Origin of the sequence: Shewanella canadensis (assembly GCF_003966225.1) — a bacterium.
GTDB classification, from domain to species: domain Bacteria; phylum Pseudomonadota; class Gammaproteobacteria; order Enterobacterales; family Shewanellaceae; genus Shewanella; species Shewanella canadensis.
Map to the genome: position 1 here is coordinate 346,029 of NZ_RXNU01000003.1, position 57,671 is coordinate 403,699.

General features: G+C 46.3%; 55 protein-coding genes (1 of these 55 only partly in view). 24 read left to right on the plus strand and 31 right to left on the minus strand.

All coding sequences use genetic code 11. The features are described 5' to 3' along the window. Window positions 1–372 precede the first annotated feature (372 nt). The 4 genes from pheS (at window position 373) to lpxM (ending at window position 5,224) form a co-directional block, all read left to right on the plus strand. Entirely contained in the window at window positions 373–1,356 is a 984-nt protein-coding gene (gene pheS, locus EKG38_RS07665) for a phenylalanine--tRNA ligase subunit alpha (RefSeq protein ID WP_012142937.1), read from the plus strand. A 15-nt stretch (window positions 1,357–1,371) separates the two neighbouring features. Continuing rightward, window positions 1,372–3,759 (plus strand): phenylalanine--tRNA ligase subunit beta, encoded by a 2,388-nt coding sequence (pheT, locus tag EKG38_RS07670; RefSeq protein WP_126519686.1) that lies wholly within the window; start codon window positions 1,372–1,374, stop codon window positions 3,757–3,759. A 5-nt stretch (window positions 3,760–3,764) separates the two neighbouring features. Continuing rightward, on the plus strand, window positions 3,765–4,061 hold the full coding sequence (gene ihfA / locus EKG38_RS07675; protein WP_012142935.1) for an integration host factor subunit alpha: 297 nt from the start codon (window positions 3,765–3,767) through the stop codon (window positions 4,059–4,061). A gap of 227 nt (window positions 4,062–4,288) precedes the next feature. Beyond that, a complete protein-coding gene (gene lpxM, locus EKG38_RS07680; protein ID WP_126519841.1) occupies window positions 4,289–5,224 on the plus strand; it encodes a lauroyl-Kdo(2)-lipid IV(A) myristoyltransferase in 936 nt (311 codons plus the stop codon). Between the two features lie 141 nt (window positions 5,225–5,365). On the opposite strand, the gene EKG38_RS07685 is transcribed toward lpxM, so the two are convergent. Both EKG38_RS07685 and EKG38_RS07690 read right to left on the minus strand, forming a co-directional pair. Beyond that, window positions 5,366–5,737 carry a hypothetical protein gene (locus EKG38_RS07685; RefSeq protein WP_126519687.1) on the minus strand — a complete coding sequence of 124 codons (372 nt, stop codon included), beginning with the start codon at window positions 5,735–5,737 and terminating at the stop codon, window positions 5,366–5,368. 10 nt (window positions 5,738–5,747) lie between these two features. Then, window positions 5,748–6,071: a monooxygenase gene (locus EKG38_RS07690; protein WP_126519688.1), complete on the minus strand. Its 324-nt coding sequence runs from the start codon at window positions 6,069–6,071 to the stop codon at window positions 5,748–5,750. Window positions 6,072–6,228: 157 nt separating this feature from the next. On the opposite strand from EKG38_RS07690, the gene EKG38_RS07695 reads away from it, so the two are divergent. Further along, a complete protein-coding gene (locus EKG38_RS07695) occupies window positions 6,229–7,173 on the plus strand; it encodes a LysR family transcriptional regulator (RefSeq protein ID WP_126519689.1) in 945 nt (314 codons plus the stop codon). 61 nt (window positions 7,174–7,234) lie between these two features. Here EKG38_RS07695 and EKG38_RS07700 read toward each other — a convergent pair whose 3' ends face one another. From EKG38_RS07700 to EKG38_RS07725, 5 genes are all read right to left on the minus strand, one after another. Continuing rightward, window positions 7,235–7,927, minus strand: coding sequence for a response regulator (locus EKG38_RS07700; protein ID WP_126519690.1), 693 nt, complete (start codon window positions 7,925–7,927; stop codon window positions 7,235–7,237). 83 nt (window positions 7,928–8,010) lie between these two features. Next, entirely contained in the window at window positions 8,011–9,417 is a 1,407-nt protein-coding gene (locus EKG38_RS07705; protein ID WP_126519691.1) for an ATP-binding protein, read from the minus strand. Window positions 9,418–9,829: 412 nt separating this feature from the next. Beyond that, a complete protein-coding gene (locus EKG38_RS07715; RefSeq protein WP_126519692.1) occupies window positions 9,830–12,880 on the minus strand; it encodes an Lcl domain-containing protein in 3,051 nt (1,016 codons plus the stop codon). Window positions 12,881–13,125: 245 nt separating this feature from the next. Then, a complete protein-coding gene (locus EKG38_RS07720; RefSeq protein ID WP_126519693.1) occupies window positions 13,126–13,644 on the minus strand; it encodes a GrpB family protein in 519 nt (172 codons plus the stop codon). A 104-nt stretch (window positions 13,645–13,748) separates the two neighbouring features. Then, on the minus strand, window positions 13,749–14,639 hold the full coding sequence (locus EKG38_RS07725; protein WP_126519694.1) for a LysR family transcriptional regulator: 891 nt from the start codon (window positions 14,637–14,639) through the stop codon (window positions 13,749–13,751). Window positions 14,640–14,791: 152 nt separating this feature from the next. On the opposite strand from EKG38_RS07725, the gene EKG38_RS07730 reads away from it, so the two are divergent. Both EKG38_RS07730 and EKG38_RS07735 read left to right on the plus strand, forming a co-directional pair. Next, the gene (locus EKG38_RS07730) at window positions 14,792–15,316 is read left to right on the plus strand and encodes an NAD(P)H-dependent oxidoreductase (protein ID WP_126519695.1); all 525 of its coding nucleotides are present in this window, start codon (window positions 14,792–14,794) and stop codon (window positions 15,314–15,316) included. 282 nt (window positions 15,317–15,598) lie between these two features. Beyond that, entirely contained in the window at window positions 15,599–16,336 is a 738-nt protein-coding gene (locus EKG38_RS07735) for an SDR family NAD(P)-dependent oxidoreductase (protein WP_126519696.1), read from the plus strand. A gap of 234 nt (window positions 16,337–16,570) precedes the next feature. On the opposite strand, the gene EKG38_RS07740 is transcribed toward EKG38_RS07735, so the two are convergent. The 6 genes from EKG38_RS07740 to EKG38_RS07765 form a co-directional block, all read right to left on the minus strand. Next, window positions 16,571–16,873, minus strand: a complete 303-nt coding sequence (locus EKG38_RS07740) for a helix-hairpin-helix domain-containing protein (RefSeq protein ID WP_126519697.1) — start codon at window positions 16,871–16,873, stop codon at window positions 16,571–16,573. Between the two features lie 219 nt (window positions 16,874–17,092). Further along, window positions 17,093–17,563: a hypothetical protein gene (locus EKG38_RS07745; protein WP_185826810.1), complete on the minus strand. Its 471-nt coding sequence runs from the start codon at window positions 17,561–17,563 to the stop codon at window positions 17,093–17,095. Window positions 17,564–18,026: 463 nt separating this feature from the next. Then, entirely contained in the window at window positions 18,027–18,542 is a 516-nt protein-coding gene (locus tag EKG38_RS07750) for a gamma-glutamylcyclotransferase family protein (RefSeq protein WP_126519699.1), read from the minus strand. A 52-nt stretch (window positions 18,543–18,594) separates the two neighbouring features. Continuing rightward, window positions 18,595–20,016 carry a hypothetical protein gene (locus tag EKG38_RS07755; RefSeq protein WP_126519700.1) on the minus strand — a complete coding sequence of 474 codons (1,422 nt, stop codon included), beginning with the start codon at window positions 20,014–20,016 and terminating at the stop codon, window positions 18,595–18,597. Between the two features lie 293 nt (window positions 20,017–20,309). Beyond that, the gene (locus tag EKG38_RS07760) at window positions 20,310–20,657 is read right to left on the minus strand and encodes a DOPA 4,5-dioxygenase family protein (protein ID WP_126519701.1); all 348 of its coding nucleotides are present in this window, start codon (window positions 20,655–20,657) and stop codon (window positions 20,310–20,312) included. A gap of 21 nt (window positions 20,658–20,678) precedes the next feature. Continuing rightward, window positions 20,679–21,665 carry a helix-turn-helix transcriptional regulator gene (locus EKG38_RS07765; RefSeq protein WP_246033113.1) on the minus strand — a complete coding sequence of 329 codons (987 nt, stop codon included), beginning with the start codon at window positions 21,663–21,665 and terminating at the stop codon, window positions 20,679–20,681. 154 nt (window positions 21,666–21,819) lie between these two features. Here EKG38_RS07765 and EKG38_RS07770 point away from each other — a divergent pair, with 154 nt between their 5' ends. From EKG38_RS07770 to EKG38_RS07780, 3 genes are all read left to right on the plus strand, one after another. Next, window positions 21,820–22,719, plus strand: a complete 900-nt coding sequence (locus EKG38_RS07770; RefSeq protein WP_126519702.1) for an acetoacetate decarboxylase family protein — start codon at window positions 21,820–21,822, stop codon at window positions 22,717–22,719. Window positions 22,720–22,721: 2 nt separating this feature from the next. Continuing rightward, window positions 22,722–23,768, plus strand: a complete 1,047-nt coding sequence (locus tag EKG38_RS07775; RefSeq protein ID WP_126519703.1) for a ketopantoate reductase family protein — start codon at window positions 22,722–22,724, stop codon at window positions 23,766–23,768. A gap of 244 nt (window positions 23,769–24,012) precedes the next feature. Then, the gene (locus tag EKG38_RS07780; RefSeq protein ID WP_126519704.1) at window positions 24,013–24,261 is read left to right on the plus strand and encodes a type 2 periplasmic-binding domain-containing protein; all 249 of its coding nucleotides are present in this window, start codon (window positions 24,013–24,015) and stop codon (window positions 24,259–24,261) included. 97 nt (window positions 24,262–24,358) lie between these two features. Here the strand turns inward: EKG38_RS07780 and EKG38_RS07785 are convergent, their stop codons facing one another. From EKG38_RS07785 to EKG38_RS07820, 8 genes are all read right to left on the minus strand, one after another. After that, window positions 24,359–25,414, minus strand: coding sequence for an alcohol dehydrogenase family protein (locus tag EKG38_RS07785; protein ID WP_221767751.1), 1,056 nt, complete (start codon window positions 25,412–25,414; stop codon window positions 24,359–24,361). After that, on the minus strand, window positions 25,414–25,932 hold the full coding sequence (locus EKG38_RS07790; protein ID WP_126519706.1) for a TetR/AcrR family transcriptional regulator: 519 nt from the start codon (window positions 25,930–25,932) through the stop codon (window positions 25,414–25,416). The genes EKG38_RS07785 and EKG38_RS07790 overlap by 1 nt, the downstream gene beginning before the upstream one ends. Window positions 25,933–26,211: 279 nt before the next feature. Next, window positions 26,212–26,946 carry a transglutaminase-like domain-containing protein gene (locus EKG38_RS07795; protein ID WP_126519707.1) on the minus strand — a complete coding sequence of 245 codons (735 nt, stop codon included), beginning with the start codon at window positions 26,944–26,946 and terminating at the stop codon, window positions 26,212–26,214. A gap of 69 nt (window positions 26,947–27,015) precedes the next feature. Beyond that, window positions 27,016–27,771: a helix-turn-helix transcriptional regulator gene (locus EKG38_RS07800; RefSeq protein ID WP_126519843.1), complete on the minus strand. Its 756-nt coding sequence runs from the start codon at window positions 27,769–27,771 to the stop codon at window positions 27,016–27,018. Window positions 27,772–27,986: 215 nt separating this feature from the next. Then, a complete protein-coding gene (locus tag EKG38_RS07805) occupies window positions 27,987–28,403 on the minus strand; it encodes a DUF2784 domain-containing protein (protein WP_126519708.1) in 417 nt (138 codons plus the stop codon). 105 nt (window positions 28,404–28,508) lie between these two features. After that, window positions 28,509–28,958, minus strand: a complete 450-nt coding sequence (locus tag EKG38_RS07810; protein WP_126519709.1) for a host attachment protein — start codon at window positions 28,956–28,958, stop codon at window positions 28,509–28,511. A gap of 228 nt (window positions 28,959–29,186) precedes the next feature. Then, a complete protein-coding gene (locus EKG38_RS07815; protein WP_126519710.1) occupies window positions 29,187–29,504 on the minus strand; it encodes an HPF/RaiA family ribosome-associated protein in 318 nt (105 codons plus the stop codon). 766 nt (window positions 29,505–30,270) lie between these two features. Further along, complete coding sequence (locus tag EKG38_RS07820) at window positions 30,271–31,245, minus strand: substrate-binding domain-containing protein (RefSeq protein ID WP_126519711.1); 975 nt, start codon at window positions 31,243–31,245, stop codon at window positions 30,271–30,273. A 622-nt stretch (window positions 31,246–31,867) separates the two neighbouring features. Here EKG38_RS07820 and EKG38_RS07825 point away from each other — a divergent pair. From EKG38_RS07825 to EKG38_RS07845, 5 genes are all read left to right on the plus strand, one after another. Then, window positions 31,868–32,755 (plus strand): cytochrome b/b6 domain-containing protein, encoded by an 888-nt coding sequence (locus EKG38_RS07825; protein WP_126519712.1) that lies wholly within the window; start codon window positions 31,868–31,870, stop codon window positions 32,753–32,755. Beyond that, complete coding sequence (locus tag EKG38_RS07830) at window positions 32,752–33,438, plus strand: 4Fe-4S dicluster domain-containing protein (protein ID WP_126519713.1); 687 nt, start codon at window positions 32,752–32,754, stop codon at window positions 33,436–33,438. The genes EKG38_RS07825 and EKG38_RS07830 overlap by 4 nt, the downstream gene beginning before the upstream one ends. Window positions 33,439–33,446: 8 nt before the next feature. Then, window positions 33,447–35,591, plus strand: coding sequence for an aldehyde ferredoxin oxidoreductase N-terminal domain-containing protein (locus EKG38_RS07835; protein WP_126519714.1), 2,145 nt, complete (start codon window positions 33,447–33,449; stop codon window positions 35,589–35,591). Between the two features lie 2 nt (window positions 35,592–35,593). Then, window positions 35,594–35,947 carry a hypothetical protein gene (locus EKG38_RS07840; protein ID WP_126519715.1) on the plus strand — a complete coding sequence of 118 codons (354 nt, stop codon included), beginning with the start codon at window positions 35,594–35,596 and terminating at the stop codon, window positions 35,945–35,947. A 306-nt stretch (window positions 35,948–36,253) separates the two neighbouring features. Continuing rightward, window positions 36,254–37,093, plus strand: coding sequence for a hypothetical protein (locus EKG38_RS07845; RefSeq protein WP_246033114.1), 840 nt, complete (start codon window positions 36,254–36,256; stop codon window positions 37,091–37,093). A gap of 324 nt (window positions 37,094–37,417) precedes the next feature. Here the strand turns inward: EKG38_RS07845 and EKG38_RS07850 are convergent, their stop codons facing one another. Continuing rightward, the gene (locus EKG38_RS07850) at window positions 37,418–38,311 is read right to left on the minus strand and encodes a LysR family transcriptional regulator (protein WP_126519716.1); all 894 of its coding nucleotides are present in this window, start codon (window positions 38,309–38,311) and stop codon (window positions 37,418–37,420) included. A gap of 159 nt (window positions 38,312–38,470) precedes the next feature. Here EKG38_RS07850 and EKG38_RS07855 point away from each other — a divergent pair, with 159 nt between their 5' ends. From EKG38_RS07855 to EKG38_RS07890, 8 genes are all read left to right on the plus strand, one after another. After that, window positions 38,471–38,914 (plus strand): DoxX family protein, encoded by a 444-nt coding sequence (locus EKG38_RS07855; RefSeq protein ID WP_126519717.1) that lies wholly within the window; start codon window positions 38,471–38,473, stop codon window positions 38,912–38,914. 88 nt (window positions 38,915–39,002) lie between these two features. After that, window positions 39,003–39,746: a pirin family protein gene (locus EKG38_RS07860; RefSeq protein ID WP_126519718.1), complete on the plus strand. Its 744-nt coding sequence runs from the start codon at window positions 39,003–39,005 to the stop codon at window positions 39,744–39,746. Window positions 39,747–40,179: 433 nt separating this feature from the next. Then, window positions 40,180–41,679: a SulP family inorganic anion transporter gene (locus EKG38_RS07865; protein ID WP_126519719.1), complete on the plus strand. Its 1,500-nt coding sequence runs from the start codon at window positions 40,180–40,182 to the stop codon at window positions 41,677–41,679. 13 nt (window positions 41,680–41,692) lie between these two features. Continuing rightward, window positions 41,693–42,538 carry a universal stress protein gene (locus EKG38_RS07870; RefSeq protein ID WP_126519720.1) on the plus strand — a complete coding sequence of 282 codons (846 nt, stop codon included), beginning with the start codon at window positions 41,693–41,695 and terminating at the stop codon, window positions 42,536–42,538. 428 nt (window positions 42,539–42,966) lie between these two features. Continuing rightward, on the plus strand, window positions 42,967–44,139 hold the full coding sequence (locus EKG38_RS07875; RefSeq protein ID WP_126519721.1) for a MerR family transcriptional regulator: 1,173 nt from the start codon (window positions 42,967–42,969) through the stop codon (window positions 44,137–44,139). Between the two features lie 3 nt (window positions 44,140–44,142). Next, a complete protein-coding gene (locus EKG38_RS07880; protein ID WP_126519722.1) occupies window positions 44,143–44,652 on the plus strand; it encodes a GNAT family N-acetyltransferase in 510 nt (169 codons plus the stop codon). Window positions 44,653–44,668: 16 nt separating this feature from the next. Beyond that, window positions 44,669–45,541 (plus strand): alpha/beta fold hydrolase, encoded by an 873-nt coding sequence (locus EKG38_RS07885; protein ID WP_126519723.1) that lies wholly within the window; start codon window positions 44,669–44,671, stop codon window positions 45,539–45,541. 731 nt (window positions 45,542–46,272) lie between these two features. After that, a complete protein-coding gene (locus tag EKG38_RS07890) occupies window positions 46,273–47,481 on the plus strand; it encodes a porin (protein ID WP_126519724.1) in 1,209 nt (402 codons plus the stop codon). Between the two features lie 488 nt (window positions 47,482–47,969). On the opposite strand, the gene EKG38_RS07895 is transcribed toward EKG38_RS07890, so the two are convergent. Further along, window positions 47,970–49,076, minus strand: a complete 1,107-nt coding sequence (locus tag EKG38_RS07895; RefSeq protein ID WP_126519725.1) for a phosphoribosylaminoimidazolesuccinocarboxamide synthase — start codon at window positions 49,074–49,076, stop codon at window positions 47,970–47,972. Between the two features lie 387 nt (window positions 49,077–49,463). Here EKG38_RS07895 and EKG38_RS07900 point away from each other — a divergent pair, with 387 nt between their 5' ends. Next, on the plus strand, window positions 49,464–50,210 hold the full coding sequence (locus tag EKG38_RS07900; RefSeq protein ID WP_246033115.1) for a substrate-binding periplasmic protein: 747 nt from the start codon (window positions 49,464–49,466) through the stop codon (window positions 50,208–50,210). A gap of 40 nt (window positions 50,211–50,250) precedes the next feature. Here the strand turns inward: EKG38_RS07900 and EKG38_RS07905 are convergent, their stop codons facing one another. The 8 genes from EKG38_RS07905 to hisD all read right to left on the minus strand — a co-directional run. After that, complete coding sequence (locus EKG38_RS07905; protein WP_126519726.1) at window positions 50,251–51,063, minus strand: substrate-binding periplasmic protein; 813 nt, start codon at window positions 51,061–51,063, stop codon at window positions 50,251–50,253. A 233-nt stretch (window positions 51,064–51,296) separates the two neighbouring features. Beyond that, window positions 51,297–51,926 carry a bifunctional phosphoribosyl-AMP cyclohydrolase/phosphoribosyl-ATP diphosphatase HisIE gene (gene hisIE / locus EKG38_RS07910; protein WP_126519727.1) on the minus strand — a complete coding sequence of 210 codons (630 nt, stop codon included), beginning with the start codon at window positions 51,924–51,926 and terminating at the stop codon, window positions 51,297–51,299. A 65-nt stretch (window positions 51,927–51,991) separates the two neighbouring features. Then, window positions 51,992–52,765, minus strand: coding sequence for an imidazole glycerol phosphate synthase subunit HisF (gene hisF, locus EKG38_RS07915; RefSeq protein ID WP_126519728.1), 774 nt, complete (start codon window positions 52,763–52,765; stop codon window positions 51,992–51,994). Window positions 52,766–52,835: 70 nt separating this feature from the next. After that, window positions 52,836–53,576: a 1-(5-phosphoribosyl)-5-[(5-phosphoribosylamino)methylideneamino]imidazole-4-carboxamide isomerase gene (gene hisA / locus EKG38_RS07920; RefSeq protein WP_126519729.1), complete on the minus strand. Its 741-nt coding sequence runs from the start codon at window positions 53,574–53,576 to the stop codon at window positions 52,836–52,838. Then, window positions 53,573–54,229, minus strand: a complete 657-nt coding sequence (hisH, locus tag EKG38_RS07925) for an imidazole glycerol phosphate synthase subunit HisH (protein WP_126519730.1) — start codon at window positions 54,227–54,229, stop codon at window positions 53,573–53,575. Before hisH ends, hisA begins: the two co-directional genes overlap by 4 nt. Then, window positions 54,226–55,293 (minus strand): bifunctional histidinol-phosphatase/imidazoleglycerol-phosphate dehydratase HisB, encoded by a 1,068-nt coding sequence (gene hisB, locus EKG38_RS07930; protein WP_126519731.1) that lies wholly within the window; start codon window positions 55,291–55,293, stop codon window positions 54,226–54,228. Before hisB ends, hisH begins: the two co-directional genes overlap by 4 nt. A 67-nt stretch (window positions 55,294–55,360) precedes the next feature. Next, window positions 55,361–56,443 carry a histidinol-phosphate transaminase gene (gene hisC, locus EKG38_RS07935; RefSeq protein WP_126519732.1) on the minus strand — a complete coding sequence of 361 codons (1,083 nt, stop codon included), beginning with the start codon at window positions 56,441–56,443 and terminating at the stop codon, window positions 55,361–55,363. A 1-nt stretch (window position 56,444) separates the two neighbouring features. Next, on the minus strand, window positions 56,445–57,671 hold the 3' portion of the coding sequence (gene hisD / locus EKG38_RS07940; RefSeq protein WP_126519733.1) for a histidinol dehydrogenase. The gene runs 93 nt beyond the window's last position; only the last 1,227 of its 1,320 coding nucleotides appear in the window; the start codon falls outside the window, past its right edge — the gene reads right to left on this strand; the stop codon is at window positions 56,445–56,447.

The following is a 57,671-nucleotide window of genomic DNA, read 5'->3' on the forward strand; positions in this document are numbered from 1 at the left end:
TTATTTATCGATGGCGCAACCATGGATAGCATTTAGGCATAATAATGGTAAGTTTTGCTTAGAATTTGCGCATTGACTCTTGTTTTTATGTTTAATTATAAGATACAGAGTAGATGTTACCTTGCTCCATTGCCGATCGCGAGTAAAACCGCAACATTCCAGTAATTAATTGGCAACAGCTTATCGTTCTGAAAATGGCATCTAAAAGGTAAACATCTCACTAAAATAGGGGTTTAACAGATAAAACAGTTAATTTGCGCTGGTCAAAAGGGCGGATGTCACGTAAAATTCGTGTCTTTTTCTATTTTCATAAAGAAAAATAGCTAGAACTACAAAGTCACGGCCAATGGGTCGCACGCACTGGAAGAGAAGATGTCACAGTTAACAGAGATCGTAGAACAGGCCTTAGCTGCCATTGAAGGGACCGAAGATTTAAAAGCCCTTGATGAGCTTCGTGTCGATTACCTTGGAAAGAAAGGTAAAATTACCGACATGATGAAGATGATGGGGAAGCTAAGTCCGGCCGAAAAACCGGCATTTGGCCAAGCTGTTAATCAGGCGAAACAAGCAGTACAAAAACAGCTGTCTGAACGAATAGACAATCTGAAGGCAAAAGAGCTTGAAGCACAGCTTGTAGCAGAAAGCATCGATGTCTCACTGCCGGGTCGTCGCATCGACAACGGTGGTCTGCATCCTGTGACTCGCACTATCGAAAGAATAGAAACTTTCTTTGGTGAGCTTGGCTTTAGTGTCAAGGAAGGTCCGGAAATCGAAGATGACTTCCACAATTTCGATGCCTTGAATATTTCTGAGCACCACCCAGCTCGTGCCGATCATGATACGTTCTACTTTAATCCAAAGGTGATGTTGCGTACTCAAACTTCCGGTGTACAGATCCGTACCATGGAAAATGAGAAGCCACCTCTGCGCATTATCTCTCCAGGTCGCGTATACCGTAACGATTACGATCAGACTCACACGCCGATGTTCCATCAGGTTGAGGGTTTGTTAGTTGCTGAGAACGTCAACTTTGCCGAGCTTAAAGGCATACTGCATGACTTCTTACGTAACTTCTTTGAAGAAGACTTAGAAGTCCGTTTCCGTCCTTCATACTTCCCGTTTACAGAGCCTTCGGCTGAAGTCGATGTTATGGGTAAAAACGGTAAATGGCTTGAAGTGCTTGGCTGCGGTATGGTGCATCCAAATGTACTGCGCAGTGTTGGCATCGATCCTGAAAAATACTCTGGTTTTGCTTTTGGTATGGGTGTTGAGCGTCTGTCGATGTTGCGTTACGGCGTTAACGATCTACGTTCTTTCTTTGAAAACGACCTACGTTTCCTCAAGCAATTTAAATAACGGAGCTGTATTAGCATGAAATTTAGTGAATCTTGGCTTCGTGAGTGGGTAAACCCAAGCATTAGTCGTGAAGAGTTATCCCATCAAATCACCATGGCTGGTTTGGAAGTGGATGGTATTGAAGATGTTGCCGGTGAGTTCAGCGGTGTTATCGTGGGTGAAGTTGTCGAATGTGGCCAACATCCGGACGCCGATAAGCTACGAGTAACAAAGATCAATGTCGGTGAAGATGAGTTGATCGACATCGTTTGTGGCGCACCTAACTGTCGCCTGGGCATTAAAGTTGCCGTGGCTATGGTCGGTGCAGTACTACCCGGTGATTTTAAGATTAAGAAAGCCAAATTACGCGGTGAGCCGTCGTTTGGTATGCTTTGCTCATATGGTGAGCTAGGCATAGACGTTGAAAGCGATGGTATTCTCGAGCTACCAGTCGATGCGCCAATTGGTGCAGACCTTCGTGACTACTTGAGTCTCAATGACGCCATTATCGATGTTGACTTAACCGCTAACCGTGCAGACTGTCTGGGTATGGCAGGTCTGGCCCGTGAAGTGGGTGTATTAAACCGTCAGTCTGTGACTGAGCCAACTTGGGAAGCGGTTAGTCCAACGATTGATGACGCTATCAAGATCGATCTTCAGGCGCCAGCATTTTGTGGACGTTATTTAGGTCGTGTGGTTAAAAACGTCAACGTGAAAGCCGAATCGCCACTTTGGATGCAAGAGAAGTTGCGTCGCAGTGGTATCCGCTCGATCGATCCTATTGTCGATATTACTAATTACGTGTTGATTGAATTCGGTCAGCCTATGCACGCGTTCGATCTTGCTCAACTGGCAGGTGACATACAAGTACGCATGGGAAGCGGTGATGAGAAGCTCACACTGCTTGATGGTAAAGAGATCACTGTTCCTGCAGATACTCTAGTCATTAGTGACCAAAAGCAGCCTCTGGCGCTTGCTGGTGTCTTTGGTGGCGAATACTCAGGCGTGAACAGCGATACTAAGGATATCATGCTCGAGTGTGCTTTCTTCGCACCTTTAGCTATTTTAGGTAAGGCTCGTCGTCTTGGTCTGCATACCGATTCTTCACATCGCTTCGAACGAGGCGTCGATCCTGAGCTGCAGCATAAGGTTATGGACCGAGCGACACGTTTGGTACTCGATATCTGTGGTGGCGAGGCGGGCCCTGTTGTCGAAGCTAAATCAGATGAGCATCTGCCTAAGCCTGTTGAGATCGTATTGCGTCGTAGCAAGCTTGACCGCATCTTAGGTCACCATATCGCTGATGCTGAAGTGACAGAGATCCTTGAACGTCTGGGCTTTGCTGTAACAGTGAATGGCGATACCTGGGAAGTGACAACGGCAACGTATCGTTTCGATATGGCTATCGAAGAAGATTTGATTGAAGAAGTTGCCCGTATCTACGGTTACAACAATATCCCTAACACCGCCCCTGTAGCATCGTTAAGCATGCCTGATCATAAAGAATCAGATATCAGCTTAAAGCGCGTTCGCAGCATGCTTGTTGCTCGTGGCTTCCAGGAAGCGGTGACCTATAGTTTCGTCGATCCTAAGTTGCAAAACTTAGTTCATCCGGGTGAAGAGGCGATGATATTGCCGAACCCTATCTCTGTTGAGATGTCAGCGATGAGACTGTCGATGTTTACCGGTCTTTTAGGCGTTGTGGGTTATAACCAGAGCCGTCAACAAAACCGTGTTCGTCTTTTCGAGACCGGCTTACGCTTTGTTCCTGATACTACTGCAGAATCAAATGTACGTCAGCAAGCGATGTTGGGCGCGGTTATCTCTGGTAACCAAAATGATGAACATTGGTCGATGGAGTCTAAAACGGTCGATTTCTTCGATCTTAAGGGCGACCTTGAAGCCATCATCGGCTTGACAGTTTCCGATGTTGAATTTACTTTTAGAAGTGCAACACATCCGGCTCTTCATCCGGGGCAATGTGCTGAAATATTAAGGAATGATCGAGTCATTGGTATCATTGGTGCGGTACATCCAAGCTTAGAAAAGCCTTTTGGACTCAATGGTAAAACAATTGTTTTTGAGCTCGAATTGGACGCTTTATTACATGCCGGCTTACCGCTAGCCCAGACTGTATCTAAGTTTCCTGCTAACCGACGTGACATAGCCATCGTAGTTGATGACAGTGTTTCTGCCGGAGATGTTGTAAAAATGATAAGAAAAGTTGGCCAAAATCAGTTGGTTGGCTTAAACTTATTCGATGTATACCAAGGTAAAGGTGTTGAGCCGGGCAAAAAGAGCCTAGCAATAGCACTTACATTACAAGACAACACTCGTACACTTGAAGAAAAAGAGATAGCTGAGATGGTAGATTCAGTGGTTTCCGCTCTCAAGTCCGAGTTCAACGCACTGTTGAGGGATTAAAGAATATGGCACTTACCAAAGCCGAAATGGCAGAGCATCTTTTTGAAACGCTTGGAATTAACAAGCGCGTAGCTAAGGAGATGGTAGAGACGTTTTTCGAAGAAATTCGTCAAGCGCTCGAAAGTGGTGAGCAGGTCAAGTTATCTGGCTTTGGCAACTTTGACCTTAGAGATAAGAATCAAAGACCGGGAAGGAACCCGAAAACAGGCGAAGATATCCCTATCTCAGCTCGCCGAGTCGTAACTTTCCGACCTGGACAAAAGCTTAAGAGCCGAGTCGAAGAGGCAAACGCGAAAAAATAATCGCGTTAAATAGTTACAGTTAAGGCCACTCAAGTAGTGGCTTTTTCTGTATATTTTTCTAGTGAAATTTATATCAATCTTATTCGCTTTCCTATTTACAGGTGAGAATTAAATAATCTTTCGAACAAATACAGCTATTTGGATCAAAGGGTTAATTGTCCGCTGTAGAAGTGTCTAGCATTGAAAATGCCATTACTCAGCTGTTGGTATTAATTGAGGTCATTTTTTTGTCAAGAAAGCCTAAGTATTTTGATCGTAGGTTCAAAGCTGAACTACTTCATCCCAAATATTGGTCAACCTGGTTTGGGATCCTGATATTAGTTATTTTTGGTTTGATGCCGGCCTGGCTTCGCGACCCTTTAGCACGTTTACTCGCTAAACTGGTGATGACGATTGCAAAGAAACCCATATCGATTGCTCGAATCAATGTCACAGCCTGCTTCCCTGAAAAAACATCTGCTGAGATAGAAGCATTACTCAAAGATAATATTGAAAACTTTGTCATGATCCTGCTGGCTCAATCTGAGCTGCTGGTACGCTCTAACGCTAACCTGCGTCGCAGGGTCAAGTTGGTGGGGTTTGAGCATGTTGAGAGTGCACTCGCGGTCGGTCAACCGGTGATCTTTATCATGCCTCATGTATGGGGCATCGAATATGCGGGCCTTAGGCTCAACCTCGACCTGCCTATGGTGAGTATGGCCAAGGCGCATCGTAATGGCCTGTTTGACTGGTTTAACAACCGTATGCGTAGCAGCCTTGGCGGCAACATCTATATGCGCGAGGCGGGGATCCGGGCACTCTTGTCTGAGCTTAAAAACAATAACAGCTTCTTCTATCTTCCCGATGAAGACTTAGGGCCGGATAAAAGCGTCTTTGCCCCTTTCTTGGGCACGGTTAAGGCGACACTGCCCGTCGTCGGACGTTTGGCTCAGGCCGGTAATGCTCAGGTGATGCCGGTAAAAATCGGCTATAACCAGCAGACTCGTCAATATGAGTTAACGGTTATGCCAGCTATCGAGCCCGAAGAGATGAAGGGAAAAGAGAACGAAGCGATTGCCTTGAACAAGGCCGTGGAGCAGGTGATCTTAGCCTATCCTGAGCAGTATATGTGGTTCCTTAAGGTATTGAAGACACGGCCCGAGGGTGAAGCGCCGCTGTATTGATTCAATAGCCGGTGCAGTCGATGCGGTGGCTGCTTTCATTGTATTAGTGAAAGCGAAAAGGTGAGATTTAAGCCATGGCTTAAACTCACCTTTTTTGTTGGTCTTTCACGGTAGTCATTCAGCCTGTTATACCAACCGGTATTATTGTTTTTTCATCTGCATAAAGCTCAGTACCGATAATAGGGTAAAGAATGCCGGGTCGCTCCAGCCAAAACCAACGAAGATGCCAGTCACTCCTGCATACAGAGTAATAATCACCCCTAAGCCATTCGAGATAGTCAGGGCCAGAAACAGATTTTTAGCCAGCTTACCGGCCTCAATCTCACGCAATAACAGGCTTATCGCGGCAATGCCTCCTAGAAATATTGACGTGTGCTGAGAGAGGAAATAGGCATATTGATCGTTAATCTCCACCCCATACATGGGCCACATCAACGTCGGCATAAAAAATAGTGCCAAGGCGAACACCGTATACACACTGCCGTGGGCAGTTAGAAATGTCTTGTTGTTCATCGTGCTCTCCTTACTTCTGCGCCTTCTTCTGCGCTAGTGGCGCGTGGTTAACCTTAGATAGCGTCTGGTTCACATCGAAAATCAGCCCTCTGACACCTGATATCCCCATCTTATTTAAACGAGCCGTATGCATCTCCAGATAGGCCTGTGCACTCGCTTCATCTTCAAACAGATACACCCCACCGCCGAGCTGCTTAGCTTCATTTTCGGTCCATATCTTCCAAATCATTCCCGGCTCATGGTTAATTGACTCGGCTAAGCCCTTAAGCATAGTCGCCATCTCCTCTCCAAAAGGGCCATTAAAACCAAAATCGACCTGTAGTAACTTTTGCATCTCTCTTCTCCAATATAAATTCAGCAAGATTGCTTAACGTGAGAGCGGGTATTCAGAAATATTGTTCTGCATCTCTCTGGCATAGGTGTAATAATACCTACAGAAATTGAACATAAAAGTTCATAAAACTGCGGTTATATGTGGAGAAATTCGACCGATGAGATTGAAAACTACACTGGATCAGTGGCTAACCCTGTATGAAATTGACCGAGCTGGCAGTATTCAGGCGGCTGCGACAGCACTGAGCAAGAGCCACACCACGCTCATCTATGCGGTTAAAAAGCTCGAAGGGCAGTTAGGCGTCTCGTTGGTGCAGGTTAAGGGCCGAAGGGCTGTGCTAACCGATGATGGCAAAGCGCTGCTTCGCCGGGCAGACTCCATGTTAGAGCAGGCGAGGGAGCTCGAAGAGATAAGCACTCAACTCGCCAGAGGGATCGAGTCGGAGATAACCATCGCCATCGATCACCTCTGCGATCGCAGCTGGTTATATCAACCTATGGCGGATTTCCTGGCACAAAACAGCAGTACCTCCATTCAAGTGGTCGAGACCTCACTGTCTAAAACAACGCAGATGGTGACCGATGAGCTGGCCGATATCTCTATCGTCACTCTGCCTGTTACTAACTACCCTTGTGAGGCCTTCGGTATCGTGACCATGCTCCCCGTGGTGGCCAAAAGCCATCCTCTGGCAGCAAAGCAGCCACTCTGTTCGGCGGACTTCACTACCACAAGTCAAATCGTTGTAAGAGACTTAGGCGGCACTCTTAAGCAAGTTGTAAAGCAAGCGGAAAAACAGGGTGTACAACAAGAGGCAAAACAAGATGTGGGTTGGCTTAAGTCCCGTCAGCGTATCACGGTGGATAATTTTGACCACGCCTGGCAAGCTGTAGAGCAGGGCGCCGGTTTCTGTCGCCTGCCTGAGCACCTCTTAAACAGCCGTAGCCACAGTAAAGGTATGGACAATATCGTTATTCTAAAAGTAGAGAACGCCGAACGCTATCAGGTGCCTATGCACTTAACCCTACCGAAAGGCGCCAAAACCGGCCCCGCCGCAACATCTCTTTATCGGTTATTGATGGAGAGTAAAAAGCTTAGGGAATAAGGCTGCAAGGTGAAAGCTAATCGAATCAGCCTCTTAGTTAGGCACTTAATTAGAGAAGCGCTTACTCATATTTATAGCCTGCGCCATATACAGAGTGAATGGCGCTCTCCTCTATACCTATTGAGGCAAGTTTCTTACGTACCTTCTTAATATGGCTGTCTATGGTTCTGTCACTGACGAAGTGGCGGTCATCGTAGATGATATCCATCAACTGATCCCTTGAAAATATTCGACCGGGCTGCTTAAACATGGCGCTGAACAGGTTAAACTCGACCTTGGTCAGTTCACACTGCATACCGGATTTAAACACTTTAAAGCCCTGTTCATCGAGTCGAATACCATCAATTTGAATATCGTTAGTGTTAGCAGATGCCTGATTGACCACTCTGCGTATCACGGCTTTGACCCGGGCGACCACTTCCCGTGGGCTAAAGGGCTTACAGATGTAGTCATCTGCCCCAAGCTCCAGGCCGAGCAAGCGGTCAATCTCCTCTACGCGGGCCGTGATCATTATGATGGGGATGTTTGAATGTCGGCGGATCTGTTTACACACCTCCAAACCATCGAGCCCGGGAAGCATAAGATCCAATAAGATCAGATCGCAGGGGTGACTGGCCAGCCACCCCTGTACCTCATCGCCGCGATGGAGTTGATGGGGCTCGAAGGATGAGTCACAAAGGTAGTCGGCCAACAGCTGAGCTATTTTCAGCTCATCCTCAACAATCAAAATTTGTTTCGCTGCTTCTCTGTTCATCCTGGTGCCTGTTGTCAGTTATTGCGATTAGTTACTAGAATTAGTTATTAGAGTCAGTTATTAGAGTGAGTACTTATACTCAGTTATTTGAGCGGAAGCGTGATATCGAACCTCACGCCACCTAAGCTTGAAGGCCTGGCGGTAATGGTACCGTTGTGCGCCTCGACGATGTTCTTAGCTATGGATAAGCCTATCCCCGAACCGCCCGAATTTCGATTTCGTGATGATTCGGTGCGATAGAGGCGATCAAACAGTTTAGTCAGCTGCTCCTGTGTCACTCCCGGTGGCGTATCGCTCCAGCTGATGATAACGTTCGGCCCCTGGATTTTTACTGCTACCTTGACCATGCCATTGGGATCGCTATAGGCCAGGCTATTATTTAGCAGATTGAGGAACAATTGATTCAGGCGGTGCTCATCGCCCTTAAGCAATACTTCATCTTGTTCATAGCTCTGTTCAATGTTAAACCCGGCGCCCTCTATGCTCTCTTTTTTACTCTCGATAACCTGGTCTAAAATTTCAATGAGATCGACATTTTCGAAGCGATAACTCAGCGCGCCAATGTCTGACATAGACAATTCATGCAGGTCATTGATCAGAAATGCTAACCGCTTAACCTCTTGGTAGAGGGAGTTGACCGACTCGGCCGAGTAGTCGCGGATCCCATCCTGAAGCGCTTCTAACTCCCCCTGCAAGATGGCGACGGGGGTTCTGAGCTCGTGGGAGATATCGGCTATCCACTGCTGACGGGCTTTCAAGTTACGATCCAACGATGTTGCCAGATGATTAAAGTCCCGGCCCAGCTCGCCAATCTCATCATCGCTCGACACGGCTATGCGGGTGGTAAACTCGCCCTTACTGATCTTATGGGTGGCATTGCTGAGTTTAATAATAGGTTTGACGAAAAATCGGCTCTGGATCAGGGCGATAAGCGCCGAAATTATTATGACGAAGATAACAATCCAGATTAAATTGGTCGTTAACTTATCGACAAACAATTGGTCGAGCTGCGAGGTGATATGGGTCGTTCTATGGTAGCCCAGGTATCCTACGGTATGATCATCCAGAGTAATGGCTATCCAGTTGATGGTATCAAGCTTATCTTTGCGGCCCAGCAGCAGTTGCTGATCCCTGTCGGCGATAAAAACTATTGGTGGTCTGGGCCGGGGCGGCCGCTCACCATTTGAGAGTTGCGGCCGAAATGGTGCCCGGTCAGGGTTGCTGTTTCTCGGCACATAATAGGTTTCGATAAGCGTTCGCCAGCTAGAGCGGCCTCGTTCCCGTAGCCAATGCCAATCCTGTTGCTTCTGGTACTCTCTGGCCACGGCGTCGACCATGGGAGCTAACTCTTTCTCCCGGTTTGCATCCAGATATTCACGAAAACTGCTGCCAAAAGAGAGGCTGCTGAGGATATAAATACCAAGCACAATAAAGATATTAGCCGTGATGATGGCTAAAAATAACTTGTGCTTAATCTTAAATTTCATCATATGACCATGCTTATGCCGGGTTTGTCCTGAATGACTTGTTTGTAATAAACCTGTTTCTTGCAATCAAAGTCGCTTTCAACAAAAGTACCTTGTTTTAAGGGCTTATACCAATCAGTATAAGAAAGTGATCTACTCAGAGTATTTTTGGCAAACTAATTCAAGGCGAATGGATGAGGGAATGGTGCTCCCTTCTGAAGTCATTCAACGTAGAAGTAGGCAGCCAAAAACACTCCTGAAAGGCGAGGTTTAGCGCATCTGATGCTGTGTTAACGAGCTTAAACGTAGAATAACTATGTTCTTCACTCGTTGCCTTGCCTCAGAAGCGCTAAATTTTCGCTGAGCGATCACATCTTTATACCGATTGGTATTAAACCAATCGGCATAAGCCATCTACTTCGATTCATGAGCAAGGCTAATTCAGCACTGCCAATCCGGGATAGTCACTCATATAGCGCGTCGCCTTAAATATCTCTGATCCATAGTGGTATTCCCACACGACTTCATGACTGGCGTTATATTCAAACAGGCGTCCCTCGGTGCCTTCACAAACCAAAGTATTGCCGTTCTCAAGTCGTTGGGCGCCCGAGATATGGTCGGCATAAAATTCTCCTGAAACGCCTTCGCTGTAGCTATTGACCAGCTCTCCGGGCGTGCAGTCCTCGCCATTAAAACAAAACTCGTCTACAGAGGAGTAATTGCCCTCGGGCCTGTTGGCACCATTGTTAAAGACCAAAATATTGCCTTCTCCCGGCGTACCAGAGTCAATGAATTGGGCGTCATGCTGCACAAATAGGGTTTGTTCGCCGTCACCGCCATGGGCCGGGGGATTGCCGACCCGGCTCACTATGCCTTGGCTGGCATCGCTATGGTCGATGACCCAGTATTCGCTGAAGTTGCGCACGCTTATCAATATTTGGTCTGCAGCGCTGTTGTAGTCGACCGAGTTCACATGGGTCCAGTCGGCGGAGCCTGAGCCGTTAAAGAAGTTCAGATCAACTTTATCGGTATGCTCGCCGATATCTGAAACATAAGTTTGGGTAATACTGCTATCTACATCTTGTACGACATGGTCCCAGGAACTCCAGCGCCAGACAATTTCACCGTCGGTGCAGCTGCTCTGTTCACCGGCCCGACATACTTCATAGACGGCGTCGGCCCACAGGGTATCGCCCGATACACTGGTTCTGCCCAATGCCAGCGCCTCTTCCGCGGTTTTAGCCTCCCAGACAATGGCCAGAATATTGCCATTGGGCAGAACCTCAACATCGTGATGGCTTAGATAGCTGTCGGTGGCCAGACTGGTGCTCCAGACAACATCGCTGTTCCAGTTCAGGATCTCTATGACCCCGGCGCTGCCACCAGTTTGCCCCGAGAACGTGGTGGGTTTATTGGTTATCGCGCCCGGTCGTAACAGCTCGCCACCGTCCATCAAATAGACCGACAGGCCAGGGCGGTAGTTGCTCTGCCAGCTATGCAAGGTATTCTTTTGCTGGTCTATCAGGTAGGTCTCGGTCGATTGCATCGGTGAAAACAGGGTGTAGCTCTCACTGTCGACCGCCGTATCGCTCGGCTCACTATCGCGTACACATCTGACCTTGTTGTTATCGCGCAAGATATCGCCCTGAGGCCCGTGGTAATAGAAGGTGCCGTTGACGCCGGTGCTCGATCCCGCGCCCGGGGTGGAGGAGACCGCAGTCTTATTGTTACTGCGCTGTGCCCCAGCGCCGTGTACATCCATTATTGTGCCATTCATATAGCCCAAGGCGCGGCCAAATGATACATAGGTGGCACTGCTGCCATTATCGTTATAGGTGGTATGGGTACTCGATGCCCAATAATAGCCCCAGTCATCTTCACCGGCTTCATTGTTAAATGAGCTGGCGTTAAACATCGGATCGATGGCCGCCTGGTTATGAGTATCCGGTGAGCGGCTGTAATCTACGATGCTCTGTAGCTCCTTGGCGTTGGGCAGTCTCCAGTCGCTGTGCGAGGCGGTGGTCGCGGCTTCACATTGCGCTATCGCATCATCCCAATTCACTGAGTCGCTATCATCTTGTTGCCACATCAAACCGGTGGCATCGTCACTAACTGTCTGATCGCCATTATCACTGAAATCATTGATGCCATAATCTGTGTTGCCGCTGACACAGCGCACATAGAAGGGCAGTCTTTCGCTGGGATATCCCTTGATGCGACCATCGACGAAGTTAACCCCAAAGGTGGTGGCATCGGCGTTCATGGTGGTGCTGACATATTGAGTGCTGGAGGCAAACTGGCCGTCGATGATCCGCTCGCCGCTGTCTACATCACCGAAAGCCCAATCGAAAACTTCATCGAGGAAAGCGGTTAACGCTGAGGTATCCGTGCCCTGGTATCCGCTTGGGTCTTTGCCGCTGAATTGGATCAAGGAGTATGACTCTTTGATGCTGGGCAGACGCCAGTCATCGCGTCCACCATAGGTTAAATTTTCGCAGTAGCTAACGGTGTCGCTCTGATAAAGCTTGTCATCACTGGTCAGCGAGCCGTCACCATTGATATCGCTGCTCTGTTGCCAGATAAGGCCGGTAATATTATCGGTAACGATTAGCCCGTCATCGCTGAGGGTATAATCGGGCTGGTTACCGCTATAGTCGGCGTCATAGCCGTTGCCTATACAGCTGGTGGCGTCACCGGATGTTGACTCGTAGCACTGGTTTTGATTGGTATCGACGATGGCATAGCTTCGGCTGAAAGGTGTCGTGCCGCTGCTGGTGCTGTTTATTGTCACCGAATCGACTGTACTGTCCAGATTGCCGTCACTGACAATCAGAGATATGAGGTAATCGCCGTCCATATCGGCTGTAAACTCAGGGCTCATCGTGCCAGCATTGTTCAGGCTGGCACTGCTGCCGGATGGCGCACTATCTAATGTCCAACGGTAGGTTAGGGGATCACCATCGGCATCTGAGCTGGCGCTGCCATCGAGCGTAACACTATCTCCTGTTGTGACACCTCTATCGATTCCGGCATTGGCAACGGGCGTATGGTTAGTGTCTGTCGCTTCGGCGGTAATGGTGATGGTATCGACACTACTGTCTGTACCATCAGATACGGTTAAAGCAACCACATAGCTGCCATCGGTGTCGGCGCTAAAGCTTGGAGTTGCGCTGCTGGCACCCGAGAGCGAGGCAGCGCTGCTATCGGGCAGAGAGGTAAATTGCCACTGGTAGCTTAAGGCATCACCATCGGCATCCGAGCTGCCACTGGCATCCAGGCTGATAACTGCAGCCGACATAACTGTTTGGTCGACCCCCGCATTGGCCACAGGCGCGTTATTACTTGTGGGGGGAACTATGGGGGCATCAGCCCCATTAGCCTCGCTGGAGTCGCCACCACAGCCGCTCAAAGCGACAGCTAACAGCGACGCAATGCAAACAGAAGTCATACTCTCAGCTGCAGTTGAGTGTTGTCTGGTGAATATCATTTGGTGCTCCTTATCTACTTCACCAACGAGTCTCGAGCTATTTGCTATCGCTCTTTGGTTTTTAAGTGTAAAGGTCAATGGCTGCTTTGCAGTGATAACCCTGGATTAGGAACACCATAACGACACAATGTGCAGGAAATGAGGAAGGGGGCGAGACAAGAGAGTTATAAGTGGTAAGTAGTAAGGTTGATATGACCCCTGCAAAGTGGACACATCAGAGTGGGCTGCTCTGATATAAAATCTTGCTAGTTGCCAAACCACTGGAGAGCTAGTATTTCATGCTTTTGAATAAAATCATTTTTCAGCACCATATAAACATTAATATTATTACCGCTTTTGGAAACAGCCTGTTTTTTAATAGCAGCATATTCTGTAGCAATTGTAGGGTGTGCAATTAGGTACTCTTTAAATGCTCTATGTCGATGTAGGTGCAGGTCATTCGTTTGAAATGTATGAACATGATGAGTACGTTGGTTGCCACCTTTGTGAAAGTACCGTCTGCCAGAAATACCATTTTCACCTTTAATGTTATAACCAAGTGCTTTTAAGTTTTCATTTGCAGTATCTAATTCCTTAAGCTTGGTAACCTCAATTAAAATATCAATAACAGGCTTAGCTGCTAATCCAATGACAGATGTACTGCCAATATGCTCGATCTTAACAGCATTGATACCAATCGCCTTGGTGAGCAAGGCTCTTTCAGTTTCAAACGTTTTCTTCCAGTTTGGATCATAGTCAACAACTTCAAGAACTCTATTGCTCAAGTTAATCTCCTTTGGCAACAAACACCGCTTTGCCTGTCCATTGCCCAGCCTTGATATGAGTGCCGTTTTCACTCACATATTGATTCTTACCGGCTTTAGTATCATCACCGCTCATTTTTCAAATGTTCGATGAACAATCGAAGTGGCATCATGGCTCGATATTCCCTTGGGAAATAGATATTCATGCTTGGCAAAGGGGCCTGATGCTCTGTCAGGACCTCTACTAACCTTCCATCTGCCAAGGCATCGGTACAGTAATCACGAAAGGTAAAGGTCAGCCCAAGCCCCTGAAGTGCCAGATCGATCGTGGCAGGTGATGAATTGGCAATCAGGTTGCCGCGAACTTCGACCGGATAGACGCTATCTGGTCCGGTGAAGATCCAAGGCGCTAATTGTCCTGAACTTGGAAACCGATAGCGAAGGCAGTTGTGCTTCAACAGATCCTTTGGGTCGCATGGAACACCATGTGTCTCAAGGTATTCAGGGCTTGCCACTACAGCTGTTTTCAGTGGACCGCTCAGGTTGATCGCAACCATGTCCTGTGCAATCAAGCCACCAAGGCGGAACCCAGCGTGTAATCCCTCATCCAGAATATCCGACATAGCATCGGTCATAGACAATTCAACCTCGATCTCTGGGTAATTTTTCTGAAACGTAGCAAGTTTGTTTCGAACCAACAGAAAGTAAGCAAACTCGGGTATTGCGAGCTTCAGGGAACCACGCTCATCGTGCCCTGCGGTTTGCGCACTGTACAAACCTTCGCCTAGCTGCTCGAAGGCCGGTCCGGTACTGCGGGCCAGTGCCCGTCCAGCTTCGGTTAGGCTGATCGAACGGGTTGTTCGGATAAACAGCGCGGTGCCGAGCTGCTCTTCCAGTTTTTTTAATTGATGGCTTACGGTTGAAGGTTTAACCCCGAGCTCTCGGGCCGCACCGCGCAGGCTCTTTTGGCACGCAATGGCGTTGAATACTTCAAGGGTGGAAAGGGGTAGTCGCATTGGTAGATTTCATTCACTAGAGAGGTTGATAATCGGTATATTGTTTACTTTAGTGAACCTAATTAAAGTAAGCAACAAGTAAACGACATATTTTAATCATCGTGGCGAACAACATCACCGCCACGAGGAAACACAACAGTGAGGCCTGCTTTATGGATATCCTTGTGCTAACCGCTCATCCAGATCTTTCTACCTCCACCGCCAATCGAAAGTGGTTTGAAGCCCTGTCAGATTTTGATGGGATCATCACCCGCGACCTGACGGCCGTAGGGGGGCCGGAAATGAGCTTTAATCCATCTGTTGAGCAGGCGCTTCTTGAGCAGGCAGATCGCGTGGTGTTGCAGTTCCCGTTCTACTGGTACTCTTCACCGCCGGTCCTCAAGGCTTGGATCGACCAGGTGCTACTCTTTGGTTTTGCCTATGGCCCCGATGGCAACAATCTGCGGGGAAAGGAGTTGGTGCTTGCAATCTCTACCGGAGGTCCGGCCGAAAGCTTTCAGCCTGGCGCATTTAACAGCTTTACCATGCCTGAACTTCTGACGCCCTTTCAGCAGACCGCATTGATGATCGGTATGAGCTATCTGCCGCCATTTGTACTTCATAGCGCGATGAGCAGAGACCAAACCAGACTCGATGCCAGTGTTCTCGCATTGATTTCCCATGTGACCAGTCCATGACTTAACTACAACGCCAAACAGCCAAACTCTGAATCACGGCAGTGATAAACGTCACAATCACTACAGGAAATCAAGTGAAGCCAATCATTCCACTTACGAGTGAAGGTTAAATAGAAATTCAAGATCTTATGGGGGTTTCACCCCCGCAAGTTGGCGTCTGAAAGTCCACAAGTTCGATTTGCGTTGGTGACGTCAACAGTACAAATGTGTGTTAGTCAGGGCACTAGCAAGCGCCTGCCTGGCAATTAAATCACCCGGTTACATAACTATCAGGAAAACCAAATGGAAAATTTTGACAACAAAGTGGTACTAATCACAGGTGGCGGAACAGGAATTGGGAAAGCCACGGCATCGGCCTTTATCGCCAAAGGGGCAACGGTGGTTATCACTGGTCGAAGACAGTCCGTTCTTGAGGAAACAAGCCAGGAATTGGGGCCGCAGGCCTACCCCATAGTCGGAGATGTCAGCAAGAAAGGGGACCCCGCTCGAATTGTTGAGCAAATCATCAGCAAATTCGGACGACTGGATGTTCTGGTGAATAACGCCGGAACCGGGAAGATGGGCCCGCTATCTGAAACGAGTGATGAAGATATTGAGAGCATTTACCGAACCAACGTGTTTGCGCCTCTGGCCCTTGTCCGCGAGGCAACAGTCCATCTTGCCAATAGTAAGGGGGTGGTGGTCAATATTTCATCCGTTGCGGCACAAGGCATGATGCCAGCCGTCGCGGCCTACGCGTCATCCAAGGCGGCCGTGGAGCATGCGACCAGACTACTCGCTGCTGAACTCGGCCCAATGGGGATAAGGGTCAATGCAGTCGCACCGGGTCTTACAAACACAGATATAGCAGCCGATGTTAAATCAAATGAAGAGATGCTGGGAATGATAATTGCTCAAACTCCGATGGGTCGCCTTGGCGAACCCAAAGACATTGCAAACGCGGTTCTATTAATGTCCGGCAGCGGTGCCGGGTGGATCACCGGGCAATCTGTGCAAGCCGGAGGCGGATTTTTGCTATAGAGCGTACTGAGATGAATCTTACTCTCAAATGATCCCGGTATTCATTTAGTTGAAAGCCCATAGTTGAAAACCCAAATTTAGGGTTTTCAACGGCCCCGGCTTTGAGCACTATTCAGGGTTCTACCTGATATGCTTCATTAGTATGAACACCTACTCAAATGGTGAGTAATAGTTGGCTAAAATAAGTGACGAAGTTGAAAAAACCAACTGTTATTTGTCCTTTTTAGTGACTTATTAGGCGATATCCTGCTTCGAAGCTTGCACTATCTTACGCTCCGCCGTGTACTCCCACCAAACCTTTGGTTCATCACCATTGATAAAGCATGTAACTGAAATAAACACATCAATGACACACGGATCATGTCTGCTACCTGTTAAAATGCAGAGCCTCTCGTACATTTCATACGGGTCCTGCCCCATGAGATCATTGGGTTTCTCTATACCAAGTAACTCAAGGTCAGCGGCGCCGGCCCTACCTATATTTGGAAGATCTGTAAGCTTCCTAATATTTTCACGGACAACTTTACTCGGATTCATGATTCGCCTAACGCCGCAAACAACAGCGCTTAGGTTTGGCGATGTTTTTGCTGGCTTTTGATTTTAGCAAAAACAATGACGAGCCGTTATGCGTCTGCTAACTTTGCTTTGTTATGTGCGTGCTACTTGGCCGTAGCATTTAGCGGCATGGCTTGGTTATGCTTTTATTTTGTCTATTTCCAATCCATGCAAGCACAAGGAAAAGTTGTAGGTTTACACCTACTCTATGATAAGATCCTTAATTATTTGTACTTCTGCACAAGTTCCATCATCCTTCCATTTTGCACACTCCCAAAAATGGTCATTCCAAATGACTTTCTCAGGATTCCACTTTCGGTTTTTATTAAAAACACACGTACAAGGTTCATCATCCGTATCTTCACCTATCTTGCTTTCATTAACTCTGGCTGATAGTGGCTGAGCAGGATTCTTTGTTTTTGTGAGTTGTTGTTTTAGTGTATCAAGCTCCTGCTTCAGAGAGCCTATATTTTTTTCTTGATGCCTAAAGTTCAAGATAGCCTTTTCTATTGACTCTTTACTGTCGTGCAGATCAAGTAGCTCCGCATTTAGCTCAACTTCTTTGGCCTTAATTTTTGCTTCCAGTTCAGGCATGCTAGTATCCGATGCCGATAATATAGGGGAAGCAAAAGCCAAAAACACTATGATGATCATTCTAAGTCCAAAAAACATAATTTTCTCTCAGTAAAAAGTCGATAGAACGTCTGTTCAACACGTTTATTATGTAGACCATACCTGAATTTGACGCCTTAAAACGAGAAACACTCGGCAAACTGAGAACGCCGAGTGTAATAAATGCCATATCAACGCTTAGAGCTATAACGATGATTGTTCATGAGCCGTAGGTCTCGTGAAACTGCTTATTCTCACTTTTAATTCTTTAATGTCGGAGAGAGGAGGTTATCGCTACTTTGAACAGCGAGTTTACTTGCCATATCATTGGCATGCCCTTGGGGCTTATTAGATGCTCCCTGCGGGTGAGGGAAGCATCGTCTTCTTACAAATGAACAGGCTGTTTCTTGTACTATGGCTTGTCACTGTTGCTTGATGCTATTACTTGATAGTTACCGCCTATGTTATTGACGCTTTAGCGTTTAGCTATATGAATTTACTCCTGAAACAAAGCTAAAAAAGGTTACGATCCCAGTTGAAGACTCTGTAAATGGTAGATTGCGCGTTGCTCTGAATCTCGATTTTTATCCGGGTCTTCTATGCACTCTATAGACTCAATCACTGCAAGATATTGAGTCGGTACGTTTGTCTCTTTCGCACCAATAACAACATGATTCAGATACCAGGAAAAAGGCTGTAATGATGAGTCTGTTTTAGTTGCACAGTATGTAAATACTTCAAAGATATCGCCAGCGTCATTTTGTACGTTGACGGTTTTTTCACCGTAGCCATAGCCTAAGCCTTCAGCTCTATCTAACGCTTCTTTTTCATCTTCATTGATTTCAAAAATAGCTCCTATGACCACATCGTCAATATTATTCGTGCGAAAAGCGTCGCACTTTCCAGAGCCATCTTTACCAATTTTATGAAAACGTAACTCATGCGCTTTAAGAACAAAAACACCAACCTTTTCAACACTTGGCACACGTTGTCGTAATCTCAAAAGTGACATATTTGAGCTATATGCAAAATACTTCACGGTACCTCCAAAGCCGGGCACCAGGTCAGACAGTCTGTCAGCGGGAAATCAGCTACACAATACGATCGCCGATAGGACTATTTGGGTCATCCTGTGACTTTTTAATTGATACCCCGTTTACACTGTCTACACCTTCGTTATCGAAGTGGCTTGTGATCATGAGTATTCCCAGTTCACCGGCGCGGGGACGGAAGATGATGCCGTTATTCCAGACCGAGGTAATAATGCCGTTGGACTCCATTATGGGAAAGTGCAGTTTTGGATTGAGTGTCCGGCGACCTTCTCTGTCTTTCCCTTCACTCTCTCCACTGTCTTCTCGATCTTCAGCTTTACCTTGCAAGACGAGCTCACGGTAAAAGGTAGCCCAGTTGGTGATGAGCGCGCTCTTGTTGTGCAGTAGGGTCAAGAACTCCGGGATCTCGGTGGCAGGCGTTCCCGCCCGATGGGCGCGGAAGGTGCCGTCAACATTGCGGATGGATTGGCGGATGAGGGCCGGGTTTTCTATATCGCCTCTGAAATAGGGGACGTTGGCTTCGTAATTACCTGCGTGTTGCTCGTTCAGCCCCTGAATGGATGGCTGTCGGCTGCGGAAATTGGCCAACATGATGTTCAAGTCTGCTCGCATCTCGCGAAAGAACCATGAGCTGATAATATCGTTACTCGAGATAAAGGGGGCTACATGTTCCTGCTTTGCTTTGGCTTTTTGCCGTGACAGCCATTCTGGCTCTATTTGGTGAATAGCGACATTTTGTGGTCGGCGGCGAGTTATCTTTGCGCCCAGATAATCTCCCATGATCCCAAGAGCCACACCGGGTGACCTGAACAGGGCACTCTCTTGCTCACCAACGACCTGCGTTTTGGCTGCTTCAAAACCGTCCACCCGCACCGGGTCGAGCGCCTCTATGTCAGTGTCGGCGCTTAACATGCCATACAATTTATAATAGGTGTGACCGTCTCCTAAGGTGTGATTCATAGAGACGACCAGCGCGAAACCAGCTTCAGTCATAGCCTGTTGCAGAGGCATGGGAGAGTCGGTATCTGTAGCTTCCGCTTTGACAGGAATCACCGCCACCTTAAACAGGGCCTCATCTTTATCGGTGGCAGGCTTTGAGCGCGCGCACTGCACAGGCAGCAATGCTTTTACCATTTCTTCATAGGGCATGGAAAGTGAAATGCTGGCATCTTCTGGTGCATATACAGTCAGATGTTGATCTATGCTGGCCTCAGGATCAAAGCTCTCGTTATAAGCGAGTGCAACCACGCCATTTTCGGTGCACTTCTTTACAATTCGGGATGTGAGCCAAGGATTTTTGTCCAACATCATCGCCAGACGCCGCCGTAGAAACTCAACCGGAGGAGCGCCTTCAAACAAGGTGAGGGTAGTCACAGGTGGCAGGTGCAGATTTTCAATTTCCCATTGGGTCAAGTTCAACGTTTCTCTGCCGTCGGGCTTAGCATGTTCATCCTTGTTCATTTGATACTCCCATCTGTAATTATTGAATGAGGAACTGTTGATTGAGGAACAGTTTTTTAGATTCAGTCGTTTCACATCCATTCTTAAAAGCCCTGCTGCTAATACTTGGTCATGTAACGCTAAATCAGATGCAAGAGGGCGTTTAGCAAACTCGATTTAGACACCTTACAACACAAAAAACGCTATAAACCAAGGTTGCCGCACACTTTCTCCTCATGATTCGCTTTCTTCTTAATCAACTTTTTTCTTAGTAACTTTCTTCATAATCGAAGGCTAGTAATCTTGATGTGCTTTTACTCTGAGGTGAATATCGATAATTTCAGCGTCAACGCCTGACCGAGCCAACTCGCATACTCGGTATGGTCCTTGAGGTCATCACCCGTCACCGGATGTAACAGCACCGATAAACCATTACGATGCTTGTCGATCCAAGGCAGGAACATATCGAACTCCTCACTGGTAAATGCGATCTCGAAACTCCATTTAGGATGCGGTCCGACTAACTTTGTATGCAAGTTACCGACGTACAAACCAAGTTGAGTATAGATCATGCATCTCAGTTCAATCGCGCGATCCATTGAGGTCTCATCGAAATACAGATGAGCGTGGTAATTCGAATGTATATTGGCTGGGAATGTCATAAAAATAATCCATTAATCTGCTTACTTGTTATCAACCAATTGCGCTAGCTCAGTACGACTGGTGATCGCTAATTTATCGTAAACACGATAGAGGTGATTCGACACAGTTGAAGGTGCCAAACTTAAGAGTTTAGCCACTTCTTTAAACGACAATCCCTTGCATATCTGCTCAACAATTTGCTGCTCCCGGCTACTGAGGAGATCAAGCGGACCTAATGGTCGTAAATTGACGACTACTAAATCACCCAAGGGTTTAAAAGATATTGCCAGTTTATTTATTTCCAGTGTTACAGGATCACTGTCAGGTGAAAGTTGAGGCATATCAAAAGGTAAAATCGTCGCCGCTCTTTCAGGGAAGTATTCATTGAGCAAGCTAACAAAACGCGGTTGAACTTCATGGAAACAGCCCAGGCGATCACAAATCGCCGAGGCTGCTTGTTGTGATGGTGATTGCGGTAAGTCGGCATGCAAATGAAGGAAAAAAGCATGTGAAGCCGCTGAGACTAAATGAAAAGTAAGATGCTGTTGTAATTCTTGCTCGGCTTGAGTGAACACCTGCTCGCGGTCAAAGCGGTACAAACTTAATAGGGAATATAAACCATTTTTATCTAAATGACCGGTAGCCAAAATACGTTCAATACCATAAGGCTGAAACAATCGTGTATATAAACTTGATTGGTAAAACATCTCATCACTAATTACATCCGACATATCGATCGGCTTGCTTAAGTTTTTGATAACCTGCTCTTTAATGGGGTTGATTTCAATGGTCTCAGTTAAGCGCTGAGCATAGTGTTCATCTAAACCAAGATGGTCGGCATAATGGAAATGTATACTTGCCTGGTTACCCGTCCCCCAAAATGCGGCGTCAAAATCAATCACCTGCGATAATTGCTCAAGCGCCCAAACACGATATTGATTTGGCGCAATACGCGCTGCAGAACGATAAAGGTGACTAATGAATTCATCTATATTAGCTGAACTTTCAACTTTCCTGTTGCCCATCATTTTCTTAAGTTAGCCCCATTGATAATCATAATTGTTGTGTAAATGACGCCCTCTGGCTGATAGATAATAGAGGTTATTAGGTCATATTTACTATGTATCACTTAAATTTCTTTTGCCAATATACAAGTATCCGTTTGAGCACTGAATAGAACTTATGAAACCTAATACTAATATCAAACCCGGTTTGCTTAACAATGAAATACAGTTTGCCGACCCTTTTTTTAAACAATTTACCCTGCGTAGCAATAAACAACCACTTAAGCTGACAGACGAAATCAGTAAAGACTACCAATTCCCAACATTTTATGGTGATGCCAGTTGTAGCATCGGGGTATTTTTATGTGACTATAAACAAGCACAGGCAATGTTACCTCACCCTAAAATGAAACCCGTCGCCATGCCAAAAGGCCGCGCTTTAGTCACATTTTCTTGTTACGAGTACCGTAATGTATTAGGCGTTGCCCCATACAACGAAGTAGCGATGACCATTCCGGTGATGATAGATCCAACAATAAACATACCGGTATTACCCATGGTAATGGATGGTTTTAGTAAGTTTGGCTATTACGTTTTTCATATGCCAGTCACCTCTTTAGAAAACCGCATTCGCGGTAACAGCATTTGGGGTTTACCTAAAGTCGTCGATACCATTGAAATTAATGTTAAAGGCGATATTGCCAAAACCACGGTAAATGATGAGCAGGGTAACGAATACTTTTCTTTGAAAGTACCCACCACAGGTAAGGCAACAAATTTTGATGTCAGTTCTAATTTATACTCCAAATTAAATAATCAGTTGCTACAAAGTCCAACGCAATTTAAAGCCTCTTTTACCGTTAATAAATATATGGATCGGCTATGGAAAAAAGGTGGAAAAGATCCCGGCGTATTAACTTTGGGCACCGGGCCATATGCTGCGATGTTACGCAAACTTGAAATTGAACCCCAGCCGTTTCAGTTTCGTCATACCCATCATATGAATGCTTGTTTTGATCTTCCTAACGAGCATTATCAAGCACCTTTTATCTTTAACAGTGAACAAAAAGGAGCATAAGAATGGTTAAAGCATTAGCAGATCAAACCATATTATTAGTTGGAGCCGGAGCGGTCGGAGCAAGCATTGCGGCGTGGCTAGCACCAAAATATGAGCACTTTTATGTGCTTGATCAAGGAGAAACGTTAGCAACTATCAGGCAAAGTGGTGTCTCCTCTTATCTACAACATCAAAAAGAGGTCAAAGCACAAACGGTCGTTAAAACCGTCGACAGTTTTCAGGACTGTCCCAAGCCCGATATTATTTTACTCTGTGTCAAAAATTATAGTTTGGCGGGTTTATCTCAAGCCATAATTAGCGCCTGTGGTGAAGAGTTTGCTCAACAGGTATTGGTGGTTGGTTTGCAAAATGGTGTAGTAAATCAAAAAATACTGCCACTATACTTTTCTAACATTGTATACGGCATAATTAGCTTCAATGCCTGGCTGGATTCTCCCGCAGTGGTTGGTTATCAAAGCAAAGGACCTTTTATTTTTGGCCGGCCTGACAATTGTCAGCAAAACAACATTGATTTGATTACTGCGTTATTTAATCAAGGAGTTGAGGCGCTTGCCAGTGAACATTTTCAAGATGCCGCCTTATCAAAAATGGTCATCAATCTAACCAACTCATTTACCACCTTAGTAGGACTCGGTTATAGAGAAATTGACAATCAGTCTTTATTTCAAAAAATACTCAGTCAGTTAACCTATGAGGGAGTAAAAATAGCAAAAGCATCCGGGCATAACGAATGCAAAGTGGGCGACATTCCCAGTTGGTTTATCATCAGTGCCAGCGCAAATTTACCCCAATTTTTAACACGAAAAGTATTTGAAAAAAATATCAAGAAGATGGTGGTTAGCAGCATGGCACAAGACATCATACAAAATGGCCGTAGCGATAATGAACTTGCCGATATTAATGGTCATATGCTGGCGTTAGCCGAAAAACACCAAGTTGATGCACCGTTCAACAAAGCCTTGTATCTACTGTGCCAGTCAGCGTTTAGTCAAGCGGATTTTAGCCCGCTCAGTGTTACCGATGTTTGGCAGCAGATGAATTTACACTAAGGCTGGAGGTTCTCAATCTGCAAATATAATAAGTGGGTCAGCGTTGTATTACAGACTATTTATAACGTTATGCCAACCACGAACTCGCGACAGCGATTGAGCCAGCTATTGAGGCTGCTATAGAAACAGGGAAGGTGGATATTACCCGGTTAAAGGAAATCAGACAGTTGGTACCGGAGGATTGCATCACCTCGGATATGCAATCTGAGGTGGTATTGTCGCCCATTACCAACGAATAGAAAACATGAGTGTGTTAAAAGCCTTGCTGGAAATTAATGAAGGCTGGACCTTATTGCCAAAAAGCCTGGTTCATGATGAATTGAAAACGGGAACGCTGGTAAAGTTAGACGTCAAAGAGTTGAACCAACCGGTATGTTTCCCGTTAAGTCTGTGGTCGTTTAAGTCCAAATGTCCAACGCCCGTCAGACAAGCATTGATGCAGAGTATTTGCCAAATCACAAATGGACTCGTCAACAAGTATCAGCAAATTTAATTGCTTATATGGATGGCGGCTAAGCTCTGGTATTGTAATTCATCAGAGGTCGTCATCATTTACCGGGACGCTGAAGCTTGCTTTCGTTAACTCCTCGTTATTGCTCTGATACCTTTAGGACCATTTTACCTACATGTTTCTTTTTCAAGAAAATATCTTGAGCCTTATTTATCTCTTTCAGTGGGAAAGTTTGCGCAACGATTGGGGTAATTTTATGTTGCTCGATGCAGTTAACTAAGTTTTGGAATACTTCAGGCTCAAGCACAGTGCAGCCGAAAAAGCTTAAATCTTTCAGATAAAGTGTTCTGACATCCAACTCAACCAAGGCTCCGCCAATCGCACCAGACACAGCGTATCGGCCGCCAGGTCTTAACAGTCGTAAAAACTGAGGCCACTGTTTTCCTGTGACTAGATCGATAACTACATCAATACTGTTTTCACCTAGCGCTTCGACTAAGTCAGCATCTCGCGATATTACTTGGTCAGCTCCCAGTTCCAGCAGCTGTCGGTTTTTACTTGGGCTGGTAATGGCGATAACATGCGCTCCGCGAGCTTTGGCAAGCTGAATGGCTGCCGAGCCAACACCGCCAGAGGCACCAGATATCAACACTTTGTCAAGTGACGTGACGTTCGCTCGGGTAAGCATATTCTCTGCTGTTGAATAAGAGCAAGGAAATGAAGCCAGTTCGATGTCAGACAGAGGGCTATTCACCGCATAGGCATGCTTGGCAGCGACCACCGTGTATTGTGCAAATCCTCCATCACATTCAGAGCCATAGTACCAAGGTGAGTTAAGTGGCTGGCTGTTGGATTCGCTAAGGCAAGGCTCGATCAGAACTCGTTCCCCGATACGTTTTGTACTGACGTTATCACCTACGGCAACGATAGTGCCACAGACATCTGCTCCTTGAATGCGAGGGAAAACTAGGGTGTTACCAGACCAGCTTGCATCAGAGCTACTGCCATCGTTTTTCGAGTACCAGGCTATTCTGGTATTGATGTCGGTATTGTTCACTCCAGCGGCCGAGACGCGGATCAGCACTTCATTTGGAGTTGGCGTTGGGACTGGAATATCATCACGGTATTGGAGCATTTCCGGGCCACCATGACCGATAAGCTGAATGCCCATCATGGTCTTTGGAATAGTTGTCATCATAAATCTTCCTCTAAAAGTTGTAATATCGCCTTTTGAGCTGATGTTACCGCCTCTTTACCCAGTAAGGGCCATGCGCTCGATACACCTTCATGCAGTAAAAACAGAGCCGTAGAAAGATCTTCTCTCTGGCTTTGCAGGCCTAAGAACTGGCGAACTTGTTCTTTATGTTCTTTAACTGCCTTACTGATAAGTGGATTGTCGGGAAAGGCTGCAATAGCGTTCATAGACAGACAACCGTGCGGCGCATATTCCTTCATCCATTGTTCAAGTTTATTAAAAATATGCAAAACAGACTCAACACCATTGGATGGCGACTCGTTAAGCAGAAAGGTGAGGTATCTTTGATGACGATACTCCAGCGCACCGACTATCATCGCTTCTTTGGATGGATAGTATTTGTATAGAGTTCGCAGGCTTACGTTACACGCTGTCTTTAGCTGAGCAACGCTCGGCTCGGCGAAACCATATTTACTGAACGCCTCTTCAAGACTAGCGGCTATTTGTTCTCTAAGCATAATCGACCTATGGGAAGAATACTTGCTCTACCAATAGGGTAGAGCGTTCATTCTACCCTTGTCAATACATTGTGTTAGATAGTAGTAGTGTGCGGTTGAGTTTGGCTTGCTTTTTTGGGGGTTCCCAGAGCAACTGAACATGAACTCTCATGAGAAAATTAAGTCGGAATCGATATGAACAGGATGTGAGTGAGCAATGGTTGTAACAGGAATAGGGGCTGATTCGGCTTAGAATGCTCACTCTAAGCCGTAGATGGACAGTTAAACATACGAGATTGTTTAAATTGCCTTTGTATTAGCGATTCCGCTTGTGCGAATTTTATTAACATTAAAATTCATTAAGTAACGTAGTACATAGCGAAACATCACTTTTTTTATACCAGACAAATTACTGCCATGTCTTGAATAGAACTCATCTGGCTGAGTGAATACACCAAAGTCATCGGCAATACCTTCGCTCTGTATATAGGTATCTTGCCCATTCCAATCGATATCGGGATTAGATAAGCATTTGGTCGAAATACCGTACCCTGAAAAAGATTCACTTTGGTTGGCAAAACGAGTTTGAACTTGCTTCAAGTAATCTTTATCCAAGATGTACCCCTCTAAGTTAATCCAGCGTCCATCTTGATAAACTTCCACCCAGCTATGAATAATACGTGCGGGTGCAACCATAAAAAGGTAGTCCGGGATCGCCCCTCGCTGTAAATCATTATAGATAGTAAAGCCATGGAAACGGGTAGATACACCTACGGCGCGAAGCAGTGCCATTAATAATGTTCCCTTGGTATTACATTGCCCGTAACCATCTTTTAATACTAGGCTGGCGGCTAAACGATCATCCTTGTTATAGCCAAAACGTATCTCATCTCGTACATAATGATAAATGGCACCAATAGCGTCATATTGAGACAAGTTCTTCCATTTTCTTTGAGCAACCAGATCTTGTATGTGGGGGTGATTGAAATCCAGCATCGACGTTGCTTGCAGATAATCTTTTGATAACTCGTTCATAGGTAACTCCTCACATTGAATATGTGAACAGAGTAACCAAGGCGCTAATTCAAAACTTGAATAAACTGGCTAACCTTGTCGAAAAATAGCGTTTGCCTGGCGAATAGTCATTCCAAAAGTCTTTCTAAACGTGCGGCTTAAATGTGCGCTGTCTGAGAACCCTGCTAAATGAGCGGCATCTGTCGCTGAGTCTCCATTTAATATCGCCCTTACGGCACATATCATTCGACACCACAGCAGATATGGTCGCCAAGGGATGCCCAGCTCTTCACTGAATAAGTGGAGAAAACGACTCTCCGATAGAGCGAGTGATTGAGCAACCTCAGACGCCCGCCAATTGTTAGGTTTGATACACTGACCATCCAGGCATTGGTGTAGTTCAAGCAATAGCTTCTTAATTCGACTATCCACTACTTGGGTTTCATTTTTGAGAGGGAATTGATTTGAAAGCTCTAACTCTTTGAATAGCGGGGAAAGTAGTACAGTTAAGTCATCTGTTTGTTCCGATTGTTTATCAGAGTGTTTAAAAGCCGATAAAGATGAGCTGAATCCCCTTGAAGGCTGACCTGCTAATTTTTGAGATAGTGCGACGCCTAACTCACTACTGGGTTCGACCAACAAGATCCAACCTTCATCCATTTGTAATTGATGCTCTACGTTAGAACCGATTAATATCGGTGTTGATATCTGCTTGTCATCTAGTTTGCAACAATTACCATCTCTGGGCCAGATTAGCTGAATAGCATGGTGGCGATGAGGGGAGGCGTCTATAGATGAGCCATATATGATCACGATACCAGCCTTGGCCCAAACATTAGACTTCATCACTTTTCGTCCCTTTAACATTTGACACTTTGTGCAGGTATTCTACCGGATTTCTCTTTTTAGATTGTACTCTTAACCACTTCATAGCAACGCTTGCCTTGAAAACAGGGTAAAGGCCGTTCCTACAACGAAATCGAACATGTAATCGAACATGTAATCGAACATGTAATTTACTATAAATAAGTGGCTTGGGCTTGTTCAACTCTGAATAAAGCCTAGTTAGGTGGTACATGATTTCCGCGCGTAGTAAACGAACGCGGACGTACCCAAAACCAACAAGCCAAAACAAGTAATCCAAATGTGGTGTAGCAAACGATAAACACCCACTCAGGAGCCTGATAATATAAAACTTCGGTTAGCCAATGAGATACAAATGAACCTGCATACACAGCATCGCCAGCCTTAGAACGGAGCGCCATTTCCCAACTTGTGAGCGGGCAAATCACGCCAAACCATGACTGGAACACGACAACCGCAAGACTCGTGATGTGGGCCACACGAAACCATGGATTTCTAACCCAGGACCACGAAAATAGCTTTCCGGTTAAGATCAGAAGCAGACCGAATATAACGAATCCAACAAAAATAACATGAGTAAAGAGCAAAGTTTCCGCTGCAAATATATAGAGCACCTTCAGTCCCCCCTAGCCACCTGCTTTTTATTGATACCTCCGGCTACCCGATTAAATTTTTTGGCTCCGCTGTATATGCATTAATAAAAACATGGGTTAGCCGACTTATGTGGTCAGGTGGGGCAGAATAGTGGGCAGGTGTCCTCTAATCGAGTTAACGTCCTGCTCAACGATATCTTTGTCGATCTCCAACGTAATAACCTTAGCGACGTTACTGCTCATCTCCTTGCGCAAGTGCCCAAGGAACGTCGGTGCGGCAACAACAATCAGTTGACTGAATTTCTGCGAATAATGTGCCGCCTCTAGGTATTTACAGAGCTCTCTGGCAAATTTGACCGCCTCATACTCTTTGGGAGCGGTTTTCCCACCAACAGAGTGGTGGCTATCAGTTGCACCACCTGCCTGACTTCCTGGCAGATCGGAGGTTAGCTTCTGTTCGTGCTGCTGTGCCTCGGGATGGATCATGTCTTCAATTTCACTTAATGCAGATTTTGTTGTTTCTGCGTTAAATAGACGTGCATGCGCGCTATCGGCTACCAAAATCCAACTGCTCATTATATCTCTCCCGGTAAGTTTATAATTAATAACCTATCCAAATTTAAAATTAGACAATTCGAGTCACCTATATTGTAGGCAATATCGGTCAGCTCGCCAGAGGCATACAGTCTGAATTATTCTTTATCAGTAAACTAAGCTTTCGGATAAGAAAAAGTATGAGAGGGGATAACACTCTTTGTGCCGTTGCTTGTTAGGCTTAAGCATGGGTCACCAAAGGGCTCGCTGTTACCACTTGCCATGCTTAACCAACTCTGTCTCTAGCAAATTAACCATTTGTTGGGACGCATCTGCAACCGCTTCCTCAATCGTTTCCGCCTGTTCGCTGATTGCAATTGGGTGTTCCCCGGCAAGCCTAACCTCCAGTAAACAGCGCTTGTCCGTCATTCCGGACTTGGCCGAGCTGTCCTCGTCACTTAAATGTACTTCAATGCGCGTTATATGATCACTGAAACGGCTTAGATCGGATCTCAAAACATCTTCGATACTTTGAGCAAGTGCTTCTCGTCCGGAGATGTTCTTATCTGTATTGACCTGGATTTGCATGACAATGTTCTCTTGTAATTTGAGTTTACGGTAGGCCTAACGCTTTACTATAGTGCGCATGCCGTTTTCTAACCCTATTGTCCAAACCTGTACAACTCTAAATATCTGAAATGCACAATATTATATTAGGTCACAAGTGAAAAATGCGCATAGTTTAGTGAGTTATTCCTTATAAACGCGCTCAAATAAATACGATTGCATAAGTTCACTGATAGATAAGGTTCCAATGCACGCTCAAAACCTATTAGATACAACAGAGGGAGGATATCTGTCTGTTTCATCGTCAGCGGTTCTACAGAACTTTACTCATTAGTTATTGTATGACAAATCCACAACGGTGCTTCAGGAATATACAAGAGTGGTCACACGAAAGGAGGTGTGAACGTGTTACATGAGATCCGTAACACGCTCATGGACAAAAGCTTGTTTGCTTGTCGGATAACAAGCTTGAAGTATCTTTTATTGGTTCTTTGGGCTGATTGGGTATAGGCATATGTGTTTGAAGCTTGTTCCTTCAATTTTGTTTATCGCTTGCAGCGTGCTTTAGTGCAAGTAATTTCTCGGTACGCTGTGAATATCCCTATACGCTCTACGGTTTCATCCATGAAACCGAAGTCCTCGAACTCACTCGCACCTGAGTTATTTGTTTCTTCGATTTGGGTTTACAAGTGCTCTCAAACTCGTTTCAGGACAAAACCTACTTAGGACAGAAGCGCTAAGAAGATTATCTAGAATAAGAAAATCTTCTTGAAGTGTTCAATCAAACTTAATTAGCTCCGATCCCTTTGACCTGTACCTTTGACCCTGACCCTGTTGTTGAGCTTTCATTGAGTGAAATTACTTGCTGGAAGCTGGAACGAAGAATCTTTTCCAGCGAATTCATGGCCGGGTGCTGATACCAGGTGCGGTGATATATAAAGCCATATTCGTATTCTATCGGATGACCATCGTTAGTGACTGGCCGCCAAGTTAATCCTCTACGTCGATATTCGGGATAAGCATTAGAAGCAAATACCAGATAATTGAACCGTTCGGCACAGCTCAGGGCTGCATGCATTGAGGGAACGGTAATGGCGGATTTCAGTGTTACTCCATGCCGTTCAATCACAGTATTTTCTTGGTTTTGAACGTTCGCCCCGGGATCGAGCAGGGCTACCTGAACCTTCTCCAGTTGGCCGATATCTATGCTGTCAAATTTGGCCAGAGGGTTGTCTGGGCGCAGGTACACCCCAATAGTTACCGAGCCTAAGCGGCGCTGAATGATGTTACCCGAGCAGTCAAAGGGAAAGCTATTAATACCTATTGCAAAGTCGCCTGAGTCCAGGTTTGGCATATTATCAATAGGCCATACATGACTCTTCAACTCCAGTTGACAGTCCTGCTCTTGTAATCCAGCCATAAGTCCAACGGTCACGGGCTCACTTAAATAAGTGGGGGCAAAGATGCTCAGGGTACCTTTCAATTTTCCCAAGGGACTGTCACTGGTTTTACACAGACAATCCTCAATGCCGGACAATAAAGGAAAAACTCTACTCATTAAGTCTTTCGCTAATGCAGTCGAGTGATACTGGCCATTGCTCAGAATAAACAGCTCATTATCGAAGTGACTGCGCAGCTGTGCCAGTCCCCGGTTCAGTGTTGAGCGGCTTATTCCCAAATGATTGATGATAGTGCTTGCAGTTTTATACTTGTCAATAATGAGTAAATACCGGAGAAGATTCAGATCTAAAGGTTGAGTCATTTTCTTTCGCCCCGTTGCTTAGGTACCACTGTCATCGGTGAATTGCCGATAATATTCAGTACGTGAGGTTGGGGTTCCACAATGTTGCGCTCTGGCTAACATCGTATGGTCGGCACGGCTCGTGTCTTTCATTGCATAATGTCCTCTTTGATTACTACTACTCACCCTTGGTAAGTTCACCTTTGGCATAGTGCTTTATTATTATATTTAGAGACTATTTTGAGTTTTCCGGTTGGGTTTCAGTTAGCTGGTGTACAGCCAGTATCTTAGGTGTAAACCATTGTTAAATAGGTTGTTAGTTTCCACACGATGATTGTCTTTATCTGACGATAGCAAGGCAGTGAGCGTCATATCTATGCGTTTATTCAAAGCAAAGAGCTTTACGCTTTCTGTCGTTGCTTCGCAACTCGTCAAACCATGAAAATAAACGTTAGCTGAAAGTAAATTAAAGGCGAGGAAAGTGCAACAACTAAGTTAAAGACTGTCGTGCCTGAGTCAATTTTGCGCTTAGGATATTCCAAATTTGATTAGTTATTTCAGGAATACTTTATATATCAGTCCATTCGGCAGAGTTTGACCGCCGATGAGCCGATATTCCTAACTAGCCAATATTGGAGTCTTTATGACAAAACAACCGAACAATCTGTTGGGGTGGTTACTCGGCACGGGGGTGGCCCTTTTGCTTTGTGCCATCAGTGTCGCAGTATCGTCCTATCATGGCGAGCAGGGCCGGGAAACCGTGTTGCTCTTTGATAGCTTGCCGTATCTGCCCATATTTGTTTTTGCCGTTACCCTGTTGACCGCATCAAAGTTGCGGCGCCCGGGCGATCGCATCGAAGGTGACCGGGTCCTGCGTCATGATGGTATCGCTCGATTAACCCATTGGACTACTGCCTTTGGTTGCCTGTTGTTGCTGGCTACGGGGATTGCTCTGGGCTTTCTGTTTATTCCACGTTTTGTGGTCGATGCAACTGCCACGGCGATTATGTTTAACCTGCATTTTGTCGGGGTTTTATTTTTCGTCTTTGGTTGCGGTCTGTGGGCCACCAATCAATTGGTAGAGCCCCGGCGCCTTGGCACACACCTACCGGACGAATCGGTTTGGGTGGAGTTGAAGAAGTCTGTGCTGCATTACACCCATATGCTGGGTATGACCCAAATTCATGTAGAAGCCCCGAAATATCACCATTCAGGACGCCTCGCCGGGTTAGTGATTATTGCCTCGTCATCTGTGGTTATCCTATCCGGTTTCGGGAAGTTACTGGCCCGCAGTGCGGACCTCAATCCGGACATTGCGGAGCTGATCAACCTGAGCCACGGCTGGGCAGCATTGGCACTCTTGCTGCTGATCCCCGTGCATGCGTTTCTGGGCGGAATAGCCCCCTGGGCCTGGAATACATTAACAGGCATGTTTACCGGTTATGTGAGCCGTGATTATGCCCAAAAAGAGCATGCAATTTGGTTCCGGGAATTAGAAGAAAAGCAGCGTCATCAGGAGTCGCAACAATGACCACGAACAAGAACAGCTTCGAAATGGATACCGGCCGGCGTCATTTCCTGGCCGCGATAGGCGGTGCGGGAATGTTGATTGGCTTAAGCGGTACTGCCTATGCCTTGCGCGACGAAAAAATCTATATAAAAACCTCTGGTGGGGCGCTGGTGGTCGATCTAAAAAAATGCATGGGTTGTGGCACCTGTATGACAACTTGTTCATTAGCTCATCACGGCAAAGCTTCGGTGTCCTTATCACGCATTCAGATCACTCAGGACGTGTTCAAGTCGTTTCCACAAGATATAGAGATGAGTACCTGTCTCCAATGTGACGATGCCCCCTGCGTCGCGGCTTGTCCGGTAAATGCGAATAAGGCCAGTGAAGACTTTGGCTTTGTGCGCGACATTGACCCGGTTAAGTGTATTGGCTGTATGCAGTGCATCGAAGCCTGTCCCCAAACCCCGAAGCGGGTGCAATGGAACCCGATCACCCGCAGCGCACAGAAATGCGATTTATGCCTCAATACCCCATTCATGGAGGAACAAGGTGGAATTGGAGGTGTCCAGGCGTGTAAAAAAGTCTGTCCTGTTGGCGCTATCGGTTTTATTACCGAGCTGCCAGATCAAAGCACCCCCAAGAGCTATGTAGTGAACCTGCGAAATGAAAACTGGGCCAAGACCGGTAAAACAATAGAAGACTGAGAAATTTCATGACTAAATTAAAAGGTTTTGCAGGCAAAATCCTGCATATTGATTTAAATAATCTGACACATCATGTTTTGCCGACACAGGATTATTATGAATGGGGCGGTGGCCACGGATTTGGGGCCAAGTTGTTTTGGGATCTGTCTGAAGATATCGAAGTCGTGACCGATGGCCGCGACCCGCGTAACGTCATCACTATCGCGGGTTCACCCTTCTCTGGGACGAATGTCCCCTCTGCCGGTGGCCGTTGTGAAGTGACCAACATGTCGGTGGGTTTGATCCCCCGTAACCGGTTTACCCGTTCCAACTTTGGCGGTCATTTTTCCTCTATGATGAAGCATGCAGGATGGGATGCGGTAACCGTCACAGGTAAGGCGCCTTATCCTGTTTATATTGATGTGCGCAATGACCATGTGATGATCCGGGATGCCAGCCATTTATGGGGCAAAGATACCCATGAAACCCAGCAAATTATTCAGGAGGATGTTGCCAGTGTCGAGGTGGCCTCCGGCTGGAATGGCCAATTAGACGGCAATAGCTTTGGCCGCACCACTCAAAAGGCCTCGGTGTTAACCATAGGACCAGCTGGTGAAAACCAATCGGCATTAGGCTGTTTGATTCATGGCGCGGGCAATGCGGCAGGTCAGGGCGGAAACGGTGCGGTATTTGGCTCAAAAAACCTAAAGGCAATCAGCTTCATCGGCACGGGGGCCGTAGACATTGCCGATCCCGAGGCCTTGATAAAGGCTCGCTTTAAAACCCGTGATTTTTATGCTGCGGATATTGATAAATCGGCTGAGTTTGCCTTCCCCAGCTTGGGGGGGAAACCCGAAGCCATCACTTTCTCTACCATGCCAACAGGGCATCGTGTGTCTTCATGCCATGGATGCGTCAATGGCTGTAAACAACGTAATGCCATCGGTTATGGCAATGAAGTGACTTGCCAAACCTCCGTCTGGTACCTGGGGGCGGTCCGTTCCTATAAATTTGGTGGGAATGCGAAGCTCAGTCTGGCCAAAACGGGTGTCGAGTTAACCGAAGATAGCCTTTATGCCGGTGATCTGGCCAATAAACTGGGGATCAACACCTATCCCATTATGGGGCTCATCCCATGGCTGCAAAAAATGCATGCCAAAGGGGAACTGGGTTCAGGCAAAGAGATCCATAGCGAACTACCCTATGAGCGCCTCGGTACCAGGGAATTTGCCGATCAGTTCTGTCAAGCTATTGCGACGGGGACCGATATCGGCGCGTATTTTATTAACGGAATTGTGCCTGGAATTCAACAGTTAGGGCACAGTGCCGATGTCGATAATGGCACACTGCACTACCCGTACTATGGCATGCCGGAGCACGGATATGATCCCCGTGCAGAACTGGAGTGGGGCTATGCCACGTTAATGACCGATCGGGACATGAACGACCATGGTTTAAACTGGATCTATTGGACCGTTAACCTTGCCAAGCTGGAAGGTATTGATTTCCCTATTCCCGCCGAAGTATTGGCAAGCCGGTTTGTTGAAAAAATGGCGCCATACGTACAAGCCGATGAAGTCAGTGCCATGGATTACGCCAGCCATAATATGTACTCGGAAGTGTTGGCTCGTCAGGTTCAATGGATAAATCATTATGGCCGCTTCTGGAAAAATTCTGCCTTGATGTGTGACTTCCGCTGGCCTGACTGTGTGAATACACATCGTGAGGATCTACGCGGTGCAACCGGGAATGATGAGGTAGGAGAGCATGTCTGGTGGAATGCGGTAACCGGCGAAGGTATCAGCTATGTTGATGGTATCGAGCGTGGTCGGCGGATCTTTAATCTAGATAATGCGATTTGGGCGCTGCAGGGGCGTCACCGTGATGATGCCAAGTTTGCCGATTATATCTATGATCACAAGATGACCCACAACAAGCTCCCCACCTACCTATGGCCAGCCACGAATGGAGCCGGTCAGTGGGATTACCGTGAGATGATGGGACGCCAACATAGCCGCGAAGGCGTGGAGGAGTGGAAGAGCCACTATTACCGTGCCGAAGGCTGGGATACTGCCACTGGCTGGCCAACGCGTTCACTGCTTGAAGGCATGAACATGAAAGATGTTGCCGATAGATTAGAGCAAGCGGGTAAATTAGGTAATGAGGAGGTATGACTATGACCCCAGAATTTGCCAGGAAAATTACCCGTAAACTGACGCTGGATGAAGAGCTGACGGCGGCAATTTTACGCAGGCCGCGGGGGATATTTTCTTGCAATATCTTCAGTCTTGCCGAGTTTCATTACTTTATTCAGGGGACTCGGCAGTCATTACCCTCGGTAAACTTTTCGCTGCTTGAACAATGGCTTAGTGAGACCATCGGGGACCAATTTTTGGCCGATCAAATCGCCGATATCGAAACCCAGGATGTGTGTTTCATTGATAAATGTAAGCTGACGATTCCAGTAGTGGAAGCGAGATTGCGGGAGGCTTATTCCGTCTTGCATCCTGAAAATCAAGACTTAATATAATTAAGGTATGTTCCTGGTATGGCTAAAATTAAATTTGGCCATACCGGCTAACATATCAAAAGAGCACTTTCAATTAAAGTCATAAGCTAAATCCTGAAGTCATTCGTGTAGTAAAAACAACCTAATACGGCACCTCCTAACGGATTTTAAGCATTAATAATACATTTAAATATCATGTTAAATGTCATAAGTGACGGCTGCGAGTTTGATAACAAATATTACTTGTGATTCTTGTATAAATAGTTTTGATGTAGAGATTGGCGTCTCTCTCCGTACTGGCGGCTAATTCAAAAATGCATCACTCATTTGTCAGAACTGAACCTTGAATTAATTGAGTATATAAATACAAGCCGTTTGGTTTGGTTATTGATATTTCCTTATGATGATAATGAATTGGAAAATAAAATGAAGAATGCTTTATTGATTACTTTGATTGGAACAATATTTATTTCCGGTGGCGCTGTAGCACAGGAACGCCACACAAAAGACCCGAGAAATGCTTCAGGAAAAATCGGTGTCGAAGTAGACCACCATGGTGAGTTGAAACTGGCCTTTGGTAACGGTGCCAAAAACTGGTATGGGGAAAATGAAAACGAAGTGATTTTTTTGTTAGAGTTCGAGACCGAATCGAATGACGGTCGATTTAGATTTGTAAATTTTGATGACCGTTTTGGGGGGATCTATGCCGATATTATTTCCACCAAGAATGAATCTGTACTGAATACTGTTGGATATATGCTACCGATTACCGCTGACAATGGTAACACATTGTTCTTTCCGAGTATTAATTACAGTTATCTGGCCGTAGATGAAAAAAATTCGCTACGCAGCGATGTCCCCAAGGAGTTTGGCGGGGGAAACAACAGCCATCTTTCCAGTTTAAACTTATACATTTTACACCCATGGAACGACACTCACTTTACATTTATTGAAATGTTCGGCGGCCACTCTTTCGACGGCGTGGAGATGGAGATGTATGATCTCTGCTGGACTCAGGGTATGAACAGTACAATTTTGAATTCCCCTGCAACGGTATATTTTAAGGGACAATACACACGAACTGAAGTGTTTGGTGAGTTTGCACCAAACGGCTCGATTAATGATGAAGAAACCACCTTCAGCTTTGGTTTGGATATTAAATTTTAAGTGGCTGTAAAGGGTAGGTTAACGATACCATTAAGATAACAATAGGTTGTGAAATTAGCAACCTGGTATGGGTGCTGTTCAAAAGTCAATATGAATAGCGTCTACTTACCTATACAGCTTAAAGTTAACTGTAATATTAGATTGTCGGAGAATCAGTCAACTCAGCAGTAGTAACTTTAAACATTACTGCACTTCGCTGACTTAATGCTAATAACCATTATTGATAGGTTGATAAATTAATAAAGGGGGCAGAGAAAGGCTAAAATTTAATTTAACCCGCCCCCATTTATTATTGAACAACAGAAGGGGATACGTCGAATAGTTTCACAATCCCCAATCCATTTTTGGCAGATGTTCGATAAACCACTCAAACGCCCGGCCTTGTTGGCCTTTATGCCAGGCGATATACAAACTTTGGTTTTGTCTGGGGATAGAGCAGGGCTTTTGAATTAACTCACCCCGGTCTATGTAGGGTTTGGCCATATGCAGGGGTAAAAAGCCGATGCCCAAACCTTGGACTTGAGCCGCGAGCTTTGCCTCCATGGTATTGACGCGGATCATCTGTTTACTCTTAAACACACCACTATCGCGAATGGGTAATATTTGTGAGGTGTCGGCTACCACGATGGCGGGATAATGGGTTAGTAAGTCTGCATCGAGCACACCATCAACAAATGCCAGAGGGTGATGCGGCGCAATGGCAAAGACAAAGGCGACTTCGCCAATCTTATGGGTTTGAAACAATCCTCTCGGCAGTTCACCCGAAGCGCCGATAACAATGTCGGCCCGGCGGCTGTGTAGTGCATCCCATCCGCCGCCTACCGCTTCAACGTCTAAGCTGATATTGACACTATGTTCAAGTTGATTGAACTGGCCAATCAAGTTAAACAGCGGCATTGGTGAAATAACGGTATCTCTGGAAAGGCGAATTTCAGCCTCCCATCCTGACTCTAATTGCTGTACCGAATCCACTAATCGGTTGGTGGCCAGTAGAATTTCTCGCCCCTGTTCCAGTACTAACTTACCCGCAGGGGTTAAATGTGCCCGCTGTTTACTTCTGTCAAACAGCGCGGTACCGATATCGTCTTCAAGTTTTTTTATCGTATAGGTCAGTGCCGAGGGCACCTTGTATAACGAAGACGCTGCCGCTGCAAAACTGCCTTTGCGATCTATGGCATCTAACGCCCGCAGAGCATCGATAGTAATGGCATTATGCACCTTAACTCCCCATCTCTTATTTTAGTTCAAATATTTTGAAGTTACATGTCAGTTTATTCCGATTTTTTATCCGGTCAAGCCCCAATATACTGTTTATCAACAGGTGAGGAAGCTCACTAACAGAAACAGACAAGATACAAAATTATTGAGGATACAAACATGAAAGCACTACTTAAGCAGCTAACACATTCGACAGCAGGTTTTAGTTCACTGGCACTTCGTCTGCCTGTTGGGATCATCTTTATGGCCCACGGTGCCCAAAAGCTTTTTGGTTGGTTTGGTGGATATGGACTGGAGGACACCGGACAGTGGATGGCTTCAATCGGCATTGAACCCGGCATATTAATGGCCTTTCTAGCGGGCAGTGCAGAGTTTTTCGGTGGCCTGTTCATTTTACTGGGCTTATTGACTCGCCCCTCCGCAGTCGTCTTAGCCTTTACTATGATTGTTGCCATTGTCAGCGTGCATCTGTCTAACGGCTTATTTATGTCGAACAATGGTTATGAGTTTGGTTTAGCACTGCTGGCTGCCAGCGTATCGTTAGCATTTTCAGGCTCAGGTAGAGTCGCTCTGGATAAGGTTCTGATGACCAAACTGTCTTAGTCATTTTTTTACGAGCCTTTTTTACTAGCTTTTTTACGAACTGTTTTAGTCACAGCAAGGTATCTATCGGGATAACGGGAGCTATATCATGATTTCATTACGTCCAGCTGATCAACGAGGCGAAGTCGACATTGGCTGGTTAAACAGCCAGCACACATTTTCATTCGGTGATTATTACGATCCGCAGCATATGGGGTTTTCAGCACTGAGGGTGATTAATGATGATTTGGTCACTCCGGGAGCGGGATTTTCTACTCACGGTCACCGTGATATGGAGATCATCAGCTATGTGCAATCGGGTTCGATAGCCCATAAAGACAGTGAAGGTAACATTAAAGTATTGTCTGCGGGTGAGTTTCAGCTGATGTCTGCCGGAAGCGGCATCACTCACAGCGAGTACAATGCTTCACAGACTGAGCCACTGAAGTTTTTACAAATTTGGATCCAACCTAATGCCTTAGGTGGTACACCCGGATACCAACAAAAAAACTTTGGACAGGCTGAAGGACTCACCACCATTGCATCGCCTTATGGGGAGAATAGGGGAGAAAAGGGCGGCGAAACGGGGGGAGAGAAGGGGAAGGAGGGTGGTGGCTTCGAACTGAAGCAAGATGCGACACTATCGCAATTAATTCTAGCGCCTAAATCTGAACAGGTTTATCAAATTGAAGCAGGACGTAATATTTATGTCCACCATGTTGCGGGTCAACTGTCTATTGAAGATAACCCGTTAATTGCAGGTGACGGGGCTAAAATAACCGATATGCAAGCCATTACCTTTGTGAACGCATCTGATAGGCAAGCGACGTCATTAATATTTAACTTGCCGTAACTTTTTATTTCAACGTCAATTTAAACATAAAAATCAAATGGTTCTGTTGTTTGGGTATCGCTAGGCTATGGGCTGTATGGCACATAGCCCAGTAGTATCCTCTGTCAGTGCAAATCGCCTGAATAAAAAAAGCTAAAATGTGAAATAGTGAAAAAAAGTGATCGCAGGTATTCAATCTACAAAATATTGGGCGTAGAATGCAGTTTCGTTTCATTCAGAGGATATTGATCACTGTGTTAATTACGCCGCCCTAACGTTCCGCCCTCCCTATAGCTTTCATTGCTACCTAAGCACCATGCTTATTCTTTGCGCTTGTTAATTCTTTGTCGTCTTTTTACGACTATTTTCCGCGCCAAAATTTTATCAAAGAAGCACGAACAACACTCCAGACTTAACTTCTGGTGCCTACTGCCGTGCATAAACTGAGAGTTCAATGTTAAAAAACTTTAAAACTGATTGGTTTTCCAATATCCGTGGCGACTTGCTCGCGGGTATCGTAGTCGCGTTAGCGCTAATTCCCGAGGCTATCGCATTTTCGATTATTGCGGGTGTTGATCCGAAAGTCGGGTTATATGCCTCATTTAGTATCTCGGTAGTCATCGCCTTTACTGGCGGCCGCAGCGGCATGATCTCTGCGGCAACCGGTGCGATGGCGCTGCTGATGATCACACTGGTTAAAGAGCATGGCTTAGAATACTTGCTGGCTGCAACCGTGTTAACGGGTCTGCTACAGATTTTAGCGGGTTATTTAAAACTGGGTAGCTTGATGCGTTTTGTGTCGCGCTCTGTGGTAACCGGGTTTGTTAATGCGCTGGCAATATTGATTTTTATGGCCCAGCTACCGGAACTGACCAATGTGACCTGGCATGTGTATGCCATGACAGTGGCTGGTCTTGGTATTATTTATCTCTTTCCATACCTGCCGATTATCGGCAAATTAATTCCCTCTCCTTTGATCTGTATTATTGCGTTAACCGCTATTACCATGTGGTTTAATATTGACGTGCGTACTGTCGGCGACATGGGAAATTTACCTGATACCTTGCCAATTTTCTTATGGCCCGATGTGCCGTTAAATCTACAAACTTTATTGATAGTATTGCCTTATTCCATGGGTCTTGCTGTGGTGGGCTTATTAGAGTCAATGATGACGGCGACGATTGTCGATGATCTGACCGATACCAAGAGTGATAAAAATCGCGAGTGTAAGGGCCAAGGTGTCGCCAATATGTTCACTGGCTTTCTTGGTGGTATGGCGGGTTGTGCCATGATTGGTCAATCGATGATCAATATTAAATCCGGTGGACGTGGACGTTTATCCACTTTAGCGGCGGGCTTATATCTGTTGATTATGGTGGTATTTCTTGGGCCTTGGTTAAAACAGATCCCAATGGCGGCATTAGTGGCGGTCATGATAATGGTGGCAATCGGTACCTTCTCATGGCGTTCGATTACCGATCTGAAAAAACACCCACTGTCGACCAACATTGTTATGCTAGCCACGGTAGTCATAGTGGTCGTGACGCATAATTTAGCCATTGGTGTGTTTATTGGTGTGCTGCTTGCCTCACTATTCTTTGCTAATAAGATTAGTCGTATGATGGTGGTCAGAGATGATGTTAGTGAGAGTGAGAGTGAGAGTGATAGCCGTGAATATCGAGTTATCGGGCAAGTCTTTTTCGCATCATCAGATAAATTTATCGAGTCATTCGATTTCAAAGAGGTGTTAGAGACGGTAACGATTGATCTGTCGGCAGCCCACTTTTGGGATGTGAGCGCGGTGTCTGCATTGGATAAAGTGGTGATTAAATTCCGCCGAGAGGGTACGCAAGTTAACCTCATCGGAATGAATCAAGCTACGAGCACTATCGTCGACAAATTCGGAGTGCACGATAAACCTGAAGAAGTTGAAAAATTACTGGCTGGACACTAATAGGATGAGACAAATGAAGAATATCGTCGCTTGTATAGATGGCTCAAAATTGACTCTGGCAACCTGCGAAGCCAGTGCCTGGGTTGCACAGAAGGTTAAGGCACCCCTTATCTTACTGCATGTACTCGATAAAACCACCAGACCTGTGGTGAGTGAATTGTCAGGACAGATAGGCTTAGGGACTCAAGAGGAACTCCTCAATGAGCTGGTGGAACTCGATGAAACTCGGAGCCGAGTCGCCCTTAAGCATGGTAAGCAATTGCTTGAAGACGCTAGGAAGTGGGCTTGCGCCAAAGGTGTCGAAGAGATCAGCAAATTGCAACGCCATGGTAGCCTGCAAGAGAGTCTAATCGACTTAGAAAGTGAGTTAAGGGTATTAGTGATTGGTAAGTCGGGTGAAGATCATAGCACCAGTAATACCATAGGATCACAGCTCGAAAGTGTTATTCGCTCCATTAAAGCGCATACCTTAGTGGTCAGCGATACGTTTATCACGCCTAACTCTTACATGATTGCCTTTGACGGCAGTGCAACCAGTGAAAAGCTGATTGAAAAGGCAATGAATACGCCTTTACTTGCGGGACTGGAGTGTCATTTGGTGATGGTGGATGAAACTGGCAATAGGAGCACGGCTTTCGATCAGGCGGGAATGCGACTTCGAGAAGCCGGGCTTAGCGTGAATGAGAATATTCTGTCCGGGCGTGTCGATGAAGCGCTGCTTAATTATCAGCAAGAGCAACAGCTGGACATGATAGTGATGGGGGCTTTCGGCCACTCAAAACTGAGACAATTCTTTGTCGGCAGCAATACGACCGAAGTGCTGGTTAAAAGTGCGGTTCCGCTACTGCTGATCCGTTAATCTCTATCTGAAAAAGTAGAGAGGGCTGAGACTGGTTAGTCTAAGCTGGAATCACGCCAACTCAACTCTCAGTTAAACAAAGCCGCAATTCCCTTCAGGGGGGGCGGCTTCTTTATATCGCTTGGTGATCACAGGCTTCTTTATATCGCTCTAAGCCGTTAGTGGACAGAATGTATGGTACGCCCCGTTATTGCAAATAATAAAGCAAGATAAAAGGGGTAGTCATCTTGAACGAAAGTAGAGAATTCCAAGCGAGGTGTGTGCGTATAAATGCCGATTTCATGCAAGTTAAAGCAGGCATGGTGATTCTGGCCACGATTCGAAACCATTCTTACTACCACGATTATTTTCAAGTTTCTGCCAAAATAAATATTGACCTGTCTAAAGCTTCACAGTTTATAGTTCGCTCATAAATGAGAGGAAACCCCATGTACCGTATTTCTGAATTGGCACAAAAAGTCGGATTGAGCCGTTCCACTTTGCTCTATTACGAAAAACTCAAACTGATTTCTGCCAAGCGGCAAAGCAATGGGTATCGCTGCTATACAGACAAAGATGCTCAACGTGTAAAACTATTACAGCAACTACAAGCTGGCGGACTAACCCTAAAAGAGTGCCAAGCATGCTTAAAGGCTCAAATCGACAGAGAGCTGCTACTTCATAGGCTTAATGTATTGGATGAAGAAATCGCCCAAAAACAAAAAGCAAGAGAGCTTCTTTCCTCAATGCTTGGCATGAACTCTATGAAGGAGTGGCACCAGTCAATGGAAAAAGAAGCTCCGTCAGCACATCTAGAATGGTTAATGAAACAAGGCTTCAGTGAAAAGAATGCCTTGAGGCTAAAGTGGCTTTCGAAAGATATGAATGAACATGAACAATACATGGCTGATTTTGAAGCTATTTTTCAAGGGTTAGATCGGCTGGGGCCAGGTGATGAAGGTGACTCTCTCAAAGCATTACGCGCTTTACCTATTAGGTCGGGCGATGCGCTAGAGATTGGCTGTGGAAAAGGAGTCACAACCACTTTGCTGGCAAAAAATTCAGCCTTCAATTTAACGGCACTCGATAACGATGAGTACTGCCTAAGCTGCCTTAAAGAGAAGGTTAAAGACCATTCTCTTGAACATCGAATAACAACGATTTGTGCCAGCATGACAGCGATGCCATTTGATCGGGGGCAATTTGATGTGCTCTGGTCAGAAGGCAGTGCTTATATCATGGGAGTCAAGCAGGCACTCAAAGGTTGGAAACCATTTATTAAGGCTAATGGCTACTTAGTTATTAGTGACTTGGTTTGGTTAACCGATAACCCAGATGCCGAAGCCATAGAGTTTTGGCAACAAAACTATCCAGACATGGCGACGAGCGAGCAACGAATCAAAGAGATGATGAAAGCAGGCTATGAGGTTATAGAGAGCTTTACACAGAGTGAACAGTCGTGGCGCAACTATCTGGATCCATTGAATCAAAAGATCACTCAGGTCGAAGATGAAGATTTCACTTCTAATTCACTCAATGACTTACGCAAAGAACTACAGATACACGAGCAATACTTAGGTCAATATGGTTACCAAGTATTTGTGCTAAAAAAGAAAGGTTAAAACATGAAAATTAGAGCTGAAAATCACTCAGACATTACAGAAATTGAAACACTTATTTATCGAGCGTTTGAGAACCATCCACACCATGAACCAGGTGCTAAACCAACAGAGCACTTGATCGTCAATAAACTACGTGATGCAAAAGTATTATCACTATCTCTAGTTTGTGAAGATCAAACTGGCATCATTGGTCATATTGCCTTTTCACCGATTCTTATTAATGGTGAGGAGTCTGTTTGGTATGGCTTAGGCCCAGTATCAGTGACGCCTGAGCGTCAAGGTGAAGGTATCGGTGGTGCACTTATTCGTGAAGGGTTATCACGACTTAAAACACAAGGTATTGAGGGTGTAGTGTTACTCGGCGAACCAAAATATTATGGCCGATTTGGCTTTGAGTCACAGCCAAACCTTACCCTTCCAGGTGTCCCATCAGAGTATTTCCTAGCTATATCGCTAGCCAACAATATTCCGACGAGCGAAGTTGCTTATCACTCTGCTTTCTTTGACAACTAAGAAGTAAAGAGAAATTATGAAGCGTTTTATTCTGACAGTTACATTTCTGGTATGCATGTCATTAAATGGCGCGAATGCTTTAAAGAATAACCCAGCATCTAAATTTGGTATTGCTATATCAAATGATGCTGAAAAAATCGCATATAGCGTTAACGGGAGTGGCAAAACATCACTAATATTTATTCACGGTTGGAGTCTGGATAGCAGGCTGTGGAAAAATCAAATCGGTTATTTTTCAGAAGAATATCAAGTTATTACTATTGATTTAGCTGGTCATGGAAATTCGTCATTCAATCGAGAAGAGTACACCATGATCTCTTTCGCAAATGATATTAAAGCAGTCATTGAGAAAGAAGGTATAGATTCTGCCATCTTGGTTGGACACTCTATGGGTGGTGGAGTCATCGCAGAAGCTGCGAAGTTAATGCCGAACAAAGTTATTGGCATTATTGGTGTTGATACTTCACAAAATGTTGCATTAAAGTTCTCACAAGATGATCTTGACCTAATGACGAAGCCCTTTGAAGACGATTTTCAAAGCGGAATTGCGGTATTTGTAAAAGACTCATTACCGAAAAACGTAGACGCAGAATTGCTCTATTGGGTTAGAGAAGACATGGCGTCAGCCCCTAGAGCTATTGCTATAAACCAGTTTCGCCATTATTTAGGCCAATATGTCAGTGGTGAGTCATATCGTGTATATGAGAGTATCAAGGTGCCAGTTGTACTGGTGAACGCTCGATTATGGCCAACTAACTCGGCAGAAAACAAGAAACATATTAAAGATTACAGCATTTACTACATTGAGGAGTCTGGGCACTTTCCAATGCTAGAGAAACCTAATGAGTTCAACAAGATCCTTTTGGAAGCTGTCAAGTCTGTTAAGTAGTTTGATCGATTAGGTTCGTTCCTATCGACTGCAAGTTACTTTTTTTACCTGAACTGCATGAGTTAGAGTGAATTCTCTAACTCATTTTTTCTATTTCTGACATATGACTTCAAGCAGCTTTGCATAACCATGCACTCTAAACATTTGGATATAAAGATACCCTTTCTGCACCGTTTTGGAAGTTTTTAAGCAAAGCTCTTTAGCTGCCAGTCATGAGGAAAAGTACTATGATTTCAGCAGCACGATCTGCTACCGAGCAATTACTTTAACTCGAAATGGGGCATTTCCAAGTTGGCCAAAACAATCGAACCTCAATCGAAGAGAGAAATTAACCCAGTGCAGATGCGGCTGCGGACGTTGATGGCATGGATGCCATCGTCGAGCCCACAAGGACTGTGCTTGCGGCGTTTCGCAGAAGTATTTGCACATCGCCCGCCGGGCAGGCGTTAGATAGATATGAAGATGCGGCTGTTAGCTTCGGTAGAGCCCACACGGATTATGCTATCTAAGGGCAAGTTCGGCATATATGTCCCCATCCAAATACCAAGTTAAAATTGAACCAAAATAGAAATGCAACCAGCTTCATTCTAAGGTGATGGAGCCTTATTCGGTTGAAGTTGAAGCTAATGATAAAAATAAAGCCTTAAAGGTTAACGCTTTCTGGTGATTTGTTAATACTTTGCTAGTCTCACTAGTAGTAGGGAAACAGGCCATAGAAGGTTTAACACTAGATGAAATACAATTTACTAGCAACGGCTTTAGCTGCCGTAATATTTGCCCCATCAGTTGCGGCAATCGAAATCTATAAAGATGACAAGAACACAGTGGAGATAGGTGGCTTCATGGACGCACGTGTCATCAATACCCAAGCCGCGACTGAAGTCGTTAACGGCGCGTCACGGATTAACTTTGGTTTCACCCGTGAAATGAGTGATGGCTGGAAAGCGTTCACTAAGCTGGAGTGGGGCGTTAACCCATTCGGTAACAGTGAAATAGTTTATAGCAGTGAGAGTAACTTCGAGTCTAAGAGCGGAGATTTTTTAAATAACCGCCTCGGTTATGTCGGTATTGGCCATGATACGTACGGTACCTTAAGCATAGGTAAGCAGTGGGGCGCTTGGTACGACGTTGTTTATAACACTAACTATGGCTTCGTATGGGACGGCAACGCCGCAGGTGTGTATACCTATAACAAGGCCGATGGTGCGATCAATGGTACAGGTCGCGGTGATAAGGTGGTTCAATACCGTAACAATTTCGGTGATGTGAGCTTCGCACTTCAAGCTCAGCTGAAACACGATATTTTTTATACCTGTGAAGAAGCACAAGATCTCGGCACTGATTGTGAAGAACGTTGGAAGGCTAACGAAGAGTCACAAGAGGTCCATTATGATTACACTTACGGTGGCTCTATTACTTATCTGGCTACAGATAAGCTCACGTTAACCACTGGTGTTAACCGCGGTGAGTTTGAAGTGGCTTTTAATACCGGTGAAATGATAACTGCAACCGATCTTATTTATGGCGTCGGAGCCACCTGGGGAGGCTTCGATAGTGAGGGCTTCTATGCAGCAGCTAACTTCAACAAAAATGAAAATCACGATACCGATAACCTAGGCCGTCTAATTAAAGACTCTTATGGTATCGAATCTCTGTTCTCATATAAGTTTGATAATGGTCTGCGTCCATTTATCTCCTATAACGTCTTAGATGCGGGTAGCGATTACGTTATTCAGCCAAACAGTGCCGATCCAAACGACGTATTTAAGCGTCAGTTCATCGTTGCAGGCCTGCACTATGTTTGGGATGTGAACACAGTGCTGTATGTAGAAGCACGTAAAGATTACAGCGATTTCACCAGTGATGACAAGGATATAGAGGAGAAAATGTCTCTCTCGGAAGATGATGGTGTAGCCGTAGGTATCAGATACACGCTCTAAGTGAATCGACACGTTAACATGCAATTGTAAGCATATAAATAATGCCGAAAATGCCCCCCACATTTTCGGCATTTACACATAAGTTCCAAGACGTATAGGTATCGGAGCAAACTTCGAAACTTTTATTCGAAGAAATAAATAACCAGGTGTATCTGCACATCCCCACGCTGGGAAGCGCTAAATAGCAACGAAGGTATAACCTTCACAAAAACTCTCCAATACCAACTCAACCAGAAGCTAAACCAAAAAATGTAATCAGTCTTCATTCGAAGACTCGCTAACTTTGGGGGGGCTTGATATTAAAAGGGGGACATTAAGGGGGAAGCGTACGTGGGAGCCAGAATCTCTTTGGCAAGAGAAAAAGCCGCAGCTTCATTTGCATGACGCTGCGGCTTATTACTGTTTATATCACTTCAACTTTGCTTGCATTACTTAACTTAACTTAACTTAACTTAACTTAACAGCATCAGAACCCTGTTGAGGCAAGCTTAGTCAGCAATCAGCTGATATTCATTGCGCAGAATATCGATGATCTCTTGCTTAGGGTTCTCGCTGATAGTCAGCTTCTCACCGATCACTTTCTCGGCAATGCCCACATAGGTGTTAGAGATATCCAGCATGACCGATTGCGGTAGCTTGTTATCACGAGCCAGGGCGAAACGCTCAGGCATACGCTCCTTGTTGAGCAGGATATCTGGATCCGGGAAGTGGTTGAGTAGCCACTGTCTGAAGCCCTCTTTAGACTTCTCGATTATCTGACCGTCGCGGTGAGCCGGACCATCCCAGATGCGTGAGCTGTCTGGTGTGCCCACTTCATCCATATAGATGAGTTTCTCTTTACCGTCGGCGCCATTAACGTATCCAAACTCAAACTTGGTATCGATGAAGATCTGATCTTGTTCGGCCAGTGCATCACTGATAACAGCGAAGCCCTCTTTGAGCAGTTTCTCGTAGAGATCGATATCTGAAGCATTGTGGAAGTTAAAGCCTTCCAGATGACGTTCGAGATCGCAGCGTGATACGTTGACATCGTCCGCTTCCGGTACGCCTTCAAGACCTGTCAGCACGCCTTTAGTCGACGGTGTGATCAGCAGTTCCGGCAGCTTTTGATCTTTCTCTAACCCTTCAGGCAGGGTGATGCCACAAAACTCACGTTCGCCTTTGGTGTAGGCGCGCCACATTGAGCCAGTGATGTACTGTCTTGCAATCGCTTCAACCATGACAGGTTGCGCTTTTTGTACTATCCAGACGAATGGGTGTGGCACATCGAGGATATGGCTGTCGGCTAAGCCTTTTTCTTTAAACAGCTTAAACCAGTGGTTTGAGATGGCATTTAACGCCGCGCCTTTACCGGGAACACCGTTGAGGCCATCTTCGCCTTTCCAGATACAATCGAATGCAGAGATCCGGTCGCTGATCACCATGATCGCGAGGGGGGTATTGGCCGGGACGTCGTAACCTTTGTCTTTAATAAGACGTGCGCTGTCTTGCTCTGTGAGCCAGTAAACGCTGCGAACTTTACCTGAATGAACGGCCTTATCTGTGCGGATAGGAAGATCATCATTAACTGCTAGAACTTTATTTGAGAGATTCATAGGGTACTATTTTTTTATTGGATGATTTCGGCGGGAATTGTAGCAGAACTTATATTTCCCAACACTATGTTAATCGGTGAATTGTCTGTTCTTGTAAACGTCTAAAGGGAGATTTTAAAGGACGTTTTCGGCTGCGACCTTCATCTTAGCCACCGAGTCGTAGCAATGATGGATTTCACAGACTATCTTTACTGTGTAGAACGATATCTGGCGAGTCATAATTTGTTGATAATTGGCGAGATTGGGACGTGGGTAAAATCAGTTAAAGGGATCATTTTATTTTATGAATATTTGCGCCAGCACGCTGAGCATTGAGGCATGATGACATCTGTTAAGTACCTTTTATTATTCATCACTTTATGTCTGGGAGTTTGCCCAGGCATAAAAGTGTGGGCGGTCGTTAGTGAGTCTGACAGTTCACAGTCTCTGGTTTTTGTGACCAGCCCTTATGAGCCTTATGTTATCGACGATGAGGGCAGGGTGAGCGGTATATTTCCCGATATTATTCGTGCCGCTTTCAGAGGCAGTTATATTCGCCCCGAATTTGATTTTCTGCCTTGGTTGAGGGGGGAGCATGAGGTTCAGGCCGGAAAGGCGTTTGCTACTTTCCCCTATCTGAAGACAAAAGCCCGAGTCGAGACTTTCGGGTTTTCGGGGCCGATTATCTATTTCTTTCCGAAATTTTTCTATAACCGTTCGCGTTTCCCCGATGGATTCGAGTGGCAGACACTGGCAGATTTCAAGGGATATAAAATCGGTGGCGTGCGGGGGTATTGGTATGAACAAGATTTTAAAGATGCCGGTTTAACCACTAGTTACGTCACCTCTGACAGGCAAAATATCGAGATGTTACGTATTAAACGTATCGATTTTACCCTTATCGATGAACTTGTCGGTTGGAACCTGATTAGAAAAACGGCACCGTCTTACCTTGGCACTTATGCAGTGGCTGCAAAGGCCGAAAGCAGCTCGGCATTCCACCTTATGATCTCACCCGATTACCCGGGAGGAGATAAGCTCACACAGCTGTTAAATATGGGGCTCAAGCGAATACAGCAAAACGGAGAATACCAGGAGATATTAGAGAGGTATCACGTTCCCGCCGATTACTCAGTTATTAACCAGAACGATTAAACACCTGCTCTTGTAGCTGCTCCCGTGACTAATATCGTGCTTACTCGCCCAAGTATGAGTGGATGATCTCATCGATTCTATGACTCTGTTTCAGTTTTAACACTTGCTGATCCACTTGTTCGATAAGTTTTTCAGGCACAGCATCGCTGAACGAGAGGTATATTGGATAGGGGGCGATAACCTTAGCGAAGTCGACTAAGGTAAACTCGTTGCGATTTAACCCTGCACTGTTGATGGTATAGAGGGCGCGGGTTTTCATGGCGACAAAGCCTATGCCGCGGCCGGTTTCTACCGCCTTGAGCGCGTTTTCGTGGCTGTTAACCTCAACCTTGAATATCAGGCCTGCCTTGATGTATCTGTCGAGTCCCGGGTAGGAAAACCCCTTGAGAGTAATGATGGTTTTACCAAACAGATCGTCGACTCGGTTTACGGTGAATGCCGAATCATCTTTCGTGACAAGCACATGAGAGACATCGAACAATTTATTTTTCGACAGGCGTTTGTTTTGTGCCTCTTCGCCGTGAATCGTTTGCCAGGCCGGTGAGCCATAGCTTATCCATCTGGGTGTGTGTTGTGGATCCATCATCAAGATATATCGCTTAAACGGGTAGGCGAGTGTGGTGACCTCTACTTCGCTCTCTTTGAGGGATGCATATACGATGTCACTGATGATCCCCTGGTGTACCGGTTCAGTATGATTAACTTTTTGACTAACGATCTGGAAGGGCTCGGCTTGATTCGATATGACAAGGTAGGTGAGCTCATCGGCTTGGGTTTGATTGCTTGATAGCGGGGATAGTATGAGGAGTGCGAAAAGCGTAAGCAGCAAAGGCCAGATTGTTTTAAGGGACATGATAAGCCAATTCCTTTTACGGCTGTGTTACTGCTTTTGTTTCAGCTTTGACTTAATGCCGTTACGTAACGCGTTTACAACTTTTTCATAAGTCATTTTATACTCCTTTTTTATTATTTTGCAGGTGGTTTATTAAAACTTTACGGTTTTATTTCAATGAAGGATATAAAAAGAGCACCCGAGGTGCTCTTACTGCGTTGAAAATCGCCTCATTGAATATTCGCCCTTCAGGCTTAGTTCAGGCTCGCCTTGTTATGACGTTTAAGTAAGTTTCCGGTGATATCTGCCAATTCTAAATCCTGATCTTCGAGCAATACCAATAGGTGATAGATGAGATCGGATGCTTCATCTATCAGCTCAGGTTTATCATTCGTCGCCGCGGCTAAGGCCGTTTCCAACCCCTCTTCACCGACTTTTTGTGCGATGCGTTTAGTGCCGCGTTCAAAAAGATGAGCGGTGTAACTCGACTCAGGATCTTCTCCTTTTCGCGAGGCGATTAAGTGTGACAGGTTATCGATAAAGGTATGAGCATTACCGTCCGGCCAGCAACTCTCTGTCTGCAGGTGGCAGGTCGGGCCATTGGGTATAACCTGTACCAAGAGGCTGTCGTTGTCACAGTCTTTATCGATGGCGATAAGCTCGAGGGTATTTCCCGAGGTTTCGCCTTTGGTCCACAACCGCTGCTTGCTTCGGCTGAAGAAGGTCACGCTTTTCGTCTCTATAGTTTTAGCCAGAGCGGACTTGTCCATGTAGCCCAGCATAAGGACTTTTCCCGTGAGGTGGTTCTGTACCACGGCAGGGATCAATCCCGCTTGTTTTTCCCAGTCGAGCTGGCTTGATAATTGTTCTGCGGTCACTGTCATGTCAGGTTTCCTGTTACTTCTCTCTATATCAATATCATAATACAGAGAAGAGCCGATAATTTGGGTTAGCGCCTGATGGCGATATTATTTTCAAATAGGTAGTTTTTAAGCTCGCCGATGTCGATGATGCCCTTATGAAAGACACTGGCAGCGAGCGCCGCATCGACCCTGGCCACTTCGAATACTTCTTTGAAGTGCGCCATGGTGCCCGCACCACCAGAGGCGATAAGGGGCACATCACAGATCTCACGAACCATGGACAGTTGCTTGAGATCGTAGCCCTGGCGCACACCATCTTGATTCATGACGTTGAGGACTATCTCACCGCAGCCGCGTTTTTGAACCTCCTGCACCCAGTCCTGGGTGAACCATTGGGTGTCTTTGGTGGCAGATTCATCGCCGGTAAACTGTTTCACCTTATAGCTGTTGCTGTCTGAGTCGAAGTAGGAGTCGATACCGATGACGATACACTGGCGGCCAAACTCATCTTGCAGACGTTCAATTAGGCTGGGATCGGTCAACGCTGGTGAGTTAATCGATATCTTATCTGCACCGAAGGCCAGTTTCTCTCGTGCCTGGGCGATGGTTTTTATGCCTCCGGCGACGCAGAAGGGGATATCGATACGCTCTGCAACCCGGCTTACCCAGGATTTGTCGATCACCCGGTCATGGGCACTGGCGGTAATATCATAAAACACCAGCTCATCGGCACCCTCTTCGGCGTACCTTGCGGCTAACGGCACGATATCACCGACAATTTCATGGTTACGAAACTGCACACCCTTGACAACTTTGCCCTCTTTAACGTCCAGACAGGGAACGATGCGCTTAGCTAGCATTTAGCTTCTCCCGAAGAGGTGTGTTCGTTGTCACTGTTATTATCATTGATCGAAACATTCGAGCATGGCGTTATTGTGGATTTGGCCAACATTGGATCGCCTCCCGGACGGTAAAGTTTTCGATTAAGAGTGCTTTACCTATGATAATGCCATCGGCGCCGCTTTCTTTGACCGCCGCCACATCATCGAGTGTGGCAATGCCGCCTGAGGCTTGCCAGTTGATATCCGGATAGGTTGCCGCTATCTCACTATACAAGTCGGTATTGGCGCCTTTCAGCGTGCCGTCGCGGCTGATATCGGTCACTAACGCGTGTTTAAGACCATAAGGTTTAAAGGCGTCGACGAGAGACTCTAAGCTCTTGCCACCACCGGACTGCCAGCCAGATACCGCAACAATTTTCTCGCCCTGCTCGTTGATATTCACATCTAATGCCAGACAGATGGCATCGGCGCCGTACTTTTTAAACCAGCTCTGTACCAGGGCGGTCTCTTTTACGGCCAGAGACCCGATAACCACACGCTTCACCCCGATCTCCAGCAGCTCGGCGAGCTGGGCTTCTGTGCGAATACCACCACCCACCTGAATATTGGCATCCAGGCCGGAAACCAGCCCGGCAATTAAGCGGGTTTGACGGGCATTGGGATCTTTAGCGCCGGTGAGATCGACAATATGAAGCCAGTTGGCCCCTTGTGTCTCATAGGATTTGAGTTGAGACAGGGGAGAGAGGTCGAAGGTAGTCTTCTGAGCGTAATCGCCCTGATACAGACGTACTACCTGACCCTCGATGAGATCGATTGCTGGAATTATCATGACTTCGGCTCCTGAATTGCAGCGTTAAGGCTGGCTTTGTCTAACGCTAAGAAGTTGCTTAATATTTTTGACCCGATAGCCGCGCTTTTTTCCGGGTGAAACTGTACGCCCATAAAGTTATCTTTGGCGATGGCGGCGCTGAACGTTTCACCATATTCACATTTTGCTATGGTGTAGTCGCTCAGCGGTACCCGGTAGCTATGAACAAAGTAGAGATAGCTGCCTGCCGGGATGCCCGAAAATAACGGGTGCGCTGATGGGGTGATCTGATTCCAGCCCATGTGGGGCAGGGGTTGTCCCTGACTGTCGAGCTCCTCAACATCGGTTGGGATAAGGCCCAGACATTCACAGTCGACCTCTCGCCCGCCATGCTCTTTCGATACCTGAGTCATCATCTGCATCCCTAAACAGACGCCCAGCACAGGTTGGGTTAATCCCTGAATTAACTCGACGAGCTTTTTGTCTTTCAACGAGGCCATCGCCGCACCTGCGGTACCTACGCCGGGTAGTACCACCCGGGTTGCGGCTTTAATCAGAGCATGATCGTCACTGACGATGACATCGTTGCAAATGCGCTCGAAGGCATAGCGCACAGAGCTTAGATTCGCGCAGCCCGTGTCTATGATAACGGTCGAATTGTCTGCTTGGTTCATAAGACACCTTTACTCGAGGGGAGCAGATCACCCTCAACCTTAACGGCCTGACGCAGGGTGCGGCCTAAGACTTTATAGAGGCTTTCGACCTTGTGGTGATCGTTATCGCCCAAGGTTTTGAGGTGCAGGGTGCAGCGCAGGCCGTCGGCGAAGGAGCGGAAGAAGTGGGGCACCATTTCGGTGGCCATCTCTCCGACCATCTCACGCTCGAACTCGCCATCAAACTTGATGAAGGGGCGACCCGACAGGTCGAGCAGACACTCGGCGCTTGCTTCATCCATGGGAATGCTGAAGCCAAATCGTGCGATACCGCGTTTTTCGCCAAGGGCCGCTCTGAGCGCTTCGCCAATTGCCAGCGCCGTATCTTCGACGCTGTGATGATCGTCTATCTCGAGATCGCCATCGACCTTGACGTCCATCTTGAAGTTACCGTGAGTCGAGATTTGATCCAGCATGTGGTCGAAGAAGCCTATGCCGGTGACTATCTTGCCTTTCTCTTGTGAGTCGAGATCTATGGTGACTTGAATGTCGGTCTCTTTGGTTGTTCTTACCACGGTTGCGATGCGGTTGCGGTTGAGTAGCGTATCGGCAATGGTATTCCAGTTGAGTGTCTCACGGTCATATTGCAGGCCCTGAATGCCCATGGCATCGGCGAGTCCCATGTCCGTTTCGCGATCGCCAATCACGGCAGATTGAGTGAAGTCGACCTTGCCGAGCGTCAGGTAATCTTTGATCAGCCCGAGTTTTGGTTTGCGGCAACTGCAGTTCTCATCGTTAAAGTGCGGGCAGATAAGCACGTCATCGAAGATAATGCCCTGACTGCTTAGGATCTGCATCATCATATCCTGAGGGGCATCGAAGTCATCCTTAGGAAACGAGGGCGTGCCTAAACCATCTTGGTTACTCACCATGACCAGACGATAACCGGCATTTTGCAATTTCAACAAGGCGGGGATCACTGTGGGTTCGAAAACCAGCTTAGCCAGGCTATCCACCTGCTTGTCGGTGACAGGCTCTTCGATGATGGTGCCATCACGGTCGATAAATAATATTTTCTGCTTCATGAACTCTCTACCTTCAATTTGGTTAAATGCTTTTTTCTTGTCATTTAAATAGCTATTGCGACCGTTATTACGACAATTGTTCGATGAGATAGTCGGTCTCTTCTTTGTTGCTAAAGCTGAAACGAATGCTGTTACTCAGGCGTGGATCTGAATAGGTTCTCGCGACTACGCCGGCCTTAGTCAGCTTGGCGGCCGCTTCTTGGGGGTCATCAAATTCCGCCAGCACAAAATTGCCGTTTGCCGGTAATACCTTAGCCCCGAAATCACACAAGGCATCGCTTAAGCGGGCACCATTAGCCTTCATATCGGCGACCTGTTCACGCATGACCTTGATCCCGTCATCGCTAAGCGCCGCGCACGCCAGTTCAGATACCGGCAGGGGAACCGGATAGGGGGCGATAACGCGCATCACCATCTCGCAGATCTGCGGGTTAGCCAGCATAAAACCGCAGCGGGCACCGGCGAGTGCAAAAGCCTTGGACAGGGTACGAAGCACCACTAAGTTATCATACTTTTCAATAAGATCGGCGACGCTATAGTCGGGACAAAACTCGATGTAGGCCTCATCGGCGACCACCAACCTGTCTGGCAGACTGGTAATCACAGTTTCTATGCTGGCCCTGTCTATCACCGTGCCTGTGGGGTTGTTAGGGTTGCAGATAAATACCAGTTTTGCATCGCCGACCTGAGCCTCTATCTCTGTGGGCAGTTGGTAGTTATCGGTCAGACTCAGTGCATTGACGCCGACATTAAAGGTTTTGGCACTGATGGCATACATGCCATAGGTGGGGCCAAAGCAGGCGATGGAATCGACACCCGGGACACAGAAGGTGCGAATGAGTAGCTCAATCGCCTCATCGGCGCCGCGCCCTGTGATTATGCTGTCCGTAGCCACTCCCGAGTAACGGCTATAGACCGAGATAAGCTCGGGTGGCTGGCACTCAGGGTAGCGGTTGAGTTTGTCGAGTCGGCTGTTATTAAAGGGCGACTCGTTGGCATTGATCCAGATATCGCCGCGTCCGCCAATGCGTCTGGCCGACTGGTAGGGCTGAAGCTCGAGCAGCTCAGGTCTGGCTAAACGCTGGGCCAGATTTAATTGAGCCGGATTTAATTGAGCCGGATTTATTTGGCTGGAAGTATTCACTGTCATCTCAAACTCCTTTAGCTTCAAAGGCTACATCTGACTGCAGGCTGGCAATGCGAATGGCGACCGCGTTTTTGTGAGCATCGAGCTGCTCGGCCGCGGCGAGGGTCATAACGGTTTGGCTGAGTCCTATTAATCCCTCGGCGCTAAGCTCCTGCACGGTAAAACGTCGGCTAAAATCGGCCAGAGACAAACTGGACACTGCGCGGCTATAACCATAGGTCGGCAGCACGTGGTTAGTGCCACTGGCGTAATCACCCACCGACTCAGGTGTATAAGCCCCTAAGAAGACAGAGCCTGCGGCGCGGATCTGCTTCAGAACTTCACGGGGATTTTGGGTTTGTATAATAAGGTGCTCTGGCCCATAGAGGTTTGATACCTGAGCGGCCTGCTCCATATTATCGACCAGTAGCGTGCGACTGGACTCCAGGGCTACCTGCGCAATATCGATTCTGGGCAGGAGTTCCAGCTGACGAGCGAGTGCCAGATTCACCTCATCTGCAAGTTTCGCACAGTCTGTGACCAACATGACCTGCGAATCCGGGCCGTGTTCGGCCTGAGACAGGAGATCGGCCGCAATAAACTCGGCATTGGCATCGCTATCGGCAATCAATAGCACTTCAGATGGGCCAGCAGGCATATCTATGCTCACCACGCAGCGACTGTCTTGAGAGACGATACGCTTGGCCTCGGTGACGTAACGGTTTCCGGGACCAAAAATCTTATCGACGGCGGGAACCGATTCGGTACCGAAGGCGAGTGCGGCAATGGCCTGCGCGCCGCCGACCTGAAATATCTCTGTGATACCACAGGCGTTAGCGGCATAGACGATGGCGTCGTTTATAGGAGGCGGACTGACCAGCACTCTTTGCTCACAACCGGCAATCTTGGCTGGCAAGGCTAACATGAGTACGGTGGAGATCAGCGGTGCACTGCCACCGGGAATGTATAAACCGACTTTTTCGATAGGCTCTGAGCGAAGTTCACAGCGGATCCCTTTTTGAGTATCGACGCTCACAGGCTCAAATTTCTGCGCCTGGTGAAAGGTGTCGATATTATCTATTGCCTGAGCCACGGCGAATTTTATCTCCTCATCGACTCGGGCACAGGCGGCATCGATATCATCCTCAGACAGCTTCAACTTTTCGATAATGACGCCATCAAACTTGCGGCTGTAATCTATAAGTGCCGCATCTTTGCTTATCTGTACTTCATTGACGATCGCGAGTACATC

Excerpts from the sequence above, each read along its gene's own strand:
- pheS (WP_012142937.1), top strand. The coding sequence starts at position 373 with ATGTCACAGTTAACAGAGATCGTAGAACAGGCCTTAGCTGCCATTGAA.
- pheT (WP_126519686.1), top strand. The coding sequence starts at position 1,372 with ATGAAATTTAGTGAATCTTGGCTTCGTGAGTGGGTAAACCCAAGCATT.
- ihfA (WP_012142935.1), top strand. The coding sequence starts at position 3,765 with ATGGCACTTACCAAAGCCGAAATGGCAGAGCATCTTTTTGAAACGCTT.
- EKG38_RS07685 (WP_126519687.1), bottom strand. The coding sequence starts at position 5,737 with ATGAACAACAAGACATTTCTAACTGCCCACGGCAGTGTGTATACGGTG.
- EKG38_RS07690 (WP_126519688.1), bottom strand. The coding sequence starts at position 6,071 with ATGCAAAAGTTACTACAGGTCGATTTTGGTTTTAATGGCCCTTTTGGA.
- EKG38_RS07695 (WP_126519689.1), top strand. The coding sequence starts at position 6,229 with ATGAGATTGAAAACTACACTGGATCAGTGGCTAACCCTGTATGAAATT.
- EKG38_RS07700 (WP_126519690.1), bottom strand. The coding sequence starts at position 7,927 with ATGAACAGAGAAGCAGCGAAACAAATTTTGATTGTTGAGGATGAGCTG.
- EKG38_RS07705 (WP_126519691.1), bottom strand. The coding sequence starts at position 9,417 with ATGATGAAATTTAAGATTAAGCACAAGTTATTTTTAGCCATCATCACG.
- EKG38_RS07715 (WP_126519692.1), bottom strand. The coding sequence starts at position 12,880 with ATGATATTCACCAGACAACACTCAACTGCAGCTGAGAGTATGACTTCT.
- EKG38_RS07725 (WP_126519694.1), bottom strand. The coding sequence starts at position 14,639 with ATGCGACTACCCCTTTCCACCCTTGAAGTATTCAACGCCATTGCGTGC.
- EKG38_RS07730 (WP_126519695.1), top strand. The coding sequence starts at position 14,792 with ATGGATATCCTTGTGCTAACCGCTCATCCAGATCTTTCTACCTCCACC.
- EKG38_RS07735 (WP_126519696.1), top strand. The coding sequence starts at position 15,599 with ATGGAAAATTTTGACAACAAAGTGGTACTAATCACAGGTGGCGGAACA.
- EKG38_RS07740 (WP_126519697.1), bottom strand. The coding sequence starts at position 16,873 with ATGAATCCGAGTAAAGTTGTCCGTGAAAATATTAGGAAGCTTACAGAT.
- EKG38_RS07745 (WP_185826810.1), bottom strand. The coding sequence starts at position 17,563 with ATGTTTTTTGGACTTAGAATGATCATCATAGTGTTTTTGGCTTTTGCT.
- EKG38_RS07755 (WP_126519700.1), bottom strand. The coding sequence starts at position 20,016 with ATGAACAAGGATGAACATGCTAAGCCCGACGGCAGAGAAACGTTGAAC.
- EKG38_RS07760 (WP_126519701.1), bottom strand. The coding sequence starts at position 20,657 with ATGACATTCCCAGCCAATATACATTCGAATTACCACGCTCATCTGTAT.
- EKG38_RS07765 (WP_246033113.1), bottom strand. The coding sequence starts at position 21,665 with ATGATGGGCAACAGGAAAGTTGAAAGTTCAGCTAATATAGATGAATTC.
- EKG38_RS07770 (WP_126519702.1), top strand. The coding sequence starts at position 21,820 with ATGAAACCTAATACTAATATCAAACCCGGTTTGCTTAACAATGAAATA.
- EKG38_RS07775 (WP_126519703.1), top strand. The coding sequence starts at position 22,722 with ATGGTTAAAGCATTAGCAGATCAAACCATATTATTAGTTGGAGCCGGA.
- EKG38_RS07780 (WP_126519704.1), top strand. The coding sequence starts at position 24,013 with ATGAGTGTGTTAAAAGCCTTGCTGGAAATTAATGAAGGCTGGACCTTA.
- EKG38_RS07785 (WP_221767751.1), bottom strand. The coding sequence starts at position 25,414 with ATGACAACTATTCCAAAGACCATGATGGGCATTCAGCTTATCGGTCAT.
- EKG38_RS07790 (WP_126519706.1), bottom strand. The coding sequence starts at position 25,932 with ATGCTTAGAGAACAAATAGCCGCTAGTCTTGAAGAGGCGTTCAGTAAA.
- EKG38_RS07795 (WP_126519707.1), bottom strand. The coding sequence starts at position 26,946 with ATGAACGAGTTATCAAAAGATTATCTGCAAGCAACGTCGATGCTGGAT.
- EKG38_RS07800 (WP_126519843.1), bottom strand. The coding sequence starts at position 27,771 with ATGAAGTCTAATGTTTGGGCCAAGGCTGGTATCGTGATCATATATGGC.
- EKG38_RS07810 (WP_126519709.1), bottom strand. The coding sequence starts at position 28,958 with ATGAGCAGTTGGATTTTGGTAGCCGATAGCGCGCATGCACGTCTATTT.
- EKG38_RS07815 (WP_126519710.1), bottom strand. The coding sequence starts at position 29,504 with ATGCAAATCCAGGTCAATACAGATAAGAACATCTCCGGACGAGAAGCA.
- EKG38_RS07820 (WP_126519711.1), bottom strand. The coding sequence starts at position 31,245 with ATGACTCAACCTTTAGATCTGAATCTTCTCCGGTATTTACTCATTATT.
- EKG38_RS07825 (WP_126519712.1), top strand. The coding sequence starts at position 31,868 with ATGACAAAACAACCGAACAATCTGTTGGGGTGGTTACTCGGCACGGGG.
- EKG38_RS07830 (WP_126519713.1), top strand. The coding sequence starts at position 32,752 with ATGACCACGAACAAGAACAGCTTCGAAATGGATACCGGCCGGCGTCAT.
- EKG38_RS07835 (WP_126519714.1), top strand. The coding sequence starts at position 33,447 with ATGACTAAATTAAAAGGTTTTGCAGGCAAAATCCTGCATATTGATTTA.
- EKG38_RS07840 (WP_126519715.1), top strand. The coding sequence starts at position 35,594 with ATGACCCCAGAATTTGCCAGGAAAATTACCCGTAAACTGACGCTGGAT.
- EKG38_RS07855 (WP_126519717.1), top strand. The coding sequence starts at position 38,471 with ATGAAAGCACTACTTAAGCAGCTAACACATTCGACAGCAGGTTTTAGT.
- EKG38_RS07860 (WP_126519718.1), top strand. The coding sequence starts at position 39,003 with ATGATTTCATTACGTCCAGCTGATCAACGAGGCGAAGTCGACATTGGC.
- EKG38_RS07865 (WP_126519719.1), top strand. The coding sequence starts at position 40,180 with ATGTTAAAAAACTTTAAAACTGATTGGTTTTCCAATATCCGTGGCGAC.
- EKG38_RS07870 (WP_126519720.1), top strand. The coding sequence starts at position 41,693 with ATGAAGAATATCGTCGCTTGTATAGATGGCTCAAAATTGACTCTGGCA.
- EKG38_RS07875 (WP_126519721.1), top strand. The coding sequence starts at position 42,967 with ATGTACCGTATTTCTGAATTGGCACAAAAAGTCGGATTGAGCCGTTCC.
- EKG38_RS07880 (WP_126519722.1), top strand. The coding sequence starts at position 44,143 with ATGAAAATTAGAGCTGAAAATCACTCAGACATTACAGAAATTGAAACA.
- EKG38_RS07885 (WP_126519723.1), top strand. The coding sequence starts at position 44,669 with ATGAAGCGTTTTATTCTGACAGTTACATTTCTGGTATGCATGTCATTA.
- EKG38_RS07890 (WP_126519724.1), top strand. The coding sequence starts at position 46,273 with ATGAAATACAATTTACTAGCAACGGCTTTAGCTGCCGTAATATTTGCC.
- EKG38_RS07895 (WP_126519725.1), bottom strand. The coding sequence starts at position 49,076 with ATGAATCTCTCAAATAAAGTTCTAGCAGTTAATGATGATCTTCCTATC.
- EKG38_RS07905 (WP_126519726.1), bottom strand. The coding sequence starts at position 51,063 with ATGTCCCTTAAAACAATCTGGCCTTTGCTGCTTACGCTTTTCGCACTC.
- hisIE (WP_126519727.1), bottom strand. The coding sequence starts at position 51,926 with ATGACAGTGACCGCAGAACAATTATCAAGCCAGCTCGACTGGGAAAAA.
- hisF (WP_126519728.1), bottom strand. The coding sequence starts at position 52,765 with ATGCTAGCTAAGCGCATCGTTCCCTGTCTGGACGTTAAAGAGGGCAAA.
- hisA (WP_126519729.1), bottom strand. The coding sequence starts at position 53,576 with ATGATAATTCCAGCAATCGATCTCATCGAGGGTCAGGTAGTACGTCTG.
- hisH (WP_126519730.1), bottom strand. The coding sequence starts at position 54,229 with ATGAACCAAGCAGACAATTCGACCGTTATCATAGACACGGGCTGCGCG.
- hisB (WP_126519731.1), bottom strand. The coding sequence starts at position 55,293 with ATGAAGCAGAAAATATTATTTATCGACCGTGATGGCACCATCATCGAA.
- hisC (WP_126519732.1), bottom strand. The coding sequence starts at position 56,443 with ATGACAGTGAATACTTCCAGCCAAATAAATCCGGCTCAATTAAATCCG.